Below are 57,018 nucleotides of genomic sequence, written 5' to 3' on the forward strand. Positions count from 1 at the left end.
CCGAACCGGCCGCTCGCCATCGTCGACTACGCGCACACGCCGGACGCATTGGAAAAGGCATTGCAGGCCGTGCGCAAGCATCGCACTGGCAAATTGGTTTGTGTGTTCGGTTGCGGCGGTGACCGTGACGCGGGCAAGCGTCCCTTGATGGGCGCGATCGCCGAGCGTCTCGCCGATCGAATCGTCATCACCGACGACAACCCGCGCACCGAGAACGGTGACACGATCGTCGCCGACATCCTCAAAGGTCTAACTCGTCCCGACGCCGCGATCGTCGAGCGCGATCGCGCCGCTGCGATCCATCGCGCGATTGCCGAAAGCGCGGCTACCGACGTTGTGCTGATCGCCGGCAAAGGGCACGAGGACTATCAGATCGTGGGCGCCGAACGTCGTTCGTTCAGCGATCGCGAACAGGCGCTGCAAGCGCTTGGGAGGCAGTCATGATTGCCTGGAAGCCGAGTGAGATCGCGCGCTACTCGCAAGGTCGAGTGGTCGGCACCGATCGAGAGTTCACCAGCGTCTCCACCGACACGCGAACGATCAAGCCGGGCGCGCTGTTCGTCGCGCTCACCGGTCCGTCGTTCGACGGTCACGATTTCGTCGCGACCGCGGCTCAGAACGGCGCGGCTGCCGCGCTGGTATCGAAGGAGCTGCCGGTCGACGTGCCGCAGATCGTCGTCGCCGATCCGCTGGCGGCGTTGTCCGCTTTCGCGCGCGAGTGGCGTCGCCAGTTTCATATTCCTGTGGTCGGCGTGACCGGCAGCAACGGCAAGACCACGACCAAGGAATTGATCGGCTCGATCCTGTCGCAGCTCGGTCCGACGCTCGTGACCCGGGGCAATTTGAACAATCACATCGGCGTGCCGCTGACGCTGCTCGAGCTGACCGAGGAACATAAGTACGCGGTCATCGAGATGGGCGCGAATCACATCGGTGAAATTGCCCACCTCGCCTCGCTGGCGGAGCCGACGGTCGGCATCGTGACCAATGCAGGCGCCGCGCACCTGGAAGGGTTCGGCAGCTTGCAGGGCGTCGCGAACGGCAAGGGCGAAATGTTTCAGGCGCTGCCGTTCGAAGGCGTCGCCGTCATCAATGCCGACGACAAGTATGCGAGCCAGTGGCGGGACATGAGCGTCGCCGATCGCATCCTGACATTTGGCTTCGAACAGCCGGCGGATTTCATGGCCCACAAGGTTCGCGAGGTCAACGCGCCTGCGGGGTTCCGCATCGACTTCGATCTGGTGACGCCCGATGGAACGGTTGCGGCGACAGTGCCGCTCGCCGGTCTTCACAACCTGCGCAATGCGTTGGGCGCGGCCGCTGCTGCCTGCGCGGCTGGCACGCCGATCGAACAGATCGTCAAAGGTCTCGCGGCGATGAAGACCGTGGCGGGCCGGCTCGAGTTGAAGCCCGCCATCAACGGCGCATTCATCATCGACGACTCCTATAACGCCAACCCGAGCTCGCTCAAGGCGGGGCTCGATGCGATGAAAAGCTTCGCCGGCTCGCGCTGGCTGGTGTTGGGCGAAATGAAAGAACTGGGCGATGCGAGCAACGAGCTGCATGCCGAAGTCGGTCGCTATGCGCGGCAGGCCGGCATCGAGCGGCTGCTCGCCATCGGCGAAGGCTCGCGCTTCTCGGTGGAAGCGTTCGGTCGCGGCGGCCAATGGTTCGCCGATATCGACGCGTTGATTCGCGACGCCAAGGCGTCGCTGACCCCGGGCGTCGCAGTACTTATTAAAGGGTCGCGTGCGAATCGGTTGGAGCGCGTGTCGGCGGCGTTGTCCGCGACGCCGCCCGCGCCTGGCAGCACCGACGGTCATCATTAAGAGAACAACTACTTAAATGCTGCTGTACTTCACCAAACAGCTCGCCCTACTGGAAGGCGCATTCCGCGTCTTCCAGTACCTGACGCTGCGCGCGATTCTCGCGGCGCTCACGGCGCTGTTGATCTCTTTCATCATCGGCCCGTGGATGATCAACAAGCTGCAGCTGAACCAGATCGGTCAGCGCGTGCGCGACGACGGTCCGAAGACCCATTTGCCGAAGGCGGGCACGCCGACCATGGGTGGCTTGCTGATCCTGGTCGCGATGACGTTCAGCACCCTGCTGTGGGCGGACTTGAGCAACCGCTTCGTGTGGGTCGCGCTGCTGGTGACGCTGGCGTTCGGCCTGATCGGTTTCTGGGACGATTATCTGAAGCTGGTGGTCGGCAACAGTCGCGGCCTGATCGCGCGCTACAAATATTTCTGGCAGTCGGTGGCGGGCCTGGGGTGCGCGATCGCCTTGTACATGACCGCGAAGACACCGGCCGAAACCTCGTTGTATGTGCCGCTGTTCAAGCAAGTGATCATTCCGTTGGGCATCTGGTACATCGCGCTCACGTATTTCGTCGTGGTCGGCACCAGCAACGCGGTGAATCTCACCGACGGTCTGGATGGCCTGGCCATCATGCCGGCGGTTCTGGTGGGTGGGGCCTTGGGGGTGTTCGCCTATGCGACAGGCAATGCAGTGTTCTCGAACTATCTCGGCATTCCTTTCATCGAGGGCACCGGTGAAATACTGGTGTTCTGCGCGACGCTGGTCGGCGCGGGTCTCGGCTTTCTCTGGTTCAACACCTATCCCGCGCAAGTGTTCATGGGCGACATTGGTGCCCTCGCGCTCGGTGCGGCACTAGGCGTCGTCGCCGTCATCGTCAAACAGGAGATCGTCCTGTTCATCATGGGCGGCGTGTTCGTGATGGAGACCGTGTCGGTGATGTTGCAGGTGGCGTCGTTCAAGCTCACCGGCAAGCGCATCTTCCGCATGGCGCCCATCCATCATCATTTCGAGCTCAAAGGCTGGGCCGAGCCCAAGGTCATCGTGCGCTTCTGGATCATCAGCGTGATCCTGGTGCTGATCGGGCTGGCGACGTTGAAGGTGCGCTAAGGCCATGATGCAGCAACAGCGTGGACGTTCCATCGTCGTCGGCCTCGGCCGAACGGGGATGTCGTGCGCGCGTTATTTGCAATCGCGCGGCTTGAGTTTCGCTGTGACCGACAGCCGGGCCGCGCCGCCGGAAGCTGCGGCGCTCAAAAAGCTCGCGCCGGCGGCGGAAGTGCGCTTCGGCGGTTTCGATGAAGCGTTGCTGGACGGCGCGTCGCAGATCGTGGCGTCGCCGGGCGTGTCGTTGAAAGAGCCCTTCCTGATGAGTGCCGCCGTGCGGGGCATTCCGATCATCGGCGACATCGAGCTGTTCGTGCGCGAGGCCAAGGCGCCGATCGCGGCGATCACGGGGACGAACGGCAAGAGCACGGTCACGACACTCGTTGGCCTCATGGCGAACGCCGCGGGTCGGCGGGCCATCGCAGGCGGCAATCTGGGGCGGCCGGCGCTCGACTTGCTCGATGATCCCGTGCCCGAGTTGTACGTCCTGGAGCTGTCGAGCTTCCAGCTCGAGACCACGTTGTCGCTTCGGGCCGCGGCTGCGACCGTATTAAATGTGACGCCGGATCACATGGATCGTTACGCGACGATCGAAGAGTACGCCGCCGCCAAGGAACGCATCTTCCAGCGCTGCGAAGCCGCCATCGTGAACATGGACGACGTCGCGGTTCGCACCATGCATTACCAGTCGTCGCGCGTGCTTGGATTCAGCCTGCAGGCGGATCCGGCGGCCGATTACTACGTTCAGCATCAAGGCGATGACGTGATCCTGATGCACGCTCGCGAGCGGATGATCGCGATGTCGGAGTTGAAGATCCGTGGTCTGCATAACGCGGCGAACGCGCTGGCATCGCTGGCGATGTGTGATGCGCTGGGCCTCTCACGCGCGCCGTGTCTGCAGGCACTGCGTGATTTCCCTGGACTGCCGCATCGTTCGCAGTGGGTTGCGGATGTGAAGGGTGTGCGCTTCGTCGAGGACTCGAAGGGCACGAATGTCGGCGCGACGCTGGCCGCTGTCGCCGGCATGCCGGGTTCGCTGGTGTTGATCGCCGGCGGCCAGGGCAAGGGTCAGGACTTCGCGCCGCTCGCCCAGGCGTTCCGAGGCAAAGTGCGGCACGTCGTGCTGCTCGGTCAGGATGCGCAGGCGCTGGATGAGACCTTACGGGGCGTCGCGACGACTGAGTTCGCCAAAGATATGAATGAGGCCGTGCGGCTCGCTGCGAACGCGGCGCGTCCGGGCGAGACGGTGTTGCTGTCGCCTGCGTGCGCGAGCCTCGACATGTTCCGGGATTACGGACACCGGGGCGACGTGTTCGCCGCGGCGGTGAGAGGGCTGCAAGCATGAACGCAGCCACATGCATGCCAATCCGATGTTTGGTGCAGGCCGGCGGCGCGTGGGGGTTGCTGTCATGAGTGCAGCAAGCCTGACTTTCGCGCGCTCGAACGGCCGGCCGCGACGCTTCGCGTTCGACCCGATATTGCTGATGGCGGTCAGCGGCATCCTGTTGCTCGGGCTGGTGATGATGACGTCCGCGTCCATCAGCATCGCCGACAAGCAACAGCAGGATCCGTTGTTCTTCCTGGTCCGTCAGCTGTATGGCGTGGGCTTCGGTGTGCTCGGCGCCCTGATCATGATGAGCATTCCCAGCGTCGTCTGGGAAAAGCTGGCCATGCCGCTGCTGCTGGTCGCGTTCATTTTCCTGGTGCTGGTGTTGATCCCAGGCATCGGTCATGAAGTGAACGGCAGCCGCCGCTGGTTGCGCGCGGGCATCATGAACTTCCAGGCGTCGGAGCTGACGCGCGTGCTGCTACTCATATATCTGTGCAGCTACGTGGTCCGGAAGCAAGGCGAGTTGAAGGAAGAACTGAAAGGCTTCCTTAAGCCGCTGGGCGTGCTGATGGGCGCCGCTGCTCTGCTGCTCATGGAGCCCGATTTCGGCGCGGCGACGGTGCTGGTGGCCACGGGCCTCGGCGTGTTGTTCCTCGCCGGTGTGAAGCTGCGTCACTTCTTCGCGCTGGTCGCGATTGCGGCAGCCGGCATGGCGGTGATCGCCGTGACGTCGGCGTATCGATTGAAGCGTCTGACCGCGTTCATGGACCCGTGGGCCGATCCGTTCAATTCCGGCTTCCAGCTGACGCAGTCGCTGATCGCCATCGGTCGCGGTGAGCTGTTCGGCGTCGGCCTCGGCTCCAGCGTGCAGAAACTTTTCTATCTGCCCGAAGCGCACACCGATTTCGTGTTCGCCGTGCTCGCCGAGGAGTTGGGCCTCGTGGGCGTCATCGTCACATTGGGGCTGTTCATTCTGCTCGTGTGGCGCAGCTTTTATATCTCGCGCCTCGCCTCCGAAGCTGGCCTCGCGTTTCAGGCGTACTGCGCGGCGGCGTTCGGCATCTGGCTGGCGTTTCAGACTTTCATCAACGTCGGCGTGAACATGGGCATCCTGCCGACCAAGGGTCTGACCTTGCCGCTCATGTCTTACGGCGGCTCGAGCATCATGGTCACGCTCGGCTGGTTGGGTTTCATCATGCGCATTCATCACGAGGCACAGACATCGGGTCGGCTCGCGGTGTCGCGTCCTGCTCGCCGCGAGCGAGCGGAGAGTGACGAATGAAGCGCACGGTGCTGATCATGGCTGGCGGAACGGGTGGGCACGTGTTTCCGGCGCTCGCGGCTGCTCGCGTGTTGCGCGAACGCGGCTTCGAACCCGTGTGGCTCGGCACGCGGAAGGGCTTGGAGGCCAAGCTGGTGCCGCCGGCGCAGATCGAAATCGAGTGGATCTCGATGAGCGGTCTGCGTGGCAAAGGCGCGGCGACGTTGTTACTTGCGCCGTTCAAGGTCGTGCAGTCGATCTGGCAGAGCCTGCAGGTCATCCGCAAGCGCAACCCGGTGGTGGTGCTCGGCTGCGGTGGCTTTGTCGCGGGTCCCGGTGGTGTCGCCGCGTGGCTGACGCGTCGGCCGCTGGTCATTCACGAACAGAACGCGGTCGCGGGCATGACCAATCGGATGCTGGCCAAGCTGGCGCGTCGGGTGCTCGAAGCGTTTCCAAAGAGTTTCCCGTCGGGCACGCAAGCCGAGCAGGTGGGCAATCCGGTGCGACGTGAGATCGCGGCGATTGCGCCTCCCGCGCAGCGTTACGCCGACCGTACAGGGCCGATCCGTCTGCTCGTCATCGGTGGCAGCCAGGGCGCGATGAAGCTCAATGCGACGGTGCCGGCGGCGCTCGCGACCATCGATGCGGCTGCTCGCCCTGTTGTGATTCATCAGGCCGGCGAGCGTCATCTGCCGGTCGTGCGCGAAACATATGAGAAGCACGGCGTGCAGGCCGACGTTCGCGCCTTCATTACTGATATGGCGGAAGCGTATAGCTGGGCCGATGTGGTCGTGTGCCGTTCCGGCGCCATGACCGTGTCGGAGCTCGCGGCCGCCGGTTTGCCGGCGATCTTCGTGCCGTTCGCCGCGGCAGTCGACGATCATCAAACGCTCAATGCGCAGTTCCTGGTCGAGGCTTCGGCGGGCATCTCGATCGCCGAGCGCGATCTCACTCCGGAACGGCTGGCGCAGGAGCTGAACAAATTGCTGAGCGGTGGACGTGAGCAGCTGAAAGCGATGGCCGTGCGGGCCCGCTCGGTTGCGATCACGGATGCTGACGTGCGTCTCGCGGACGCATGCGTGGCCGCCGCGGGAGGTGTCGCATGATGAAAGACCGCATGCGTCGCATTCATCGCATTCATTTCGTGGGCATCGGCGGCAGCGGCATGGGCGGCATCGCCGAAGTGCTGTTGAACCTGGGCTATCACGTTCAAGGCAGCGACCTGAAACCGAACGGGGTCACGCAACGGCTGGCGAAGCTGGGCGCGCAGATCAAGATCGGTCATGCGGCGGAGAACGTCGGCAAGGCGGACGTGCTGGTCGTTTCGACGGCCGTGCAGCCGGACAACCCCGAGGTCGTCGAAGCGAAATCGCGGCGTCTGCCCATCGTGCAGCGTGCGGTGATGTTGGGCGAGCTGATGCGCTTCCGCTATTCCGTGGCGGTCGCCGGCACGCACGGCAAGACCACGACGACCAGCATGGTCGCCTCGATTCTCGCCGAAGGCGGTCTCGATCCGACGTTCGTGATCGGCGGGCGCTTGAAGAGCGCCGACAGCAACGCGCGCCTGGGTGCCGGCAAGTATCTGGTCGCCGAAGCGGACGAGAGCGACGCGTCGTTCATGCATCTGCAGCCGATGATCTCGATCGTCACCAACGTGGACAACGATCACCTCGGCACGCACGACGGCGACTTCGAACGGTTGAAGCAGAGCTTCATCGACTTCCTGCACAACCTGCCGTTCTACGGCCTGGCGGTCGTGTGCGCGGACGATCCGATCGCGAAGAGCCTGTTGCCGCGAATCAATCGTCCGTTCGTGACTTACGGTATCGACAGTCCGGAAGCTGACCTGCGCGCTGTGAATATCCAGCGTGAAGGCGTGCAGACGCGTTTCGATGTGGAGCGCACCGGGTCTTCACACAAGCTGACGGTGAAGTTGAACCTGCCGGGACGGCACAACGTGCTCAATTCGCTGGCGGCGATTGCCGTGGCCAAGGAATTGGAAGTGAGCGACAACGCGATTCAACACGCGCTCGCATCGTTCCACGGTGTCGATCGTCGCCTGCAGCAGTACGGCGACGTGCAGACGTCGGCGGGCAAGGTCACGATCATCGACGACTACGGTCATCACCCGACCGAGCTCGCGGCGACGCTCGAAGCGGTCCGACAGGGCTGGCCGAACCGTCGCGTCTTGTTGGCCTTCCAGCCGCATCGTTACAGCCGTACGCGCGATCTGCTCGACGACTTTGCTCGTGTGCTCGCCGCGAATGCCGACGCGCTGATCGTTACTGAAGTTTATGCAGCCGGTGAAACGCCGATCGCAGGCGCCGACGGCAAGGCGATCTGTCGCGCGGTGCGTTCGCATGGCCGCGTCGAGCCGGTGTACGTCGAGAAGATCGATGAATTGCCGCGTGCGCTGATTCAGATCGCTCGCGATGGCGATGTGATCGTGACGATGGGCGCCGGCAGCATCGGCAGCCTGGCGCCGGAATTGCCGGCGGCGTTGACGACTCTGTCGGCCGAGCGGAGGCAACCGTGAACGCGTTGTCGCTGCCGCCCGATTTCGAAGCGCGAGTGAAGCGCGGCGAGCCGATGTCGAAGCACACGTCGTGGCACGTGGGCGGGCCGGCGGATTTGTTCTTTTCGCCGCTCGACGTGACCGATGTGTCCGGCTTCCTGCAAGGGCTGGAGCCCGGCACGCCGGTGATGTGGATCGGCCTGGGCAGCAACTTGCTGGTTCGCGACGGCGGCATTCGCGGCGCGGTGATCGAGACGCACGGCATCTTCGATGAGCTGGAGCGTCGCAACGACAACGAGGTGTGGTGTGGCAGTGGCGTCGCGTGCGCGAAGCTCGCCAAGCAATGCATCAAGTGGGGTCTGGGACCGGCGGAATTTTTCGCGGGCATTCCCGGCACGCTGGGCGGCGCGCTGGCGATGAACGCGGGCGCGTTCGGTGGCGAGACGTGGCAGCACGTCGTTGCCGTCGCGACCATCGATCGCCACGGCGTGCGTCATGAGCGTCCGGCTTCCGAGTACAACATTGGTTACCGCCACGTTGCAGGTCCGAAGGACGAATGGTTTCTCGGCGCGTTGCTGAGATTCGAACAGCGTCCGGGCGTCAGCGACGACGACATCAGGCAACTGATGGCCAGGCGCAAGGCGACGCAGCCGATTCAAGAGTGGTCGTGCGGTTCGGTGTTCACGAATCCGCCGGGCAATCACGCCGCGCGCCTGATCGAAGGCTGCGGGCTGAAAGGGTTTCGCATCGGCGGCGCGCGAGTGTCGGAGATGCACGCGAACTTCATCGTCAACGACGGCACGGCGACGGCGACCGATATCGAACAATTGATCCGTCACGTGCAACAGACGGTGGAACAAAAGCAGGGGGTGCGACTCAACACTGAGGTGCGCATCGTCGGCGAGGTGAGTCATGGCTGAAGCAAACAAGCCAAAATCCAATAGTCTTGCACCGAAGCGCGTCAGTAATGCGCGTGATTTCGGTCGCGTCGCCGTGCTGATGGGCGGCACGTCGAGCGAGCGTGAAGTGTCGCTGGATAGCGGCAGCAACTGTCTGGATGCGCTGAAGCGTCAGGGCGTCGATGCCTACAAAGTCGATGGCATCGCTGCGCTCGTCGATGAGTTGGTGAACAAACGCTGCCAGCGCGTATTCAACATCCTGCACGGTCATGCCGGCGGCGGTGAGGACGGCATCCTGCAAGGGTTGCTGGACGCGTTCGGCGTGCCGTACACCGGCTCCGATGTGTTGGGCTCGGCGCTGTCGATGGACAAGATCCGCACCAAACAGGTGTGGCTGTCGCTCGGCTTGCCGACGCCGAAATATGCGCGTCTCGCCAGGAACAGCGACGTAGCGACGGCGGCCAACCACCTTGGTCTCCCGGTGATCGTGAAGCCTGCGTGCGAAGGTTCGAGCGTCGGCGTGAGTCGCGTGTTCAAAGAACAGGATCTGCAGCAGGCGGTGGATCTGGCCGCCCGCTATCAAGGCGAGATGCTGATGGAACAGTTGATCGTCGGCGATGAGCTGACGGTTGCCGTTCTTGGCGACACGGCGCTGCCGAGCATTCGTATCGTGCCGGCCGGCGAGTACTACGACTATCACGCGAAGTACAAAGCCGAGGACACGCAGTACATCTGCCCGGGTTTACAAGGTGCTGCTGAAGACGAGATTCGTGCGCTCGCGCTGGAAGCGTTCCGCACCGCCGGTTGCTCCGGCTGGGGGCGGGTCGATGTGATGCGCGATCGCGCCAGCGGCAAATTTTATTTGTTGGAAGTGAACACCGCGCCGGGCATGACCAGTCATTCGCTGGTGCCGAAGTCGGCCAAGACGTTCGGTATCGAGTTCGATGAGCTGGTGTGGCGCGTGTTGGAGACGAGTCTGCCGAGATGATGGGCTCACGCAAGCGCAATCGACGCAAGGCTGAAGGCGATCAGTTCGATCTGTTCGCCCGGCTCAAGCCCATGGTCACGTCGTTGACCGAGGGTGGCTTGCGTCCTGTGCTCGGCGTGTCGGGGTTGATCGTGGGGCTCGCGGTGATGGCCTGGGGCCTCGCGGTGTCGTTCGATCGACCGATTGGCAAGGTGGAAGTGGGCGGGCAATTTCAGCGCGTCACCCCGTTGCAGGTCGAAGAAGTCGTGGCGCGGTTTCGTGGTGCGGGCTTTCTGTCGGTCAACCTGGATGCGCTACGCAAACAGTTGGAAACCGTTCCGTGGGTGGATCGCGCTCGCGTCGAACGAAAGTGGCCGAATGGTGTGCGCGTGTTCATCACTGAGCATGTCGCGGCGGCTCGCTGGGGCGAGTCGGGCTTGATGAATACGCGAGGCGAATTGTTTTTGAAGGATGCGCGACACATTCCGCAGGAGCTGCCGCAGCTGGTGGGGCCGGTGGGCACGGAAGGTCAGGTCGCGAAGCTTTATTTGGAGTCGTATCCGCGCCTGTTGGGCGTAGGCATGCGCTTGAGCAAGGTCGAGCTGGACGCGCGCGGCGCGTGGCAGTTGACGCTCGGCAATGGCGTGATCGTGCGTCTTGGTCGCCAGGACGTGCCGGCTCGCATGGAAAGATTCATCGCTGTGGCGAGCCCGGTGGTGGCGGCTCGGGCGGCGGAAGTCAGTTATGTAGATCTGCGTTATAGCAACGGCTTTTCTGTCGGCTGGATCGCTCCAGCCCGAGTCGCGCGCGGCGCCGAGGATGCACGTCCTGATGGCTAGGAAGAATGACCGGAATTTGATCGTGGGCCTCGACATCGGCACCTCCAAGGTGGTCGCGATCGTCGGCGAGGTCAATCACGAGGGTCGCATCGAAGTGGTGGGCTTGGGCTCGCATCCTTCGCGCGGACTGAAACGGGGCGTCGTCGTTAACATCGAATCGACGGTGCAGTCCATTCAGCGCGCGGTGGAAGAGGCCGAGCTGATGGCTGGCTGCGAGATTCATTCGGTGTACGCCGGTATCGCCGGCAGCCATGTGCGCAGCCTGAACTCGCACGGCATCGTCGCCATTCGGAATAAAGAAGTGACTTCCGAGGATGTGGATCGCGTGATCGACGCGGCGCGCGCGGTCGCAATTCCGGCCGATCAGAAGATCCTGCACATCCTGCCGCAGGAGTTCTTGATCGACAGCCAGGAAGGCATCCGCGAGCCGATCGGCATGTCGGGCGTGCGCTTGGAAGCGAAGGTCCACATCGTCACGGGTGCCGACAGCGCGGCTCAGAACATCGTGAAGTGCGTGCAGCGTTGCGGCTTGCAGGTCGAGGACGTGGTGCTCGAGCAGTTGGCGTCGAGCTACTCGGTGCTCGCCGACGATGAGAAGGAACTGGGCGTGTGCCTGGTGGACATCGGCGGCGGCACGACCGATCTCGCGGTGTTCTCGGGCGGCGCGATTCGTCACACCGCCGTGATTCCGATCGCGGGCGATCAAGTGACCAACGACATCGCCGTGAGCTTGCGCACGCCGACGCATCACGCCGAAGAGATCAAGATGAAGTTCGCCTGCGCGTTGTCGCAGCTCGCGAACTCGGACGAGACCATCGAAGTGCCGAGCGTGGGCGATCGTCCGCCGCGAAGGCTGGCGAGACAGACGCTCGCCGAAGTGGTCGAGCCTCGTTACGAGGAGTTGTTTGCTCTGGTGCGCGAAGAGCTGCGCCGTTCCGGCTTCGAGGAAGTGATCGCCGCGGGCGTCGTGCTCACCGGCGGCAGCGCGAAGATGGAAGGCGCGGTCGAGCTCGCCGAAGAAGTGTTTCACATGCCGGTACGCCTCGGCGTGCCACAGCACATCACCGGACTGGTGGATGTGGTGAGCAATCCGATTCATTCGACCGGCGTCGGCCTGTTGCTGTACGGCCGGGAGAATTATCTGCGCGGGCGTCGCGAGTTGCCGCTGGGTGGCAACGTGCGCGGCACGCTCGATCGCATGAAAGCCTGGTTTCAAGGAAATTTCTGATGAACCTGACGCGACGCCATGGACAGGGCCAAAAGAAGGGGATGAGTGGGGAAGATGGAGCGTGCGGCGGGCCTCTGAACCGGCCGTACGTTGAGTTGCAATTTGCTTTGTCTCGCTGACATTGAGGGGACTAACGATGTTTGTACTAGCTGATACAGAAAACCAAGGCGCAGTCATCAAAGTGATTGGCGTCGGCGGCGGCGGCGGCAACGCGGTCGCTCACATGATCCAGGCCGGTATCGAAGGCGTGGATTTCATTTGCATCAACACCGACGCGCAGGCGTTGAAACATTCCAAGGTGAAAGTCGGTCTGCAGATCGGCTGCAACATCACCAAGGGCCTGGGCGCGGGCGCCGATCCGGAAGTGGGCCGTCAGGCCGCGATGGAAGATCGCGATCGCATCATCGAAATGATCGAAGGCTCGGACATGCTGTTCATCACCGCCGGCATGGGCGGTGGCACCGGCACGGGCGCGGCTCCCGTCGTGGCGCAGGTCGCCAAGGAACTGGGCATCCTCACCGTCGCGGTGGTGACCCGGCCGTTCGAGATGGAAGGCCGGAAGCGTCACGGTTCCGCTGAGCGCGGCATCGCCGAGCTGAGCAAGCACGTCGACTCGCTGATCACCATCCCGAACCAGAAGTTGCTGACGGTGCTCGGTGGCGATGTGACCTTGCTGGATGCGTTCAAATCGGCCAACCAGGTGCTGCAGGGCGCGGTGCAGGGCATCGCCGAGCTGATCACCCGTCCCGGCATGATCAACGTCGACTTCGCCGACGTGCGTACCGTGATGGCCGAGACCGGCATGGCAATGATGGGCACCGGCATCGCTCGCGGTGAGCATCGCGCGCGTGAAGCTGCTGAAGCCGCTGTTTCCAGCCCGCTGCTGGAAGATGTGAATCTGCAGGGCGCACATGGCCTGCTGATCAACGTCACCGCCGGCATGGACCTGCGGACCAGCGAATTCAGCATCGTCGGCGACACGGTCAAGCAGTACGCCTCCGAAGACGCCAACGTGGTCGTGGGCTGCGTGATCGATCCGGAAATGAGCGAGCAGATCCGCGTGACCGTCGTGGCCACGGGCATCGGTCGCCCGGGTACGCAAATGCAGGCTCCCCAGCAGGACACGCGCCGCATGACCGCCATTGCTGGCGGCCGTCGTGGCAACGTGCCGACGCTGGACGATCTGCACGTGCCGACCTACATCCGTAACCAGCGCGACCCGCAAGCGGGCCAGGCTCGCCGCGCGGTGGGCGACGGGTTGACGGCTGAAGATACGTCGATGCTGGATATTCCGGCGTTTCTGCGCCGGCAGGCCGATTGAGGTGTAACGGACTGATGAACCGCGACTGCCGGTGGGCGGCGGGTCCGGGCGGCAATCTCTATGGGTTACATAGGGAACATGCATGGTGCCCCTGGAACTTCGCCGTACGCTAGCAAGTCGATTCATCAGGACGCGGTGAGTGCCTTTTCAATGTAAGCAAAAGTAACGGCAAGTCAGAGGCTTGCCGTTCACTTGCCGGCAGTGTTAGGGTCTGCGCCGCTTGGAACCCCTCATGTTGCGACAACGAACCTTAAAGAACACCATCCGCGCGACCGGCGTGGGCCTTCACTCCGGGAAAAAAGTGCTGATGGTGCTGCGTCCGGCGCCGGTGGACACCGGCGTTGTGTTCCGTCGCACCGACCTGAACGAGCCGGTGGACGTGCGCGCGTATGCCGAAAATGTCGGCGATACCATGCTGGGCACGTCCCTGTTCAATGGCCCGGTCCGGGTCAACACGGTCGAGCATCTGTTGTCGGCATTTGCCGGTCTCGGGCTGGACAACGCCTATGTGGACCTGTCGGCCGAAGAGGTCCCGATCATGGACGGCAGCGCCGGCCCGTTCGTGTTCCTGTTGCAGTCGGCCGGCATCGAAGAGCAGGCCGCGCCGAAACGTTTCGTCCGAGTGCTCGCGCCGCTGGAAGTGCGCGATGGCGACAAGTGGGCCCGCTTCGAGCCGTATAACGGCTTCAAGGTCAACATGGAGATCGAGTTCAATCACCCGGTCTTCAAAAAGCGTTCGCAGACCGCGTCGATGGATTTCTCCACGACGTCCTATCTGAAAGAGATCAGCCGCGCACGGACCTTCGGCTTCATGCGCGATCTGGAATACATGCGCTCCAAGAACCTGGCGCTCGGCGGCACCCTGGACAACGCCATCGTGCTGGACGAGTACCGCGTGTTGAACGAAGACGGCCTGCGCTACGAGGACGAGTTCGTCAAACACAAAATCCTGGACGCGATCGGCGATCTGTACCTGCTCGGCAAGAGCCTGATCGGCGAATTCAGCGGCCACAAATCCGGCCACGCGCTCAACAATCAGCTGGTCCGCAAGCTGATCGACTCGCCGAACGCGTGGGAGCCGGTCACTTTCGACAATGTAAAAGACAGCCCGATATCGTACGTGCCAGCTGCCGCGATGGTCAGCGCGTAGCCACGGATGTCGCTGTTATTGAACAGCGTACGCATGCCGCCGTCGACGGCGGATTCCCCTGCAGGAACCAGCTAACCCGCGGCGATGGTCAGCGCGTAAATCTGCCGTTACTGCTGATTCGGGGCGCGCGGCTTCCTGCCGACGCGAACTTTTAGTTTTGTGACCTTGCTCTCACCGCAACCATTTAACAGTTCCAGTAATTGCGTTTGCGCATAACGAATCTGCGGGCACCAGGCTGCCGAGTCGGCCAGCACGACCAGAGTGTCGTCACGGCAACTCGCTGACACCACATGATCTTTTTCTGGTCCCGTGAGCGCAGCACGGACTCGCTCGGTCAGTTCGACGTGCGCCGCCACGCGCTGCTCGAGTTGCGCGAATAACGGGCCAACGGTCCCGCTCAGCGGTTTGAACCGATCAGTCATACGCTGAAAGCACCAATCTGGGCGCTGGACGCTTGATCTTTTGACGCTTCGTTATGCATATTCCGACCACTGTTAAGGGCAAACCCGTCGAAAGGCGGGGACGCAAAGCCACCGGTCTACGGCAGCAGGCACGCATGCAGCGGGTCGCGCCACGATAGCGGGGTTGCCAGGATGTACAACTCGAACATTCGGTTCTACGTCCACCGCAGTTCTGCTCGGGCCGAAGGCTGGCAAAAGTCACGCCTTTTGACGGCCTTGTCGAAAGGGCCTTGGCCGCTTTCGACCGGAGAAGTCTGGCCCGTTTGTCGTCGCGAACCTTGTCGCTGAAAGCGCGCCGGTTCAAGGCGGGTGTGAACGTATTGTCGTGCCGCCAGTGGAAGCTGGCCGTTTAGGGCGCGAAAGAGAGAAGGTAGTGATCAAATGAACGTCATCGTGTTCTCCAAGCGCTTCGGCAAGGCTCGCCAATTCGAGCTTGGCCGCCCCTTGGCGATGACGGTGACGATTGCGAGCGTGGTGTTCGTGCTGGCCGGCGTGCTGTTCGCGGGCGTCCAGCTCGGTCGCGGCGGCCTGTTGCTGGACCCGGCCGCGCAGGTCACGGAGTGGGGCGCGAAACTCGAGCAGCAACGCCTCGAAGTCGCCAATGCCCGGCGCGATCTGCAGGAACGGCTCGATGCGCTGACCAGCCGCGTCGGCCAGATGAATGCCCATGTGATCCGCCTCGATGCCCTGGGCCGCCGGCTCACCGAGATGGCCAATCTCGACAAGGGCGAATTCAATTTCGATAGCGAGCCCGCCGTCGGCGGTCCCGAAGGCCTGCTGGAGGGCGCCACCGTCGCCGCGCCCGAGCTGACCGCGATGCTCGATGACCTGACCAACCAGATCCGCGATCGCGAGCGACAGCTGAGCGTGCTGGAGAGCATGATTTCCACACGCAACATGAGTCGTGAGGTGGTCCCGAATGGCCGCCCGGTGTTACAGGGCTGGATTTCTTCGCACTTCGGCTATCGCGCCGATCCGTTCACCGGTCGCAATGCCTATCACCAGGGCATCGACTTCGCCGGCCCGGCCGGCTCGCAGGTCCTGGCGGTCGCCTCCGGCGTGGTCACCTATTCCAAGGATCGCTTCGGCTACGGCCGCACGGTCGAGATCAATCACGGCAACGGCTATGTCACGCGCTACGGCCACAACTCCAAGGCCCTGGTGCAGGTCGGCGATACCGTCCAGAAAGGCCAGCCGATCGCGCTGATCGGTTCGACCGGCCGCTCCACCGGCCCGCACCTGCATTTCGAGGTGCTCAAGCAGGGCCGTGCCGTGGATCCGATGACATTCGTGCGTCGGTAAAAAAGCACTCATTCCGCTTGTTTTCGCGATCGCCGCCCCCAGCCAACCGGGCGGTCCGGCCAAAGCCCGCGTTCAGCTGGCGAGACCGTAATTAGAGTCGCCGGGCGCGCGTGTACAATAACGGGCTTTTCCCAACAGGCTTTGCGGGCCCTGGCGGCCCCATCCCCGGAGTTTCAGCGTGGCGAATTGGCTGACCCAGCTGTTCGGCAGTCGCAATCAGCGGCTTCTGAGCGGTTTTACCAAAATCGTCGACAAGACCAATGCCCTGGAGGAATCCTTCAAGGCGCTGTCCGACGAGCAGTTGCAGGCCAAGACGGCGGAGTTCCGCCAGTTGCTGGCCCAGGGCAAGACCCTGGACGACATCGCCCCGCAGGCCTTCGCGGCCACGCGAGAGGCGGCGCGCCGGGTGCTCGGCATGCGGCACTTCGATGTGCAGGTCATCGGCGGCACGGTTCTGCACCAGGGCAAGATCGCCGAGATGCGCACCGGCGAAGGCAAGACGCTGATGGCCACCCTGGGCGCGTACTTGAATGCGCTGCCCGCCAAGGGCGTGCACGTGGTGACGGTCAACGAATACCTGGCCTCGCGCGACGCGGACTGGATGGGCCGGGTCTATCGGTTCCTCGGCCTGACGGTCGGCGTGATCAAGAGCGGCCAGAGCTCGGATGAGAAGCGCGCCGCCTACGCCTGCGACATCACCTACGGCACCAACAACGAATTCGGTTTCGACTACCTGCGCGACAATCTCGCGTTCCGTCTCGAGGATCGTGTGCAGCGGGGTCTCGCCTACGCCATCGTCGACGAAGTGGACTCGATCCTGATCGACGAAGCCCGCACGCCGCTGATCATTTCCGGTCCCGCCGAAGAGAGCACCGAGCTCTATCTGCGCATCAACGAGCTGGCGCCGAAACTGAAGCGTCAGGAAGGCGAGGAGAGCGAAGGCGACTACTGGGCCGATGAAAAGTCGCGCCAGGTACATCTGTCCGATGCCGGCCACGAGCACGCCGAGCAGCTGATCGCCGAAGCCGGCCTGTTGCAGCCGGGCGAGAGCCTGTACGACGCGGCCAACATCCGCATCATGCATCACTTGAACGCGGCGCTGCGCGCTCACGCGCTGTATCACCGCGATGTCGAATACATCGTTCGCAACGGCGAAGTGGTCATCGTCGACGAGTTCACCGGCCGCACCATGCCGGGCCGTCGCTGGTCGGATGGTCTGCATCAGGCCATCGAAGCGAAGGAGCGCGTGCGGGTTCGCGAAGAGAACCAGACGGTCGCGTCCATCACCTTCCAGAACTACTTCCGCATGTATTCGAAGCTGGCCGGCATGACCGGTACGGCCGATACCGAAGCGTTCGAATTCCAGTCCATCTACGGCCTGGAAGTGGTGGTCATCCCCACCAACAAGCCCATGATCCGCAAGGATCATCCCGACTTCGTGTATCTCACGCAGAAGGACAAGTTCGAAGCCATCATCGAGGACATCCGCGACTGCGTGGCGCGCGGCCAGCCGGCGCTGGTCGGTACCACGTCCATCGAAACCTCCGAGCTGCTGTCGCAGCTGCTGGAAAAAGAAAAGATTCCGCACCAGGTGCTGAATGCCAAACAGCACGAGCGCGAGGCCATGATCGTCGCGCAGGCCGGCCGCCCCGGCGCCGTGACCATCGCCACCAACATGGCCGGCCGCGGTACCGACATCGTGCTCGGCGGCAATCTGGAAGTTGAATTGCAGGGCATGGGCGAAGTCGACGACGCGACCAAGGCCCGTGTGCGCGAGGAGTGGAAGCAGCGTCACGAGGCGGTGCTCGCCGCCGGCGGCTTGCACATCGTCGGCACCGAACGTCACGAGTCCCGCCGTATCGACAACCAGCTGCGCGGCCGTTCCGGCCGTCAGGGCGACGCGGGCTCGAGCCGTTTCTATCTGTCGCTCGAAGACAATCTGATGCGCATCTTCGGCGACCCCGAGCGCGTCAAACGCTGGCTGCAGACCGCCGGCATGAAGGAAGGCGAAGTGATCGAGAGCCGCATGCTCTCGAAACAGATCGAGCGCGCCCAGCGCAAGGTCGAAGCCCACAACTTCGACGCTCGCAAGAACCTGCTCGAATACGACGACGTCGCCAACGATCAGCGCAAGGTCATCTACAACCAGCGCACCGATCTCATGGCCGCCGAGGAAGTGGGCGACGCCATCGCCGGCATCCGCCACGAAACGGTCAATGCCTTGATCGACCGTTATGTGTCGCCGGGCAGCCTGGAGGAACAGTGGGACGTCGAGGGCTTGAAGCAGGCCGTCGAGAAGGACTTCGCGGTCAGCGTCGATCCGAAGGCCTGGCTGGAAGAAGACAAGAACCTGGTCGAAGAGGGCCTGCGCAAGCGCGTCCACCAGGTCATCGACCAGGCGTACGAGGCCAAGGTGGAGCTGTACGGCGCCCCGGTCGTCCGTCACATCGAAAAGGCCATCATGCTCCAGCAGCTGGACTCGCACTGGCGCGAGCATCTTGCTGCCATGGACTATCTCCGCCAGGGCATTCACCTGCGCAGCTACGCGCAGAAGAATCCCAAGCAGGAGTACAAGCGCGAAGCCTTCGAGCTGTTCACCGCCATGCTCGATCGCATCAAGCACGACACCGTCTCGATGCTCTCCCGCATGCAACTGCGCACTCAGGCCGACATCGACCGCGAGGAGCGCGAAGAGCAGGAGCGTCAGGCTCGTCTCGCCCGCGCCATGCAGTTCCAGCACGCCGCCCCCGAGCAGCTCACCGCCCCGACGGCCCCGGCCGCAGAGGCGCAACCGATGGCGGCGGAAGGGGCTGATCCGGTCGCGCAATTCGTTCGTGAGACGAAGAAGGTCGGTCGCAACGAGCTGTGTCCGTGCGGCTCCGGGAAGAAGTTCAAACATTGCCACGGAGCGCTGGCCGGACAGGGCTGACGCCACTCGCCGCGCACCGTTCGAAAGCAAAACGCGCCGGGTTCGCCACCCGGCGCGTTTTTATTTGTGCGCGAAAAGATATGATCGCAGCGGTCGACCCTGGGGAGGGTCTTCTCGATGATAGGGACAGCGCTCATGTCGAAGAAGAACGGATCATCGGTCCGCATGAACATCCGCTCCGGGCTGGTTGTTCTTTGTCTCGCGCTGCCGGGCATCGCGACTGCCTACGAGCCGGATGTCACTCAGCAGCGCGATGAAACCATCGCCGGCACCTCCGACCGCCTCCTTCCCGACGGCGCCGGGATCGCCGACCGGCGTTGCTCGCGTTGTCTCGCTGAGTTCGGCCGATATCCCTCGTTGGAGCCGGCCTTCGAATGGCAGATCCGCCTGGAGGATGGCAAGTATGTGCTGAGCAGCTGGCGGCTGATGCACCCGAAATCGGCCGTGGACTTTCAGCACGTCGAGATGCAGCAGCTCGAGGTCAGCAAGCAGTTCGCCGAAGTCGTTTACGACATCTGGGCGAACAACATCCTCGAAGCACGCTTCACCCGACACTCACCCACCGGCCTCGACGGTACCAACTACCGGTTCCGAACCAATCTCCGAGGCGTCGGTTGGCCCAGCGCCAGCACCTGGTCACCGAGCGCGGATCTTCCGCCCAAGTGGTTGGTGGACAGCGGCGAGGAAATACTTGCACTCGCTCGCGCGAAGAGCCCGAAAGAACCCGCGGTCCTGGCGAAGCTGCGGACGGTCAGGAAACGTTTGAACGACTACTATCACCCGCCGCGGAGTTTGAAAGAGTCTCCGTAGTCGTTCTGCTTCGCGATATCTCGCGGAGCGCGCTACGTGCCACCGCGCGCGGATCCGCTGCTTCGCGAGGGCGAAGAATTCCTGTTTAAAACCTATTTGACCGTGAAGTGCCGGGGGTACACTCACCGCATCTGGAGCTGACCCCGGTACGTTTATGACAAGGTCCATTTCGGAGATTGAGCGGGAAATTCGCAAATTGGAACGCCCGGCGCAGGAACGATTGTTGCGAACGTTGTTGGAAGAGCTCGACGGTCCGGGAGACATGGATGCCGACCGCGCATGGCTGCAGGAGATCCAGCGGCGCAGCGCTGAGTTCGATGCCGGACTGATGAAAACAATTCCCGCCGAGCAAGTTTTCGAGCGTGCCCGCGCGCGCCTCAAAAGATGAAAGTCGAGTTCTTTCCAGATGCCGCGGACGAACTGCTGGACGCCGCGGCCATCTACGAAAGTGACGTTCGCGGCCTCGGCCACGACTTCATGCTGGAGGTCGAGCGCGTCATTGCCGTGCTTACCAAATTACCCTATCTTGGAGAAATGCTCGACGACGTTCATCGCCGCATCCCGCTGCGCCGGTTTCCATACGCGCTCATATTCCGGCACGACGCGAACGTCATTCGAGTAGTCGCGGTCGCTCATTGTCGGCGCCGGCCGCGATACTGGGCGCCTCGCGTTCACGATCGCGGAGGAATTGTCGATTTGATGCCAGTGTGACGTTTCCGCGGAAACGTCTGGCTGGTTGTTGAAACGCTCGTTCCAAGACTTTCGATGGTTTCTCAGTGGCGTGAAAGATTTGATCTCGCCACGATCGATGGCGGGCTGTCGGGACCTTGATACAATTGCCGCGCTGCTCGGCGAGTGCGCCGACGTCCAGCCGGAGCCTGATACATGAGCGTGGTCCTTTACTTCATCGTCATCGCCGTCTTTTCCGTTATCTTCACGCGAGAGGTGATCGCGCCTGCTTCCGGGGCGAATTGTGATAAGCGCTGGCAGTTCTACGCCGCGGCGCTGAGTCTTGCTCAGGTAGCCGCGGCCCTCGGCGCGGGCATTTTGTTTAATGACTTCTTCCGCGCGCACGCTTTGTTTAGTTTGCCGGCGAGTCTGCCGGCGCCGATTACGGGATTTATTTCATTTGTGGTGGCGAGCCTGGTCGCCTACTGGTGGCATCGGGCCACGCATCGATTCGATATTCTGTGGCGTGTCTTTCACCAGCTGCATCACAGCCCTTCCCGCATCGAATCGCTGACGTCGTTCTATCTGCATCCGTTCGACACTGTCGCCGCGGCCCTGATCAATGCGCTCTGCGCCTATCTGATCTTCGGACTCGACGCGACGGCGGCTGCGTGGGGATTGTTGTACGCGGCACTCGACAACCTCTTCATCCACATGGACCTGCGGACGCCGCGGTGGCTTGGCGTCCTCGTGCAACGGCCCGAGATGCATCGGGTGCATCACAAGCGCAACTTCCACGCGCAAAACTACGGAATGCCGATCTGGGACCTGCTGTTCGGCACGTTTGAGAACCCGAAGGAGCGGGTCATCGAATGTGGTTTCCCACCCGAAGCGGAGTATCGGGTTAAGGAGATGTTGCTGTTGAAGGATGTCGACGGTTGAATCAGCCCTTGTCCTCCGCCAGCGCATCGGCATGACGATGCATGAGCTTCCTCTCGCCGTTCTCGCGCCGGAATATTTCTGTCACACGTAGCGTCATCGGCACCGCCTCGGGCTTGCCCTGGAGGCGGACGGTTGCGTGTTGCAGGCCGGCCCAGTAGCCGAGATCGCCATCCCTGCCGCTGTGAAAGACTTGCAGCTCGGTCGTGCCGCCGCGTTGAAATTGTCGAGAGGCCTTTTCGTTGCCTGCGAGTACCTGGGCGGAGCCGTGCTCGACATGGCCGCTGGGGCCGAAGAACGTGGCCGGGTCCGTGGAGGTGGAGATTTCCTTCAGCGGGCCCGGATCGCCATTGACGAAGGCGGCGGCGACGCGCTGGCGTTGCTGTTCCAGGAACGCTTCGAACGATTGATTGGCCATGCTTCGCTCCCGGTCGAGTGAATGTTCAGTAAGCCCGAGTTGACGCTTCGAGTTCCGATTGTAGGTGGTATAGCATGGCCACGCTGTGTGGTTTTGCCGGGGGTGGCTCAACATGAAGATCACATGGAACGATCTGACCTTCCTGCCGAGCGATGCGGCGCTCGCCGAGTTGCGCGCGGCGTGGGCTTGGCGTTTGCCGGAGATATTTGAGCCCGTGATGGGAAGCACGCTGGGCGATGTGTTCTTTCAACAGAGCGGGCCGGAAATCTATTGGCTCAATACGGGTACGGCTGAGATAACGCGCGTCGCGGCCTCACGCGAGGAGTTCCTCGAGTTGCTAAAGACCGAACGGGCCGACGAATGGTTCATGCCTCATCTGATCGAGGCGCTGAAAACGGCAGGCAAGGAGCTACGAGCCGACCAGTGCTATACCTATGCGACCCTGCCTGTCTTTCAGGAAGGAAAGTATGAGGTGTGTAATCTCAATCCGGTGCCGGCCGCCGAACATTTTCGTATCACTGGCGACGTTCATCGTCAGCTGCGCGATCTTCCGGACGGAGCCCAAGTCCGTATCGACCTCCAGTAACCGATATAAAAGTGACCGACACAGAAAATCCAGAGGCCATCGTCGGCCTGTATCAGCGCCACGCCGATGCGTGGGATCGCGACCGTCGCCCGGAACTGGTGACTGAGCGGGCGTGGATGGATCGATTCACGGCGCTGCTCGAACCGGGGGCGTCGATACTCGATATCGGCTGCGGCTCCGGACAGCCCATCGCGAAATATCTGCTCGAGCGCGGCTACGCAGTCACAGGCGTCGACTCCTCGTCAGCGCTCATCGAAAAATGCCGTGCTCGCTTCCCGAGCAACGAATGGATCGTCGCCGACATGCGCACGCTGTCGTTGCGTAAAACGTATGACGCGCTCATTGCATGGGACAGCTTCTTCCACCTGTCCCACGACCATCAGCGAGCGATGTTTCCAATCTTCAAACAGCACGCGAACAACGGCGCGCCGCTGCTCTTCACGACAGGCCCCGATCACCGCGTGGCGATAGGCTCATTTCACGGCGAGCCTCTGTATCACGCGAGTCTGTCGATCGAGGAATATCGAGAGCTGCTCGAGGCGCATGGCTTCAGCGTCATAGCAAACACAGTCGAGGACCCCGACTGCGGACGCCACACGGTATGGCTCGCGCAATACCGATCGGTGGGATAGCAAATACACATTGGCCCCTGATCGATTGGATCTCTAGCCTTGCGACCGCCTCGCTGCGGGTGGCGCCACGCAATGGATTCCTTCGGATCCCGCCGCGGCGAATCTGGTGCTGGACGCGCATGAGCCGACGAAGCGAAACGCGCCGATCATGCTCACGACCGACCTCGCGCTCAAGGAAGATCCGGCGTATCGCAAGATCACTCAGCGCTGACATTGGATCGGTTCGATCTGCGCAGCTGATGCAGCGTCGGCGGGCAGGGGCTCAATGCCCTCTGCCCGCTGTCATATACGAAGAGGTAACATGCGCCGGCAAGCAGGAGAATTCCAGATCATGATTCATGTCGTCGCCGGCGCCCTGTTCGACGGACAGGGGCGCGTTCTCATAGCGCAGCGGCCGCCTGGCAAGCACATGGCGGGTGGCTGGGAATTCCCGGGCGGCAAGCTGGAGCCCGACGAGCCGCCACTGGCGGGGTTGAAGCGGGAGCTGCGGGAAGAGCTGGGGATCGAAGTGCTGGATGCGACGCCGGTGATCGCCTATGAACATGGCTATACCGATCGGCAGGTGCTGCTCGATCTCTGGCTGGTGTCGCTGTACACCGGCGAGGCGAGGTCGGTGGAGGGTCAGCCGCTGCAATGGGTGACGCTCGACGAGCTCGAAACGGTGGGTTTGCTGGAAGCGGACCGTCCGATGATTCCGGCGCTGCGACAGGCGCGCCCCTGAGGCGATCGATCAGCCGGCGTCGATGGTGATCGCGTCGTCGGTACGAATGACCCGCACTGGCAGAATATCGGGCAGGCGATCGACGAACTGATCGATCTGCTCGACGCGCAAGCCGGCGGTGACTCGGAGTTTGCCGGCTTCCGCAGAGCTCAACGTTACATTGGGTCGATAGCGCGACAGATCCGCAACGACGTCAGCGAGCGTCGCGCCGTCATAGACCAGGCGGCCTTCCCGCCAGGCTGCGACTTCGCTGCCATCCACTTCGGTCACTGGAGTCATCGCGCCGTCGGGCATCACGTCGATGCGTTGACCGCGGGTGAGGGCCGACGATCGATTGTTGACCGCGACGACGCCTTCGTCGACGGCCACGCGAACATGACTGTCGCCGACGCGCATGTCGAACCGCGTGCCGAGGACTCGAACCGCGGTGCCCGGCGCGGCGACATGGAACGGACGAGCCGCATTCTTGGCGACATCGAAGTACGCTTCGCCCCGCTCGAGCTGCACTCGACGCTCGCTGTCCGTGAAGTTCACGGTGACGCGAGAGCGCGCACCTAGCGTGACGGTGCTGCCATCCGAAAGTTGAATCGCACGCACTTCACCCAGTTTCGTTTGATATTCCTGGGTCTGCACGACCGACACGGTCGTGACCGGCGGTTGGATCGGCTGTGGCTGGGTCAAGAACAACGCCAATGCGAGGCCGGCAATCGTCGCGGCCGCGGCGAGCGGCAGCAGTCGACGCGTTACCTTCACTGCCGGGCGTTGAGCGGGACGCGGCGGCGGCACGGGTTCCAATTCCTTGAGCTGATTCAGCGTGGCGATATCCCGCCACAGCAGGTGCAGTCCATCGTAAGCCCGCTGATGCCGGGGATCGGCGCGTAGCCAGGCCGTGAATCGAGCGCGATCGGCTTCGCTGGCTTCGCCCGATTGCATCAGTGCCAGCCATTCGCGGCACTCGCCCTTGATTCTTTTGGCGTCGCCGCTCATTCGTAGGCTTCCAATGCCGCTTCGATGGTTTCGAGCGCGCGCACGATCTGGCGGCGCACGTCGGACTTCGACGAGCCGATGCGTTCGGCAATCTCGCTGTAGGAAAGATCGTGCAGCCGATTCAGCAGCAGCGCCTGTCGTTGCCGCTTCGGCAAGCTCTCGATCACCGTCGACAACGCGGCCGCGCGTTCCTGCGCCAGCGCGATGCGCTCGGGCGAGAACTCGTCGATGGTGTGAGCGCCTTCATCCTGCGAGACGCTGAGCGAATGGCGGTTCGCGTGCTTGCGATGACGCGTGATGTCCAGAGCGATGTTGCGCGCGGTGGTATACAAGAACGCGCGTGGGTTCTCGACGGCTTGCTGATCGTCGATCGACAGGTAGCGTGCGAACGCTGACTGAGCAACATCCTGGGGATCGGGCGGCCCGGCGCCGAACGTGGCGCGGATGTGACGGCACAAATCGTTCCAATAGCGCTCATACAGCTGTTTCAGCCGTGCGCTTTCATTGGAGTCGGGTGCGATGCTGTCGAGGGAAACGCCGGCCACTGCTGGTGGTCCTAACCGAGTGCGATGACTCTTGCGCGCGAAAGTACGTGGGCCGCCTGTGCCGGTCAAGAGAGGGTTGGCACGATTGGCCGACTCAAACGTCTCATGCTCGGTTACAACTAAAGATGGGGAGTCGGCGCGCTTTACACGAGCGGTCTAAGTGGACCGCGCGCCACGTATTCATGATCCGCAGCAGTATTCGTTCCTTTCTGCCGAAGCTCACATCGACCGTCGCGGTGGCCGCGCTGATTCTCGGCGCCGCCAATGGCGCTGCCGCTGAAGCCGCGCGCAATTTCGAGATCCGTTCGCCGGACTTGTCGCGCGCCTTGCTGGCATTCTCACAACAATCGGATCTGGTGGTGGTGGCGGCGGCCGATCTGGTCGCCAATCTTCCGGCGCCGTCGGTGTCGGGACGCATGACGCCCGAAGAAGCGATCGAACGTCTGCTGCGTGGCTCGGGCCTGCAGTATGTCCGGGACAAAGATGGAACCATACGCATAACCCGCGCCGAGGTCGCGGCGGCGGGGGAGTCCGCAAGCCGAAGTGAAGTGGAGAATGCGGCGGTCGAAGAAATCGTCGTCACTGGTTCTCACATTCAGGGGCCGGTGGCCGCGGGAATTCTGCCGGTCACGGTGCGTTCGAGCGAGGATATCGCCGCTGTAGGTGTACTCACTGCGGATCAGTTGATCGCCTCGATGCCGCAAGCCGGCGGTCAGAACTTCAACAACGAGCAGCAAGGCCCGAATCAAGCGCGCGGCGACGTCTCTTCAGCGAATCTCCGAGGTTTGGGGTCAGGCAATACACTGGTGCTCCTGAACGGTCGGCGCATGGTCATGCACCCGACCACGCAGCAGGAAGATGGTGTGCCGGTGCAGATCGTCAACGTCAACACGATTGCGCCGTCCGCTGTGTCGCGACTGGAGTTGTTGCGCGATGGCGCGGCGGCGATTTACGGCGCCGACGCAACTGCCGGCGTACTCAATTACGTGCTCGACGACGACTACGAAGGGCTGCAGGTCGGTGCGCGCTATGGATTCTCCGAAGGCACCGATTTCGATGAGACGTCGTTCGACGTGAAGTCCGGCTTTTCGTTCAACGAGGGACGCAGCCATGTCACGTTGTTCGGCTCATACATGCATCGCGCGCAGATGATGGCGAGCGAGCGTGATTACGCGGCAACCAACAACCGCAGCGGCTTCGTCTCGTCGCAGTACGCGTCGAGCTTCAATGACTCTTCGACCATCGCGCCTTGGTTGCGTGGCCGCGTTACGACGCCTGTTACTGGCTTCGGCGCTTCATTCACCCAATTTCATATTCAACCGTGCGGTCTGAGCGGTTCGGATGCAGCGGTGCCGGGAACGCCGGGCGCCTGCATCGACGGCGGCTCGTCGACGTTGGATGCGTCGTTGCGCACGGACGAAGGCTCGATGTCGACCATGACGCCGGAGTCGAATCGCTTCAATCTCATGAGCACGCTGAAGCACGAGTTCGACTCGGGCCTCGAAGCGTTCGGCGAGTTGATGTACTACGGCGCGGATTCAACAGCCGTGCGCGGCGGTTCCACCGATCTCACCTCGGCACCGCTGACCGTGTCGGCGAACAATCCTTACAACCCGTTCGGCTCCGGCCCGGGACGCCTGGCGGGCTATACCGGCCCGGCGCAGGCGGTGCAGATCGCGGGCATTCGAGTGTTCGATGCAGGCAATCGGCGCATCGAAGTCGAGTCGAACGCGTGGCGCGTGCTCAGCGGATTGCGCGGTGACATCGGTCGATGGAATTGGGAAACGGCCGCGTTGTATTCGCGGGCGAACACCGAAGACGTCGAGTACAACCGCGTCAGCAACACGGCGTTGCAGGCCGCGTTGAACAGCTCCGATCCGGCGACCGCGTACAACCCGTTCAATGGTGGCGATCCCGCGAATCCTGCCGTCGGCGATTCGACGTGGAATCCTGTCGGCGTCACCGATCCATTGCGGATCAATGTGACGCGCGATAGCACGGCGACGCTGACGTTGGCCGACGCGAAGATCTCCAGCCCCGAAGCGTTCAGCATTCTAGGTCGAGATATCGGTCTGGCGGCCGGTCTCGAGTGGCGTCGCGAGACTTACGACGACGATCGAGATCCGCGCATCGATGGCACGATCAATTTCGTGTCGACCAGCGGGCTGGTCACGAGCGACGTCATGGGCACGAGCCCAACGCCGGACACGGAGGGTTCGCGCAATGTCACGTCCGCTTACGTGGAGTGGCAGGTGCCGCTGGTGTTGCCGGAGCAGGGAATCCCGCTGATGCAGGCGCTCAACACTCAGATCGCCGCGCGTTACGAGCGCTTCTCGGACATCGAAGACGATGTGTTGAAGCCCAAGGTGGCGATTGCCTGGGAAGTGACGGATTGGCTGCAACTGCGGGCCGGTTATGCAGAAGGATTCCGTGCGCCGAACCTGGAGCAGATCAATGCAACGGAGATCCGGCGCGTCGAGGAGAATCTCACCGATCTGTATCTGTGCGCGCTGAATCAAGGCGCCACATCCATTGCAGCTGTGAACCAGAGTGCGTGCGGCGCCTTTCGATACAACGTCGAAGACATCCGTCGCGGCGGTGACAAGCTGAAGCCGGAGGACAGCGAGACCATCAGCTACGGCTTTGCGTTGGAACCGATCGATCGACTCACTTTGACCGTCGACTTCTGGCGCATCGAGCAGACCGGTCTGGTCGGGGTGTTCTCGGCTATCGATCACTTGAATCTGGATGCCGTGCGCCGGCTGGAACAGGGCAGCAGCGATCCGGCATTGGAGCGCAATGCGCAGGGTCAGCCGGTGCGGATCTTCAATGAGTTCTTGAATCTGAACTCGCGCGTGGTGCGTGGCATCGACCTGGCTGTGAGCTATGACTTCGACACGCCCATCGGCGATTTCCACACCCTGCTCGACTGGTCGCGCCTGACGGACTTCGATGTGTCGCCGTCCACGGAAAGCTCGGAGTTGCTGGCGGCCGGGTTGCCGGCGACTGCGGGTGGTTCGTTGCTGGAGCGTGATGACAATCCGCGCAATCGTGCGTCGGCGACGTTCAGCTGGCGCCGTGGCGATGTGGGCGCGACGTTGTTCGCGCGCTACGTCGGCGAGGTCAAGGACTCGACGGCGTTGAATTATCCAGTCGACGACTGGCTGATCTTCAATGTGTCCGGCAGCTACACGATGCGCTCCGGCTGGCTGGACGCGACCACCGTGCGGCTCGGTGTGAACAACGTGTTGAACGAAGATCCGCCGCTTGCCGACGAGCCTTTCGGTTACTTCGCGACCTTGCACGACAATCGCGGCCGTTACTGGTATCTGCAGTTCACCAAGTCGTTCGAATGAGCTCGACGATGAAGCCATTTGGCGCTGCATTGCTGGCGTGCGGGCTGTTGTTCGCGGTTGAGGCGATTGCGTCTTCAACGAATGTTTGTTCGGCGCCGGTGCGCGATGGCGAGGCGGCTCAGCGGGCGGTCGATGGGGCGTCGTACAACATTCGTTACGACAGCATCGATCACCCGGTCATCGGTCGCGAAGGCATGGTGGTCACGCAGAACGACCTGGCATCGGCCATCGGTGCTGAGGTGCTGCGTGATGGCGGCAATGCCGTGGACAGCGCCGTTGCCGTCGGCTTCGCGCTGGCGGTGACGTTGCCGCGAGCTGGCAATCTCGGCGGCAGCGGGTTCATGTTGCTGCATCTCGCGGAAGAGAAGCGCACGGTTGCGTTGGAGTACTACTCGCAGGCGCCGGCGAGTCTTCGTGTCGAGCAGCTGCGCAAGCCCGATGGCACGGTGGACGAAGAGAAACGTTACAGCCGCTTGGGCGCGGGCATTCCGGGAACGGTCGCGGGGATGTGGCATGTCCATCAGAAGTATGGAAAGTTGCCGTGGAAACGCCTGATGCAGCCGGCGATCGACCTGGCCGCGAAGGGCATCGTCATCAGCGAGGACTTCGCGTATGCGCTCGATGTGCGGCGTGATCGCCTGAGTCGAGATCCCGTCGCCGCGAAGGCCTTGTACAAGGCGAACGGCGAGGCGTATCTCGCGGGCGAACGTTTCGTACAGAAGGATCTGGCGTGGTCGCTGCGTGAGATCTCGAAGGGCGGGGCCGATGCGTTCTATCGCGGCAGTGTCGCGCGCAAGATCGTGGCGGACATGCAGGCGAATGGCGGGGCGATCACGATGGATGATCTCGCGCGCTATCAGCTTCGCGAGCAAGAGCCAATCTGGAGCGACTATCGCGGCCATCGAATGGCGCTGATGCCACCGCCGGCGTCCGGCGTACTGCTCGCGGAGTTGCTCAATATCGTCGAGAACTTCCCGATGAAGGAGCTGGGCTCGAACAGCGTGGCGAGTATTCATGTGATCGCCGAGGCATCGAAGCGCGTGTTCGCGGATCGCGGTGTGTACTTCGGCGGCTATCCGGACTATCAGGTGCCCGTCGCTGGGTTGGTCAGCAAGGCGTATGCGAAGTCACTGGCCCAGACCATCGACCTGGCGAAAGCAAGTGACGCCGCAACGTTGCAGCCCGGCGATCCGATGAAGTACGAGAGTCGGGACACGACGCACTACTCGATCATGGACAGCGCGGGTAACGCCGTCAGCAACACATATACCTTGGGCTCGTCCTTCGGCGCGCATGTGATGGTCGCTGGCACCGGCATTCTGCTCAACGATCACATCTATAACTTCGCCCTGCATGGCGGACCGGTGATTCCGCACAGCCTGGATACGAGCGTTGCGAACGTGCTGGCGCCTGGGAAGCGCTCCACGTCTGCCATTACTCCTGTGATTGTGTTCGAGGGCGACCGCCCGTATCTGGTGAGTGGGTCGCCTGACGGCGCGCGAATCATTCCGGCGATGGCGCAGTTGATCGTCAACGTGGTCGATCACGGGCTGAATGTCGCCGAAGCGACCGGCCGGCCGCGCGTGTTTCAGAACATGACGTCAGGGGAGCTGGAACTCGAGCCCGGACATCCGATCGATGTCATGCAGCTGTTGCAGGCCCGAGGTCACAAGGTGAAATCTGTGGGCAACATGGGCAGCACGCAGTCCGTGATGTGCACGAACGGCCGCTTCTTCGGTGGCGCGGACACGCGGCGGCCGGATGCGGCCGCGGTGGGGATCAACTAGCGTCGTTGGGCGCTTTCAACTCTCGCTCGAAGAATCTCAGCACCATCTCGTAATAATGCCGACCCTGCTGCGGCATCCTGACCAAGCCGTGCTTGCCGCCGGGATACGTCATCACATCGAATGGCTTGTTCAGCGACTGCAACGTCTGCATCAAGCGCGTGCTGTGCGTGAACAGCACATTGTCGTCCGCCATGCCGTGTACGAGCAGCAGTGAGCCGTGCAATGAGTCGGCATAGGGAAGGACGGCGCTCGCTTTATAGCCTTCCGCGTTGTTCTGTGGCGTGCCGAGGTAGCGCTCGGTGTAGTGTGTGTCATAGAGCGACCAATCCGTCACAGGTGCACCCGCGACGCCGGCGCGAAATGCTTTGGTTGTGGTCAAGGCCATGAGAGACATGTAGCCGCCATAGCTCCAGCCCATGATGCCGATGCGATCGCCCGCGACGAACGGCAACGACTTCAAATACTCCACACCGCGCAGCTGATCTTCGATCTCGGCTTTGCCGGTGCGGCCGGCGATGGCGGTTTCAAAGGCGTTGCCGCGGAAACCAGAGCCTCGATTGTCGAGTGTCAGTACGACGAATCCGTTCTGGGCGAGCACCTGGCGGAACAAGCCTTGAGTCGCGCGCGAGCCGCCCATCCAATCCTGGCGCACGTTTTGGAAATGTGGGCCACCGTACACGTCGATGATCGCGGGATAGCGTTTGCCGGCGACGAGGTTCGACGGTTTGATCAGTCGATAGTTGAGCTGCTGTCCATCGCTTGCCGGCACCGAGCCATATTTCTCGGCGACTTGATTGGAAACAAACGGGTGATAGGGATGCGTGGCGTCGAGCGCGTTGCGCAGCAGCCAGTGCTGGAGTGAGCCGTCGAGCTTGCGCAGGCTGGCGGACGGGGGCTGATCCGGCGACGAGTGCAAGTCGAGATAACCGCGACCGCCAGGCAGCAGCTTCGCATCGTGCCAGCCAGCTTCGCGAGACACACGCGTGATCTTGCTCGCAGCATCCTTCGTCAACGGTGCCGAGTACAACTGACGTTCGAGCGTCGAATCTTTCGAGCCGAGGAAGTAGACTCGACCCGCGGCTTCATCGACGCCCACCAAGCCGTTCTCGGAGCCGTCACCGACCACCATCCAGTCGCCGCTGGTCAACGGATGCAGCAGATTGCCGTCCAGGTCGTACAGGTACAAATGTTTGTAACCGGTGCGACGCGAGCTCCAGATGAACTGCGGCTTCGATTGCAGGAACTTGAAGTCGTCATTCAGCTCGACCCAATGCGGGCTCGTCTCGGTCAGCAGCACGCGCGATGCGCCGCTCGCGACATCGATCTTGAGCAGATCGAGTTTCTTTTGATCGCGCGGCTGACGCTGCACGGCCAGCGACTTCGAATCCGGAAACCATTTGACGCGCGCGAGATAACCGTCGCCGAGGCCGAGCTCGATATCGCTGATCTTCGCCGTCCCGAGATCGACGACTTTCAGCTCGACCTTGGTGTTGGCAGTGCCGGCGGCGGGATAGCGCTGACGAAACATCCGCGCGCCATCGGCGTTGATCTCGAAACGTTCCACTTCCTGCACCGGCGAATCGTCGATGCGCGTGAACGCGATACGCGAATCGTCGGGCGACCACCAGTAGCCGGTGCTGCGGCCCATCTCTTCTTGCGCGACGAACTCGGCCACGCCGTTTTGCACGAGGCCGGCGCCGTCGGTGGTGATGGCGCGCTCCTGGCGGGTGCGTAAGTCGATCACGAACAGGTTCTGGTCGCGAATGAAACTGACGTAGCGACTGCCGGGCGAGAGCTTCGCGTCGGTTTCGTACGAGGCGCTGTGGGTGAGGCGCGTGACCGGCTCGGCCTTGGCTTCCAGATCGTACAGATACAAATCGCCGCCCAATGGAATGAGCAGGCGCTTGCCGTCGCTGGAAAACTCATATTCGACGATGCCGCGCAGCGAGGCGGTGCGCTGGCGCTCGCGGCGGGCTTCCTCTTCGACCGACAGCTTTTCTTCGGCACCGACCAGCTTGCGTGAATCGACCAGCACGCGAGCCGAGCCGCCGCGGGTGTCGAAGGCCCACAGGTCCAGCTGATCCTTGTTGTCCGCCTTGCCCTGTAAGTAGGTCACGTAGCGGCCGTCGGGCGAGAATTTGGGCTCGCGCAGCCGCGGCCCGGACAGATCGGGATCCGCGAAAATGCGGGCGATGGTCAAGGGTTCGGCAAAGCTGGCTTCAGTGGACAAGGTGAGGCCCATCAGGCAGGTCGCAAGGATCGCGACTTTGGTCGTTGTATACCGCATGAGAGTTGCGCCGGAAATGGAATGACGACGTTACACTAAGCACGGCCCGGCATCCTACGTGAACGAGCGAGAGACTCATGCAAAGGAAGATTCTGCTGTTGTTGCCCGCGTTGCTGTTGCTCAGTTCCTGCGGCACCGAGCCGGCAAAGCCCGCGTCCGGCGGGGCCTCGTCCATGACGGCCAGTACCACGAGTGCCGACCCCTCGATGAAGTCAGCCGCGTTCCAATACCCCGCGACCCGTCGCGTCGACCAGGTCGACAACTACCACGGCACGAGCATCGCCGATCCGTATCGCTGGCTGGAGCAGGCCGACAGCGCCGATACCAAGCGCTGGATCCAGGCGCAGAACGCGCTGGCGCAGCCCTATCTCGAGTCCATCCCGGCGCGGGAGCGCATCAAGCAGCGCATGACGCAGCTATGGAACTACGAGCGCTACGACATCCCGGTGAAGCGCGGCAATCGTTACTTCTATCTGCGCAACGACGGTCTGCAGAATCAGAGCGTGCTCTACATCACCGAGCGGTTGAACGGCGAGCCGCGCGTGCTGCTCGATCCCAATCAGTTGAGCAAGGATGCGACGGTCGCGCTCAGCGAGTTCGTGCCGAGTCCGGACGGGCGGCTGGTCGCATACAGCCTGTCCGATGGCGGCACGGACTGGCGGACCTGGCACTTCCGCGATGTCGCGACCGGCAAGGATCTGCCGGATGTCCTGCGCTTCATCAAGTTCGTGCCGATCTCCTGGACGGGGGATTCCAAGGCGGTTTACTACGCGCGCTTCCCGTTGCAAGCGGGCGGCAAGGGCGATGACACCAAACAGCGCGAAGTGTACTGGCACAAGCTCGGTGCCGACGTTGCAGGCGACCAGCTGATCTTCAAAGTCACCGATCATCCGACCCGCAATCCGTACGTGCAGATCTCGGACGGCGGCAAATATGCGATTTTCTGGCTGTACGACGGCTCTCAGTCGACTGGTATCTACTACCGCAAGATCGCGCGCGACGGCACGCCGTCCGGCGAGACGGTGCGTCTGATCGACAGCTTCGACGCGAACTATCAGTTCATCGCCGAGATCGACGATGTCTTCTACATCCGGAGCAACAAGGATGCGCCGAACGCGCAAGTGATCGCGATGCCGGTCGGGGCGACGAAGCAAGCGTCACGCGTCGTCGTGCCTGAGTCCAAGTTCTCGGCGGACGAGGTGTCCATCGTCGGTCAGCGCATCATCGTGCAGTACTTGCAGGATGCTTACTCCTTGACCCGCGTGTTCGATCTCCACGGCAAGGCTCAGTACGACGTGAAATTGCCGGGGCTCGGCACCGCGCTCGGCTTCGACGGCGGCGTGCAGGACACCGAGACGTTCTTTGGCTACTCGGATTTCCTGACGCCGATGACCATCTCCCGGCTGGATCTGACCACGGGCGCGACGGAGATTTTCCGTGCGCCGAAGCTGGCCGCGGATGCGAGCCAGTTCGAGGTCAAGCAGGTGTTCTACAAGAGCAAGGACGGCACCCGGGTGCCGATGTTCATCGCGCACAAGAAAGGGCTGACGCTGAATGGACAGAACTTCGTGCAGCTCTATGGCTATGGCGGCTTCAATATCCCGCAGCAGCCGGCGTTCAGCGTGCCGGTGCTGGTGTGGCTGGAAATGGGCGGCGTCTATGCGGTGGCCAACTTGCGAGGCGGCTCCGAATACGGCGAGGCCTGGCATGCGGCGGGCACCAAGCTGCAGAAGCAGAACGTGTTCGACGATTTCATCGCCGCCGCTCAGTACCTGGTCGATGAGAAGTACACGGCGCCCGCGAAGATCGCGATTCGCGGTCGGAGCAACGGCGGCCTGCTGGTCGGTGCAGTACTGACGCAGCGTCCGGATTTAATTGGCGCGGCGCTGCCGGGGGTCGGGGTGCTCGACATGCTTCGCTATCAGACGCCCAGTTCGAATGCCCGTCAGTGGTCCAGCGATTACGGGCTCAGCGAGAACGAAGCGGAGTTTCGTGCGCAATTGGCGTACTCGCCGCTGCATAACGTCCACAAGGTCTGCTACCCGCCGACGCTCGTGACCACCGCGGATCGCGACGATCGCGTCGTGCCCTGGCACAGCTATAAGTTCGCAGCGACGCTCCAGGCGGCGCAGGCCTGCCCCAACCCGGTGATGCTCCGGGTGGAGACCCGTGCCGGCCACGGCGCCGGTAAGCCGGTCTGGATGCAGATCGAGGATTACGCGGACCAGTGGGCGTTCCTGGTCAAGTCGCTTCATATGGAACCGGGAAGGCCTGCTGTCGCCGCAGCGGGTCTTTGATGTCGGTTTGGGCCGGCTAGGGCCTAGTCGTCGTCCCGATCCCGCTCGTGTTTCGGGCCATCCTCGGTTTCGACGATCTCGCCGGGGATGGCGTGTTTTTCGGCGGCCCAGGCGCCCAGGTCGATGAGCTTGCAGCGCTCGCTGCAGAAGGGGCGCCAGCGGGAGGCTTCCGTCCATTCCACCGAACGCTCGCAGGTCGGGCAACGAACCACGGTCATGACAGGCTCTTCTCTCGCCAACCCAATCTCGCCGCTAGAGCGAAGATAACCAATTGAGTTGGTCTTACGATCATCTCGGACATCGGGCTCAGGGTAGTCGACGCGCCCGGCTGGGGCCCTGGCGCCTCAAGTGCAGACGGTCAGCTGGAACTGCACATCCTCTGTGGTCTGAACTGGCCGTGAATTCACATCGTTCCAAGACAGGAAGCGGATGCTGCAGCGGTGGTGGCTGCCGCTGATCTCCGGAAACAGCTGGGTATTCGCCGGCAGGGCCAGGCGCAGCAGCTGGCAGGGATTTTCACGATCGAACGCGATCTGGAAGGTGCCGCCGGTGGCGACTTCGGGCTTGGGCCGGGCGGCCTCGCGCGTCAGCCACAACAGCTCGGTGACGGCGTCGCACAGCGGCCGGATGGTGGCCATCCAGTCGCCAAACTGCTTGGAGCGGACCGCAAACGGCTGGTCCAGCCAATGGCGGTAGTCGGGCAGATCGAACTCGCAGGTGCCGCCGGGGATGGTGCTGCGATGCTTGATCGAGTTCAGGAATTCCGAATCGCGCAGCCGCTGCATGAACAGCGCGCCCACCGAGTTGAGCTCGGTCCGCAGCCGGGTCAGGTTGCCCAGCACCGCTTTGAGGCGCGAGTTGTCGACCCCGGCGCGGCTGGCGTAGTCGTGCATCACCGTCATCTGCCGCTCGAGATCCTTGAGCACTTCGCTGCGGATATCGCCGCGCGCGGTAATTGCCAGGATTTCCAGCAGCGCGCTCATGGCCGCGCGGGTCGACCACTGATCCTCGCGCTCTTCATGGAACAGGGCTTGCTGATAAAGAAAGTCCAGTCGCAGAAAAGTACGCATCCGCTCATTGAGCGGTTGCTCATAGACGGGGCCGGGCGAGGCGGCGCGTGGGCTGTCGGACGAGGTCATCCTGTGGATTGTGAAGCACTGGCCGGCAGTTGAAAAACCCTTTTTGATTCGAGCCGGCGCGGCCGGCGGATGCGGGTCATTAAATCGTCGTCACCCGGCGACGCGGAACACACGTCGTTGTTGGAAGCATTTACGTATTCTGCTTCCATATTGCGCCCGCTATTTTTCCCGGCGCCGACTCGTCCGGGACGGGCACGCTTTTGTTCACGGAGTTTTATTGATGCGACGATTGTTGTTCGCGGCCACGGTATTGGCCGCTGCGGTACCGGCCCACGCGCAGTGGACCGGCAAGGGTGAGGCGGGAATGGTGATCGCCAGCGGTAACACCGAAACCGAGACCGCCAACGCCAAGCTAAACATGAAGTACGAAACCGAGCAGTGGAAGAACATCCTTGGCGGCGCTGCGCTGTATGCGTCCGACACGGACGGCAAGACCGCCAACCGCTGGGAGACCTTCGGCGAGCTGGGCTGGAAATTCACCGAGCGCAACTTCCTGTTCGGCGCCGGGCGCTACGAGGAGGACGAGTTCAGCGGCTTCGACTACCAGGCCACCCTGTCGGGCGGCGTGGGCCGCCGCTTCCTCGACAACCCCACCACGACCATGGTCGGTACCGTCGGTGCCGGTTACAAATTTCTCGAGACGCGCGACTCCTTCGACCCGGAGACCGGTGCGTTGATCGAAGCAGGTGACAGCAGCAGCGAAGTGGTGTTCCGAGGCACGCTCGACTTCGAGCACAAGTTCACGGCCACGACCTCGCTGGTCGACAAGTTCATCACCGAATCGGGCGCGAACAATACGTTCATACAGAACGATATTTCGCTGCAGGTGAAGATGACGGACGTGCTGGCGCTGGCGGTGGGCTACGGGGTCCGCCACAACACCAACCCGCCGGCGGAGTTCAAGAAGACCGATACGTTGACGACGATCAACCTGGTCTACGAGATCAAGTGAGGCGAGGCGGGCGGTGCTCATTGCGAGGACCGCCCGTTCAAACTACTTGGCGGCCTGGTCGACCAGCTCGCGCGTGATGCGGAGCATGTCCGGGAAGTCTTTGCCCATCGCTCGGTATTTGCCGGCGACCGTCAGGGTCGGGATGCCGTTGACCTTGTAGTCGCGTGACAGCTGTTCGGCGCGCATCGCTTTCTGGGTGATTTCCGCCGAGTTGAACAGGTTGCGGAATTTGTTTGCATCGACGCCGTTCTGCGCGGCCCAGGCGGCCAGGGCATCCACATCGAACAGTGGCTGCTGTTTGGCATGGATGGAGTCGAACAGCTGCGCATCCAGTCGCTCCAGGTCACCCGTGGCCTCGAGCGTGTAATACGCGCGGACCAGCTGACCCCACTCACGCCGGCCGAGCGAGACCGGCACTTTGACCAGCACTGCATTGGCCGGCAGCTGCGTCTTCTTCCATTCCGCCAGCAGCGGGCTCATGTGATAGCAGTGCGGGCAACCGTACGAGAAGAACTCGATGACCTCGACCTTGCCGGTGGTGGTCTGTGCCTGCGGCGGGTTGATCAAGGAGTAATCCGTGCCCTGCGTCGGCGCTGCGTGCGCCGACGTGAGGGACAACGGAGCCGCGACAGACAGGAACAGCGCGAACAGGAGCCGAGCTGCGGTCACGATGGGGCTCTCCGATGTTTACAGCGGAAATCGATTATTGAGCAGGCTGCGCGGCGCCCGGCGGTTCGATGCCGAGCAGCTCCACGTCGAAGATCAGCGTGGCGCCGGGGCCGATGGTCGGCGGAGCGCCGCGATCGCCGTACGCGATGGCAGCCGGGCACACCAGTTTGCTCTTGCCGCCCACCTTCATCTGTTGCACGCCTTCGGTCCAGCACGGGATCACGCCGTTCAACGGGAACGTCGCCGGTTCGCCACGCTGCACCGAGCTGTCGAACACGGTGCCGTTCGGCAGCGTGCCGTGATAGTGCACCTTGACCGTGTCGGTGGCCTTCGGCGCCGGGCCGGTGCCTTCTTTGACGGTCGTGATGATCAGACCGGACTCGAGGCGCTTCGCGCCCGGCTCGGCGGCGGCCTTGTCGAGCGCCTGTTTGGCGACGGCGGCAACGCGCTCGTTCTGCAGCTCACGCAGACGCGGGATGTACTGCTGAACTTCGACCTGCGACGGCTTGCCCAGCGCGCCATCGGTGAAGCCCTGTTTGACCTTCTCCAGTTCCGCCGGCGTGAAGTTGAAGGAGGCGATGTTCTGAGAGACGGCGACGCCCAGCGCATAGAAAGCTTTGTCGTCCTCGCTGCCGGTCACGGGCGAAGAGGCCGCTGCCGTCGGTGCCGCGGCATGACCCGCCGGCTCCTTGGTGAAGAACTTGACCGCTCCCACGAACACCAGGAATCCGACCAACGCTATGACAAACGCCTTCATTGGGGTCCTTACCGGGCAGAAAAAAGGGCGGCCAGCATACAGCATTGGCCGCCCTTTTCATGTGTTCACCCGCGTCTGCTGGAACAGACTCCGGGCCCGATTCAGTTGGCGGCGCCCTCGGTTCCGCCGGTCAGGCCCCGGGCTTCCAGCAGCGGTCCGATGTCCGGTGCCGTGCCGTAGAAATCCCGGAAGATGGTCAGCGCATCCGCACTGAAGCCCTTGGACAAGACCTTCGAGCGCAACAGGTCGCCGTTCTCCCGCTTCAGGCCGCCGTGGGTCTTGAACCAATGCTGGGTGTCCTGTGCCAGCACCTCGCTCCAGATGTACGCGTAGTACCCGGCGGAATAGCCGATCGGGCTGGAGAAGATGTGCAGGAAGTAGGTCGACCGATAGCGCGGCGGCACCGGCGCGAAGTCCACATGCGCCGACTTCAATGCGTTCGCCTCGAAGGCGGCGATATCGCCCGCCGCGGGCGTTTTGCCGGGCGCCAGCTGGTGATAGTGCTGATCGAGGATGGACGCGGCCAGGTATTCCGTGGTCGCGAAGCCCTGGTTGAACTTCTGCGCTGCCAGCACTTTGTCCATCAATTCCTTCGGCATGGCCGCGCCGGTCTGATGATGCTTCGCGTAGTTCGCCAGCACGCGCGGCTCGGTGGCCCACATTTCGTTGTACTGAGACGGGTACTCGACGAAGTCGCGCGGCACGTTGGTCCCGGAGAACTGCGGGTACTGCACGCTCGAGAACAAGCCGTGGATGGCGTGGCCGAACTCATGGAACGCCGTGGTGACTTCGTCCCAGGTCAGCAGCGTCGGCTGACCGGCCGGCGGTTTGGGAATGTTCAACGTATTGGTGACGACCGGCTTGTTGCCGAACAGTCGGGATTGTTCGACGAAGCTGTTCATCCATGCACCGCCGCGCTTGTTGCTGCGAGCGTAGGGATCGAACAGGAACATGCCGAGCGCCGAACCGTCGCGATCGATCACCTCGAACACGCGCACGTCTTCCTGGTAGACCGGCAGATCCTTGCGCTCCTTGAATTTCAAGCCATACAGCTCCTGCGCGGCGAACAGCACGCCGTCGACGAGCACGCGATTCAGCTCGAAGTACGGCCGCACCTGCGCTTCGTCATAGGCGTACTTCTTGGCGCGCACCTGTTCGGCGTAGAAGTCCCAATCCCACGCTTGCAGCTGGAAGCTCGGCGTGCCATTGGCCTTGGCCTGCGCATCGATGAGCTGTTGCATGTCGGCCGCTTCACGGCGGGCATTGGCCACGGCGGCGGGCGCCAGCTGGTTCAACATGCTGTTCACAGCATCGGCGGTCAGCGCCGTTTCGTCTTCGAGCACATACGCTGCGTGATTTGGATAGCCCATCAGCTTGGCGCGGTCGGCGCGCAGTTTGACGATGTCGGCGATCAGCTTGGTCGTGTCGAATTCGCCGCTCCAGCCGCGATTGATCGACGCCTCGTACAAGCGTTGACGCACGGCTCGATTCTTCAGATCGGCGAGCGGCGGTTGACCGGTCGTGTTCAGCAGCGTCAGCACGTACTTGCCTTCCTTGCCGCGCGTCTTGGCCGCTTCGGCAGCGGTGGCGATCTGCGCGTCGCTCAGGCCGTCGAGCTCGGCCTTGGAGTCGACCACGATGGCGGCGGCGTTGTCGCCCTTGAGCACGAGCTGCCGGAATTCCGTGGTCCTGGACGAAATCTTTTCATTGAGCGCGCGCAATTCTTTCTTCTGCGCTTCCGTCAGATTCGCGCCGGCGCGCACGAAGTTGGTGTGGTAGCGCTCGAGCAAGCGCAGCGACTCGGGATCGAGGTTCAGCGACTGACGCTGGTCGTAGAGCTGCTTCACGCGCGCGAACAGAGCGGCGTCCAGATAGATGCCGTCCGAGTGCGCGGACAGCTTCGGCGCCATTTCGGTCTGCGCCTTTTCGATGTCCGGATTGGTGTTCGAGGAGCTCAGCGCGAAGAAAATCGTCGTCGCCCGGTTCAGCAACTGACCCGAGCGCTCCAGCGCCACGATGGTGTTCTCAAACGTGGGCGCGGCCTTGTTATTGACGATATCCGCGACTTCTTTGCGCTGCTCGGCCATGCCGGCTTCCATCGCCGGCACATAGTGCTCGTTCTTGATCTTATCGAGCGGCGGCCATTTGAATGGCAGCGTGCTTTCGCGGGCAAATGGATTGTCGGGCGACAGGGCAGTAGCGGCGATCGCGTTCATGGTCATCATTCCAAGCGCTGCGGTTAACAGCGCGGCGGGGAGCTTGTTGGCTGGCATGGTGTGCTTCGGTGTCCGGCGAAGACAGCCAGGGTTACAAATGCGCGCCCGTTCATCAAGCACGATGCGACGAGCAGGCGTCATGAACGAGCTGGAAGCTCACGGTCCGCACCGGCACTCAATGTATACAAGCAAATTTCGCTATTTCAACGGGAGCCGATGCCCGGCGTCGCGCGCCATTCCGACGGCGTCTTGCCTTGCTCGGCGTGATGCCGGCGTCGGGTCAGCTCGCGTGAGGACAGGTCGTCGCGGAGCATTTCCTCGATCAGCTCCGTCACGCCGGGCCCATGCCTCGACTTCGTGACGATGTCTGCTTTCTCTTGCACGGCCGGCAATGCATTCGCCACCGCCACGGCGCATTCGCAGATACCGAGAAACGCGTGATCGTTTTCCGCATCACCGACGCCGACCGCGTTGTGCTCGGACAGGTTCAACTCTTTGAGCGCGGCCTGCAGGCCGGTCGCTTTATTCACGCCCGAGGGCAGGATCATCACGGCGCCTTTGTTGAATATCACCTGCAGCTCGAGTCCGAGATCGCGGATGACTTCGAGCGCTATCTTTTCATAAGGCTCTCGAGTGGCGACGATGGTTTTGCCCACGCTCAGCGGTGTGACGTTGCGTCTCTCCAGCGCCGCGACGAATTGCGGGGGCGGCGGCTCGCACAGAGGCTTCTGGCCTTGCGTCGCGGGGTTGTAGAGCAAAGCGCCGTTCTCGGCGACGACGAGGTCGAACAAATCCAGCCGAGGGAAAGCCGAGATGAGCTCGTTGAGCTCACGGCCGGTGACCATGATGAGCTTGCGGCCGGAGTCGCGCAGTCGAGCCAGAGCGTCGATGGTGAGCTCGTCGACCACGCCGTGGTGGGCGAGGGTGCCGTCGTAATCGGTGCACAGCACTTGGTATCGCATGTAACAGGCTCGCCGTGGGAAAACGCAACGGCGGAACGCGGCGGGGGAATTTGCAGTTCCGGCGCCGTGCGTGGCAGGCTCCGCTTTTGGTTTTCCGGCCGGAGATTCTCATGAACCGACGTCAGGCTTTGCTTGGGCTCGTTGCCCTGCCCGCGGTGGCGCAGATTGCGGTGGCGGCCGCGACGCCCACCGTGATCGTGAACAAAACGCCGACTTGCGGCTGCTGCGGCGCCTGGGTCAAGCATCTGCAGGCGGCGGGCTTCGCCGTTCAAGTGCACGACCTGGAGAATCTGGCGCCCATCAAGGAGCGTCTCGGCGTGCCGTTCGGCATGGGCTCCTGCCATACCGCCGAAGTCGGCGGTTATTTCATCGAGGGTCACGTGCCGGCGGCAGACGTGAAACGACTGCTGAGCGAGAAGCCGGCGGGCAAGGGGCTGACGGTGCCGGGCATGCCGGCCGGATCGCCGGGCATGGAAGTGCCGGACGGCCGCGTCGATCGCTACGACGTGTTGCTGGTCGACAAGGACGGCAAGACGTCCGTGTTCGCAACGCATGGCCAGCAGAATTCGGGCGACAAGAAATAACCCATGAAATTCTATTCGTGGAACGTGAACGGCATCCGGGCCGTGGTGAAGAAGGGAACGTTTCAGGCGTTCGTCAAGGAGCACAAGCCCGACGTGCTGTGCCTGCAGGAAACCAAGGCCGAGCAGGGCCAGGCCGAGATCGATCTGGCCGGCTATCACGAGTACTGGAATTCGGCGCTCAAGAAGGGTTATTCGGGCACCGCGATCTTTTCCAAGCGCGAGCCGCTGAATGTGATCAACGGCTTCCCGAAAGAGTTCGCCAGGAAATTTTCGTTCGCCGATGAGTTGAAGCGCGACAGCTCCGATGAAGGCCGCGTCATCACCGCGGAGTTCGACAAGTTCTTCGTCGTCACGGTGTACACGCCGAACGCCAAGGATGATCTGAGCCGACTGCCGCTGCGACACAAACATTGGGATCCGGCGTTCCTCGCCTACTGCAAACAATTGGAAAAGAAAAAGCCGGTGCTGTTCAGCGGCGATCTGAACGTCGCGCACACCGAGCTCGATCTGGCGAACCCGAAACCGAATCGCGGCAAGAAAGGGTTCACCGAAGAGGAACGCGAAGGGTTTCAGAACTTCCTCGACGCCGGCTTCGTCGATACCTTCCGCCTGTTCACGCAAGGCAACGGCCACTACTCGTGGTGGAGCAATTTCTCCAATGCCCGCGCGCGCAACGTGGGATGGAGAATCGATTACTGGCTGGTATCGGAGCAACTGCGCAAACAAGTGAAGAAGGCTGAGATCCACGCGGATGTGATGGGCAGCGATCATTGTCCGGTCAGTGTCACGGTCAACATGGACTAAGCGCCTGTTGTGTCGATCGAGAGCGGCCAAGGCCCTCTCGATCTCGTAAAACGGCCGCGCTTCAGCGGCCGTTCAGACATTCCCTGTCGGCCGATCGCGACGGCCGCGCACGTCTGTTTCACTGCCTTACAGTTTCTTACAAGCGTCGCTTGCAGAATCCCCGCTGAAGTTTTTCGCAGCGGAGAGATGCCAGCCATGACGCGCGCACCGACTCATCATCCCTTGGATGATCACGACCGCGGCCTCCTGCACGATCTGGAACAGCTCGCGGCTCTGAAACAAAGACGGCGCGTGCTCGGCATGATGTTGTCCGGCAGCGCGCTGCTGATGGCGGGCTGCGGCGGCGACGATACGACTGCGTCGAGCGCGGGCGATAGTTCGGCCGGCGGCACAACGACTGGGGGCACGACGACCGGCACCGGCACTACGAGCGGTAGTTGTACAGCCGTCGCGGAAGAAACCGAAGGCCCTTATCCCTCCGACGGCTCGAACACGGTCAATGGGGCCGTATCGAACGTGTTGAGCGAGAGCGGTGTCGTTCGCAGCGACATTCGTAACAGCTTCGGCGGCTCCAGCGGCGTGGCGGAGGGCGTGCCGTTGACGCTGACCCTCACGCTGCTCAATTCAAACAACTTGTGCCAGGCGTTGTCGGGCTACGCGATCTATCTCTGGCATTGCACGCGCGATGGCAACTATTCGCTGTATTCCAGCAGTGTGCGCGACGAGAACTTCCTGCGCGGCGTGCAGGTCGCCGACGCCAACGGGCAGGTGACGTTCACGACCATCTTCCCGGGCTGCTACTCCGGACGGTATCCGCACATCCATTTCGAGATTTATTCCAGCCTGTCCATGGCCACGCTGTACACGAACAAGATTTTGACCTCGCAGATCGCGCTGCCGAGGGATGTTTGCAGTACCGTGTATAGTGGCGCGAGCGGCTACAGCGCCAGCGTTACGAATCTGTCGCGCGTGACTATTACCAGCGATGGCATTTTTGGCGACAACACGGCTGCGCAGATGGCGGCCATGACAGCGGCGTTATCGGGAAGCGTGGCGGACGGTTACACCGGCACGCTGACGGTCGGGGTGCCAGCCTGAAAGAAGGCTGGCAATTACCGCCAGCCGTCCAATGTATGCGTGGGAGCATGAAGAGGGCGAACCACCGCTGCCCAGGCGGGATGCCTGACGCAGTGGGCGCACGGACGTGCAGGAGCTGCCGGCCTTTCAAGCCGGCAGCTTCGTTTATCGGGATTACTTCTCGACGAAGGCGCGTTCGATGACGTAGTCGCCAGGCGCGCCGATGTGCTTCGAGATCTCGAAGCCGCGCGCATCGAGAATGGCCGACAGATCCTTCAGCATGGACGGGCTGCCGCAGATCATCGCGCGATCGTGTTCGGGATTCAGCGCTGGCAGGCCGATCTGTTCGAACAGTTTGCCGCTCTCGATCAGGTCGGTCAGACGGCCGCGATTGCGATACGGCTCGCGGGTCACGGTCGGGTAATAGATCAGCTGCTTGCTGACCATTTCGCCGATGTGTTCGTCACGCGGCAGCACGTGCGTCAGATATTCCTCGTACGCGAGCTCGCTGGTGGCGCGCACGCTGTGCAGGAGCACGACCTTCTCGAACTTCTCATACATCGCCGGATCTTTGACCAGGCTCATGAACGGCGCGAGGCCGGTGCCCGAGCTCAGCAGGTATACATGCTTGCCCGGCTTCAGATCGTCGATCAGCAGCGAGCCGGTGGGCTTGCGGCTGACCAGCACTTCCTGGCCCGGCAGCAGATGCTGCAGGCGGGAGGTGAGCGCGCCGTTCTGGACTTTGATGCTGAAGAACTCCAGATGCTCTTCGTGGTTGGCGCTGGCGATGCTGTAAGCACGGGTCAACGGACGGCCGTCGACGTGCAGGCCCATCATGACGAACTGACCGTTCTCGAAGCGCAGGCCCGGATCGCGGGTCGTGGTAAAGCTGAACAACGTGTCGTTCCAGTGACGGACCTTCAGAACGCGCTCAGTGTTGAAAGCAGACATTTGGTTCCTCAATTCCTCAACACGCTGACCAGAAAGTGACCCGCCAGGGCGCAGGCCGGCAACCCCAGCCCTAGTCCGGCGGCCAGCCGAGGTCGATAAGTCAGTAGTAAAACGAAGCTCACGGCGCTTGCAGTGAGCATGCCGAACCATTCGACCGTACCTATCGGCCAACCCGCCTGCGCGGCGGCCATCAACAGCGACACGGTCAATGCAATCCAGCCAGCGGCGCGCAGAAGCTGCCTTTGTAAGGGCGTCGGCTCCCGCTGCAAGACCTCGCGGGCATGGCGGCTCATGGCGAAGCATAGCGCCGCCCACCCCGAGTACGTCAGCGCGAATGGGAATAAGGACATTACGCCCGCTCCGCTTCTGCCGGCAGACCGCTTACCTCTACAGCCTGACGCTTCGCGGGCTTACGGCTGGTCGGGGTTCTGGAGGCGTACCAGGCCGTCAGCGCCAGCAGGGCCGCGATGCCCAGCATTGTCAAATCGAAGCCCGCGTAGACCCAGTTGCCGTGGGCCAGGGTGACACCCAGGTGGGTCTGGGTCGTCGCTGCGTTGAGCGCTGGCAGGGCGGCAAACAGCGCCGCACCCGCGACGAATTGAGTTGTCCAGTCGGCCCGGGCGGGGCGGATCAGAGGAATCACAAAGCTCAGCAGCCAGGCGGCGAAGAACGTGCGCACTTCCCAGTCCGCGCGCCCGGCCAGCTCCACCGGCAGCAGCCGATTGGCATAGAAAAAGGCCGCGATGGCGATGGGCAGGCCGCTGATCACGCCGATGTTCAGCACTTCGACCAAGCGGTGCCCGAACGGGGTGTAGCCCAGCTTGACCCGCTCCGGCGCGCGCTTCACCGACCACAGCACCAGGCCGCTGGCGACCATCAGAATTCCACCGAGCCCGGACAGTGCAAACAACCAGCGCAGAGTGATCGAGGAGAACGTCGCCATGTGCAGGCCGAACATCACCGCGCGCGTCTGAGACGCCGGCGGCGGTTCGCCCGCCAGCGAGAGCAGCTCGCCCGTCGTGCCGGCGAACTCGGCCGATTGATTGCTCGTGGACAGCCGGTGCTCGTTGTCCCGACGGATCATGATCCGCGAGTTCGCATCGGAGGGATTGTTGACGGTGATGAACGCCACGTTGGCACCGTCCCAATGTTCGCGCGCCTGCTCGATCAGTGGCTTGATATTTGTCAAAGTGCCCGGCTGATTGGCGGGTTTGACCTCCGCCGGCACCCCCAGCGCTTCATCGAAAAAAGCTTCACGATTGTCGCCGTAATTCGCCTGCACGCCCCACGGCATGTACATGAACATCAGCGTCACCAGGCCCGTGTAGGTGATCATCACGTGATAGGGCAAGGCGAGCACGCCAACTGCATTGTGCGCGTCGAGCCAGGAGCGCTGGCCCTTCTTCGGCCGGAACGTGAAAAAGTCCTTGAAGATCTTTTTGTGAGTGATGACGCCGCTGATGATGGCGACGAACATGAACATGGCGCAGAAGCCGACGATCCAGCGGCCCCAGAGGGGCTTCATGCTCAGCTCAAAATGAAACCGATAGAAGAAGTCGCCGCCGCGGGTCTCGCGTGCGGTCACTTCTTTGCCCGTGGCTGGATCCAGCAGCACGCTTTTGAAGCCTCGCCGTCCTTCGCCGCCGTTCGGATCCCGGTACGTCACGCGAACCACGGGCTCACGCGCTTCCGGCAATGAAATGAACCAGCGCGGCGAGCTCGGCGCGCGCTCCTGAAGCGTCGCAATTGCGTGCTCCGCCGCGTTTGCATCAGCCTTGACGTCACGCAGCTCCGGCCGCATCCATTGCGAGATCTCGGGGCGGAAATAACTCAGCGTGCCGGTGACGAACACGGCGAACAGAATCCAGCCCACCACCAGTCCGGACCAGGTGTGCAGCCAGGCCATCGATTGCCGGAAGCCTTCTTTCATGACGCCAGTCTCTGTAACCAGACGAGCGCGCCCAGCACGACCATGGGCGCGATGATCCCGAGCCAGGCCCGCGTCGCGGAGCGGGTGGCAAACACCCAGATCACGACGCAGGTGTAGATCAGGAAGGAGAGCAGCGTCGCCGTCAGCGACGCTTCAGCTCGAGACATCGGCAGGAAGATCGCCAATGCCGTGATCGCGAGCGCCGTCAGCGCGTAGCCACCGAGGATGGCGGCCAGCGCGCGGGACGCGACGGCGAGACGATATGAAGCGGTCAGCGATGCCATCTCGACTCCGTGATCAGAAATCGGTCGTGAAGCTGGGCAACATATATGTGTTGAGCGAGTCGACCTGCTGTTCGCCGGTGTAGAAGACGCCGCCGATGAGCGTCAGCCCCGGCAGGGCGAGAGCTATCGCCCGGCCCAAAGTGTTTGCCAGTTTCTTATCGAGCACGCCAAGCCTTCCCGGATCGCACGAGGGCGATGAAATGAGGGGGATGGCTGGCAGGCCGGGGCCGAGGTGTCCTTACAGGCTCCGAAGCGGGCTGGTCCCGGATGAATTCGATGCGGCGATGATAGTCATTCTTATTTGGGAAGCCAAGGCGAGGTGGCGGGCGCGAGTTGGCAAATAGGTCAGAGGATTTGACGTTCAGGTCACCCGGGTGTGCCAGCTCGGAGGGCTACGCATGAATAGCTCGATGAATAGATTCGTGAATAGAAGCTTCAGACCGATTTCCAAGTGATTCATGGGCTTATCGTCTGGCAGTGATCGCCCGTGAATAGATTGATGAATAGATTCACGCCTCCGGCCGAGGCTTGGCTTTCAGGGCGGCGTCGCGGCTCAGGATGGTGACTCGCTGGCCGTCCTGGAGGCGTTCGACGCCGCGGATGACGACCACGTCGCCGGGGTTGACCGGACCGTCGATGGTGACGAGGTCGCCGTCGGTGGTGAGGGAGTTGATGGCGACGCGTTCGGCGGTGTTGTCCCGGCGGATGCGCATCAGGTAGTTGCCGGTCTGGCGGACGGCGATGGCGTCGCGGGGGACGACGAGAGCGTCGGTGGCGGCGCGTTCGGGGAGGCCCACTTCGAGGGCGGAGCCGACGTTGAAGGCGCTGTCCGCCAGGAGCATGCGCAGTTCGAACTGGCGGGAGCGTTCCTCGCCCACGGGCACGACCGTCCGCACCGTCGCGGGGACTTGCTGGTTCGCGACCTTGATGGGCAGCTCCATGCTCGGCTTCACCGTATTCAGCAGCGCGAGCGGTGCCTGAACGCGTGCTTCGACGTGAACCGTATCGACGAGGCGCGCGATCGACGCGCCGGTTGCGACGTACTCGCCGCGCTGGGCGAGACGTTCCGTGACGACGCCAGAGAACGGCGCCCGAACTTCCGTCTGTTCCAAATCATGCCGCGCGGAACGATGACGAACTTCCGCCTGCTGTAACTGAGCCGTGAACATCTGCAACTGCGAGCGCACTTCGTCGAGCTGAGTTTGTGAGATGGAATTGTTCGCGAGCTTCTCGATCCGTTGCAGTTGCCGTTCGGACATCGCGCGCTGCGCATCGATGCGCGTCATCTCTGCTTTCGTATCTTCGACTCGCAGACGGACCGCCTCGTCCTCCAGCTTGGCGATGCGCTCGCCGGCCCGAAGCCGCGTGCCGACCTCGGCAACGTATTCCAATCGACCTGCCGCGCTGGTCGCGAGGCGCGCATCGTTACGACTGACGACACTGCCGGGAACCCAGCGTCTAGGGGCCACGCGACTCATCGACGCCTGCGCGACTTCGACCATCACCACCGGCAGCTCGGGTCTGGCTTGCTGAGCGCCCGCGCTCGCGGCGAACAGCAGGAGTAGCAATCCTTTCGTGGCTCGCATCATTGCGCGGTCTCCGTTAGCAAATCGGCGGCGTGCGCCGTGGCAGTCGAGCGACGCTCATAAACGAGTCGCATCAGGCTGGGCAACAGCACGATCGAGAACACCATACTCACGATCACGCCCGCGACATTCACCGCAGCGAGGCCGCGATAAATGGTGCTCGCCGGGCCGGGGTTCACGACCATCGGTAACGCTCCGAGCGCTCCTGTCAGCGTGCTCGCGACCATCGCACGCAGTCGCTGATTGAGCGACATCCGCAGCGCTGCTTCGAGGCTGTGGCCGTGATTCATCGCCTCGCGGGTCAGATCGACCAGCAGGATGGCGTGATTGACGATGATGCCGATCATCATGATGAAGCCGATCATCGTCAGCAGGTCCAGCGGTTGAAACGTGACGATGTCCAGCAAACGAATGCCAAGCACGCCGCCGGCCAGAGCGAGCGGCACCGTGAGCACAACTACCAGTGCATCCCGCAGTGAATGGAACATCGCCGCCATCAGCATGAACAACACCAGCAACGCGAGCACGAAATTGCCGCTCATGGTGCCGATGATGTTGTCGAGCCGGTCCGCGCTGCCTGCGAGGCGGATGGTTGCATCCGCGGGAAGGTCGGCACGCAGCCGAGGCACGATGTCGCTATTGATCTTGGCGAGCATGTCTTCCAACGACAGCGTGGGCGGCGGATCGATGGTGAGCGTCACCGTGCGATGATGATCGACGCGCCGGATCTGCTCGGATACGAGTGTCGTCTCCAGCGTGACCAGCTCACCCAACGGCACGACTTCACCGGACGGCGTAATCAACGGCGCCTGTGCAATGTCCTCGGGAGTTTCACCAAGGTTGGTGCGCAGAATCACCGGCAGCCGCGCCTGGCCATCGAAGTATTCGCCGAGCCACGCGCCGTCGCCGAGCGATCGCACGACAGTGCCCAATGCCGCGCGGTCCCAACCAACCTCAGCGATGCGTCGATCGTTCGGTTCGGCGCGCAGCTCCAGCACCTGCACGTCCGTATTCGGGAACGATTGAACGTTCGCGCCAGGGAAGGTTTGTTCCAGCAATCGCCGACCGGCCGCGGCAGTGGCATTCAGCGACGCGGTGTCGGTCGTTTGCAGATGAATGGCGACGGAGCGCGCCGAACCGCCGATGCCTCCGAACAGCTCGCCTTCATTGACGAACACTCGCGTGTCGGGAATGCCGACGACGATCTCGTCGCGCACGATGCGTTCCAGCTCGCCGATGCGTTCATCATCGATCACGCGGGCGCCGAGCGTGCCACCGCCGGGCCACAGCAACACGTAATAGTTCTTGAGTCGCGGTTGCTTCTCACCCCTCATGTACGGCTGCATGCGCTCCTGCAGCTTGGTGACGATCTCGCGATCCACCGTCGTCGGGCTCATGCCGGGCGGGAAACTGAAGAACGCGTCGATCGCGGCTCGCTTCACCGGCGGCAGATAGTCGAGCTTGGGCAGAAACGCCCACGACAGCACCAACGGCGCGACCAGCAACACGAGCACCCACATCACTTGCTGGCGCCGTGTGCGCGTCCATTCGATCACTTTGTCGGTCAGTCCCGGCCAGCCTTCGCCGTAGCCCGACTTCTGCATCGGTCCGCCGAGCCAGCGTCCGGTCGCGGCGGGCACGACGGTAATTGCCACCAGAATGGAAAATGCCACGGCGATGGAAATCGTCAGCGCGAGGTCCGCGAAGATCTGGCCTTCCACGTCCTTGAGAAACAGCACCGGCAGAAATACCGCAATCGTCGTGGTCGTCGAGGCGAACAACGCTGGCACGACCTGACGCGTGCCGTCGTGCGCGGCCTGCTCGATGGGCAGGCCGGTTTCGCGCAGTCGAATGATGTTGCCGGACACGACGATGGCGCCTTCCACCACCATGCCGACCGCAAACGCCAATCCCGCGAGCGAAATCACATTGATACTGCGACCGGCGAGATGCAGCGCGCAGAACGTCGCGAGCAAACAAATGGGAATCGTCGTCGCGATGATCACTGTCGCGCGGACGTTTCGCATGAACCACCACACGCACACCAGTGCCAGCAACGCACCGACGACCAGATTCTCGATCAGCAGATTGACGGCGCGCGTGATGAACAGCGACGCGTCAAACGATTGCTCCATCCCGAGGCCGCGCTCGCGTAGCGGGCCTTCACGCAGTTCGGCGACGACCTTCTTCACCTCATCCAACGTACCGAGCACGTTCGCGCCCGGCGCGCGCAGGATCTGCAGATCGATGGCCGGATTGCCGTTCTGATGCGAGTAGGTGAGCTTGTCGGGCGGCCGCGTCTCGACGACGGCGACATCAGACAGTCGCACGGGCTGACCATCGCGCCACGCAAGCACGAGCTGACCCAATTGATCGACGTCGTACCGGCCGGCGTAACGCAGGGCATATTGCCGCCGGCCCACGTCGAGCTGCCCTGCAGAAACATTGTTGGCGCTCGCGGCCAGTCGTGCGATATCGGGAATGCCAACGCCAAGCGCGGCGGCACGAGCCAGATCGACGGTGATGCGAATGTCGTTGGGCGAGCCGCCGTTCACCAACACGCCGCCCACGCCGGGCACGGACTCGATGCGTGGCCTCACGACGTCCTCGACGAAGCGGCGGTACTTGTCGACCGGCCCTTCCGTCCCCGGCAACAGCTGCACGAAAAAGAATGTGAGGTTCTGATTCGCGTCGCCGCCGAGTCCGCCCAACTGCACGACGGGCCGATCGGCGTCGCGCGGCAACGGTGGCAAGCGACTCATGCGACCGATCACGTCGACGAGTGCCGCCTTCATGTCGGTACCGATGGCGAACGTGAGCACGATGTCGGTGCCGCCGCTGTTGGCGTTGCCGGTAATTTCCTCCACGCCCGACAGGCCCTGGAGCACTCGCTCCTGCGGCTCGAGCAGCTCGGCTTCGGTTTCCTCGGGCGAGGCGCCGCGCCAGGCCGTAGTGATGGCGATGGTTGGCCGCTCGATATCGGGAAACAGCTGTAGCGGCAGTTCGCGCAGGCTGAGCGAGCCGAACAGGGCGACGAGCAGTACCGTCACTCCGACGGCAATGGGGTTGCGGATGGCAGCGGCAATGACGCGCATCGCAGGGTCCTTGGGGGTACGGCCGACTGATCGAATGGGTCGAAAGTGGCCGAGGCCCTTTCGACTTGGAGATTGGACCGCAGCCCGGTCCGGCGGTTGTGGCCATTGCGACCAGCCGAAATCAAATCACGACGGGCCGAACACGTGGTGCGGGGCGGCGGCGGACGGTTTAAGCTCTCGGGCGTTTTTTGCGACTCAGAATCCCCCCTTGAGCGACCCGAGCGACTTACAAATCACGTCCGCCGAAAGGCGCCTGACGCTGGCGGCGCTGGCGGTCGTGGTACTGCTCAGTGCCCTCGATCAGACCATCGTCGCCACGGCCATGCCTCGGATCATCGAGCAACTGCAAGGCCTGTCGATGTATGCCTGGGTCACAACGGCATACATGCTCACTTCCACGGTGTCGGTGCCGCTTTATGGCAAGCTGAGCGATCAGTACGGCCGCAAGCCCATCCTGATCATCGGTGTGGTCACGTTCCTGGTCGGTTCGGCGCTGTGCGGACTGAGCGGCGAGTTCGGCAGCCTGCCGCTGCTGGGCGAGGGCATGATGCAGCTGGTGGTATTCCGTGCTCTGCAGGGGCTGGGCGCCGGCGCATTGATGACGGTGTCGATGGCCGTCATGGCGGACATGTATCCACCGCGCGAGCGCGGCAAGCTGTTCGGTGTGTTCGGCTCGATGTTTGGTCTGGCTACGGTGGTCGGGCCGTTCATCGGCGGCTTCTTCACCGATCACGGTACCGTGTCGTTGGCGGGCTATGAGATCGCGGGTTGGCGCTGGGTGTTCTATGTGAACCTGCCGCTCGGCGCGCTGGCCTTGTTCATGATCATTTATCGAATGCCTCCCTTGCGGAAGGGAGGCGGCGGCAACATCGACTATCTCGGCGCGTTGCTGGTGGTGATCGCCGCGACGACCTTGTTGCTCGCGCTGACCTTGGGCGGCACGCACTACGCCTGGGATTCGTCCCACATCCTCGGCTTGTTTGCCATATCAGCCATGGCGCTCGGAATTTTCATCTGGGTCGAACAGCACGCCCGCGAGCCCATCCTGCCGCTGCATCTGTTCAGCATTCCCACGTTCCGGCTCGCCACCCTGGGTTCGTTCGTCATGAGCATGGCGTTCCTCGGCGTGGTGATGTTCATGCCGTTGTATATGCAGGTCGTGCAGGGCGTTTCAGCGGTACAAAGCGGTGTGGCACTGCTGCCGTTGATGCTCACGCTGATCGTCAGCAGCATCGGCTCGGGTCGTATCGTCGCGCGCACCGGTAAGTACAAAGGTTTGATGATTTCCGGCGCTGTGCTGCTCGCTGTGGGGGTCTGGTCTCTGACCGGTCTGACTGCCGACACGACGCAAGCCGATCTGACCTGGCGACTCGCCTTGACCGGCCTCGGCTTGGGCCCGGCGCAGACGCTGTTCAACCTGGTGATCCAGAACGCCGCGCCGTCGAGCAACATCGGCGTGGCGACCAGCATGAGCCAGTTCAGCCGGGGCATCGGGTCGACGGTCGGTGTAGCCATCTTTGGGACGCTCCTTACGCATGCGCTGACTACCGAGTTGCCCAAGAACGTTCCTCAGTTGCCTGGCGGCGGCGAACTCTCGCAGATCGATCTCTCGCACGCGCAGAGCCAGGCGATGAACGTGGACAACATTCGTGCCCGCGTGCAGACGGCGCTCGATGAGCGATATCACGTGATCGAGCGTGCCTACAACGAAGATCAGCGCGCGGTCGAGGAGGTGCTGGCCGATTCGCGACTGCCCGAGTCGATCAAAGCGCCGCTGCGCGATGGCGGTTTGCGCGCTAAGACGCATGACGAACTGGTGGAACGCACCGACGAGCTGGTCACTGAGCTCAAGGCCGGCACTCGAGGGCGGGATCGATTGCTGGACGATCCGGATCTGTCGCTGGCCATGAAACGACAGTTGGAGAACATTCCAGCTCGGGCCTGGAACGAGCCTGCCGTGATTGCCGGCGTTGCCGCGCTGTTTCGTGACAGCATGCTCGCCACTGAGAATGCCATCGTCGCCAAGCGTGCTCAGCAGGCGCTGCAAATGGTGAAAGCCGGCATCGGGGCGTATGCAAACAAGCTGGTCGCGGACATTCAGCGCGGCGTGAAAGTGGCGTTCGCGGCCTCGATCTCCCAGATGCTGCAACGGGCGTTGTGGATCGTCGGTCTCGCGCTGCTCGTCGTGGTGTGCATTCCCGAGCTGCCGCTGCGTGCAAAACCGCATTCGGACACGGCTGCTCCCAGTGAGTAACGCGACCACCACAGCGCCGACGCATCGTTCATTCGCGGCCCTGCGCCACGCGGGTTATCGCGGCTTCTTCCTCAGTTTCGCCGGCGCGATGATGGCCGACAGTATCGAGCACGTCATCAGCTACTGGATGATGTTCCAGAAGTTCCAGTCGAACGCGCTCGGTGCGTTCGCCGTGGTGTCGCACTGGCTGCCGTTCCTGCTGCTGTCGTTGCCGGTCGGCGCGCTCGCCGATCATTTCGATCCGCGTCGACTGATTCAGATCGGCATGGTGATGTTCATGGGCGTGTCCCTGACGTGGGGTGCGCTGTTCGTGACGGACACGCTCGAAGTCTGGCATGCAATGGCGTTGCTGACGTTGCATGGCATTGCGGGCGTGTTGTGGACGCCCGGCGCGCAGGTGCTGCTTCACCACGTCGTTCCCAAGGAAGATCTGCAAAGCGCCGTGCGTTTGAACGCCACGTCGCGCCAGCTCGGAATGCTCGGCGGGCCGGCGATTGGTGGCGCGCTGTTGATGCTGCTCGGTCCGTCGCACGGCATCTTGCTGAACGCGTTCTTCTATGTGCCGACGATCATCTGGTTGTGGAAGGCGCCGTATTCGCGTGCTGAAGCCGGGCAGGGGCCGCCGCGTCGCGCGTTGCTCTCGCTGGCCGATGTCACGTCCACGCTTCGACGCATCGGTTCAATTCCGACGCTGCTCGCAATGATTCTGCTGGCGGGTGGCGCATCGTTCTTCATCGGCAATGCTTACTTGCCGCAGATGCCTGACTTCGCACGTTCGTTGGGTCACGCGAATGCGGATCTTTCTTACAGCGTGCTGTTGGGCGCCGATGCAATCGGAGCGCTGACGGCCGGCTTCATATTGGAGAGTCGCGGCTGGCTGCAGCCCAATCCGCGCACGGCGATGATTCTGGCGATGTTCTGGTGTGTCGCGCTGGCTGGTTTCGCCATGTCGTCGATTTATTCGTTGGCGGTGCTGTTGCTGTTCGTCGCCGGCTTCATGGATCTGTCCTTCAACTCCATGGCGCAGACGCTCGTGCAGCTGAACGCGCCAGCCGATATTCGCGGTCGCGTGCTGGGCGTGTTCTCGATGATGGCGTTGGGACTGCGGACGTTCAGCGGCGTAACGGTCGGGTTGATGGGCGCCGCGATCGGCATCCATGCCTCGCTGACCCTCAGCGCGCTGGCACTGATCGCGCTCAGCGCGCTGTTGCTCGTGCGCACCTCCAAGTCGTAGTTGGAGCGGCGCACAGCGAGCTCATTTCTTCTTCGAGCTCTTCTTCTTGGGAACCTTTGCTCCAGAGCGCCGTGCTTCGGACAAGCCGATCGCAATCGCCTGCTTGCGGCTCTTCACCTTCTTGCCGGAGCGGCCGCTGCGCAACGTGCCGGCCTTGCGCTCGCGCATCACCTTTTCAACTTTCTTCGAAGCCTTCTTGCTGTACTTACGCTTCGTCGCCATGACGACTCCTCGTGTATCGGGATGAGTTAGTCCCGACCCACCAACGCCTTGCTACAGCAGGCTGTTCCGAGGGCAGTCAGCGATAGATCAGGAAGTCCATGCGTTCCTCGGCCCAGGCCTTCTCATCGGGCTGAGTGATCGCATCCAGATCCGCCGGCGTTGACTGCGCATCGTCGACCCAGTCGCGCAGCCCCGGGCCGCCGTTGATGATGTCGATGGCGAGGCGGTCTTTCTCATATTCATAGTGAAAGTCGCGCCACAGCGGATAGTCGGGATGCAGGCGACGGATGGCCTTGAATGCCAATGTTTGCAGTCGCCACGGCAGGAAGGCCTGGTGATCGTAGCTCGGATCTTCGACGTGGATCTGCAGGCCTGAACAAAGTTTCCCGACATGTTTATGAAAGGTCGGCTCAAAGTAGCAGGGACGCAGACGGCAGCCATTCAGCCATTGGGGTGCCAGCGAGCGCATCTCGGTCAATACCTTGTTCGCGTCGATGTCGGGCGCGCCGAACAATTCGAGCGGTCGGGTCGTGCCGCGTCCTTCGGACAGCGTCGTTCCTTCCAGCATCACCGTGCCGGCATATGCGCGGGCCATCCAGAGATTCGGTGCATTGGGGCTGGGATTGACCCAGGTTCGTTCGCCGAGCGGCCAGCCGTAACCCGGCGCGGCGTCGGGCTGCCAGCCTTGCATTTCGATCACACGATAATCGACGTTGAGCTTGAGCGTACGCACGAACCAGTGCGCGAGCTCGCCGAGCGTGAGGCCGTGTCGCATCGGCAGCGGTCCCGCGCCGACGAAACTTTCCCAACCGGCGCGCAGACGCAAGCCTTCGATCGGTCGGCCGGCGGGGTTCGGGCGATCCAGCACCCATACCGACTTGCCATGTTTCGCCGCTGCTTCGAGCACGTAGCGCAGCGTCGTGATGAATGTGTAGATGCGGCAGCCGAGATCCTGCAGATCGACCAGCAGCACATCGAACGGCTGCATCATCTCGTCGGTGGGTCGGCGCACTTCGCCATACAGACTGAACACCGGAATGCCGTGGACCGGATCGTTGAAGGTCGGCGACTCGACCATGTTGTCCTGCTTGTCGCCGCGCAGGCCGTGCTGAGGGCCGAACGCAGCGGTGAGCTTCACTCC

Annotated in this window: 51 protein-coding genes and 1 riboswitch (2 of these 52 running past the window's edge); of the genes, 31 read left to right on the forward strand and 20 right to left on the reverse strand. The window is 62.7% G+C overall.

Going from position 1 to position 57,018, the window contains the following annotated elements; genetic code table 11:
- The 13 genes from EKO19_RS12315 to lpxC all read left to right on the forward strand — a co-directional run.
- Positions 1-444 carry the 3' end of a UDP-N-acetylmuramoyl-L-alanyl-D-glutamate--2,6-diaminopimelate ligase gene (locus EKO19_RS12315; protein ID WP_129776705.1) on the forward strand. 1,101 nt of this gene lie to the left of the window's left edge, so 444 of the gene's 1,545 nt are visible here — the last part of the coding sequence; its start codon lies beyond the left edge, outside the window; it ends in the stop codon at positions 442-444.
- Positions 441-1,829 carry a UDP-N-acetylmuramoyl-tripeptide--D-alanyl-D-alanine ligase gene (locus tag EKO19_RS12320; protein WP_129776706.1) on the forward strand — a complete coding sequence of 463 codons (1,389 nt, stop codon included), beginning with the start codon at positions 441-443 and terminating at the stop codon, positions 1,827-1,829. The genes EKO19_RS12315 and EKO19_RS12320 overlap by 4 nt, the downstream gene beginning before the upstream one ends.
- Before the next feature lie 16 nt (positions 1,830-1,845).
- The gene (mraY, locus tag EKO19_RS12325; RefSeq protein WP_129776707.1) at positions 1,846-2,928 is read left to right on the forward strand and encodes a phospho-N-acetylmuramoyl-pentapeptide-transferase; all 1,083 of its coding nucleotides are present in this window, start codon (positions 1,846-1,848) and stop codon (positions 2,926-2,928) included.
- Positions 2,929-2,932: 4 nt separating this feature from the next.
- Complete coding sequence (gene murD / locus EKO19_RS12330) at positions 2,933-4,270, forward strand: UDP-N-acetylmuramoyl-L-alanine--D-glutamate ligase (RefSeq protein ID WP_129776708.1); 1,338 nt, start codon at positions 2,933-2,935, stop codon at positions 4,268-4,270.
- Positions 4,271-4,334: 64 nt separating this feature from the next.
- Positions 4,335-5,537 carry a putative lipid II flippase FtsW gene (gene ftsW / locus EKO19_RS12335; RefSeq protein ID WP_217705285.1) on the forward strand — a complete coding sequence of 401 codons (1,203 nt, stop codon included), beginning with the start codon at positions 4,335-4,337 and terminating at the stop codon, positions 5,535-5,537.
- Entirely contained in the window at positions 5,534-6,622 is a 1,089-nt protein-coding gene (murG, locus tag EKO19_RS12340; protein ID WP_129776709.1) for an undecaprenyldiphospho-muramoylpentapeptide beta-N-acetylglucosaminyltransferase, read from the forward strand. The genes ftsW and murG overlap by 4 nt, the downstream gene beginning before the upstream one ends.
- Positions 6,619-8,052 (forward strand): UDP-N-acetylmuramate--L-alanine ligase, encoded by a 1,434-nt coding sequence (gene murC / locus EKO19_RS12345; RefSeq protein WP_129776710.1) that lies wholly within the window; start codon positions 6,619-6,621, stop codon positions 8,050-8,052. The genes murG and murC overlap by 4 nt, the downstream gene beginning before the upstream one ends.
- Positions 8,049-8,951 (forward strand): UDP-N-acetylmuramate dehydrogenase, encoded by a 903-nt coding sequence (gene murB / locus EKO19_RS12350; protein ID WP_246038883.1) that lies wholly within the window; start codon positions 8,049-8,051, stop codon positions 8,949-8,951. The genes murC and murB overlap by 4 nt, the downstream gene beginning before the upstream one ends.
- The gene (locus EKO19_RS12355; RefSeq protein ID WP_129776711.1) at positions 8,944-9,918 is read left to right on the forward strand and encodes a D-alanine--D-alanine ligase; all 975 of its coding nucleotides are present in this window, start codon (positions 8,944-8,946) and stop codon (positions 9,916-9,918) included. The genes murB and EKO19_RS12355 overlap by 8 nt, the downstream gene beginning before the upstream one ends.
- A complete protein-coding gene (locus EKO19_RS12360) occupies positions 9,915-10,736 on the forward strand; it encodes a cell division protein FtsQ/DivIB (RefSeq protein WP_129776712.1) in 822 nt (273 codons plus the stop codon). Before EKO19_RS12355 ends, EKO19_RS12360 begins: the two co-directional genes overlap by 4 nt.
- Positions 10,729-11,964 carry a cell division protein FtsA gene (gene ftsA / locus EKO19_RS12365; protein WP_129776713.1) on the forward strand — a complete coding sequence of 412 codons (1,236 nt, stop codon included), beginning with the start codon at positions 10,729-10,731 and terminating at the stop codon, positions 11,962-11,964. Before EKO19_RS12360 ends, ftsA begins: the two co-directional genes overlap by 8 nt.
- A gap of 136 nt (positions 11,965-12,100) precedes the next feature.
- Positions 12,101-13,285: a cell division protein FtsZ gene (ftsZ, locus tag EKO19_RS12370; RefSeq protein WP_129776714.1), complete on the forward strand. Its 1,185-nt coding sequence runs from the start codon at positions 12,101-12,103 to the stop codon at positions 13,283-13,285.
- A gap of 232 nt (positions 13,286-13,517) precedes the next feature.
- Positions 13,518-14,435, forward strand: a complete 918-nt coding sequence (lpxC, locus tag EKO19_RS12375) for a UDP-3-O-acyl-N-acetylglucosamine deacetylase (RefSeq protein ID WP_129776715.1) — start codon at positions 13,518-13,520, stop codon at positions 14,433-14,435.
- A 107-nt stretch (positions 14,436-14,542) separates the two neighbouring features.
- Here the strand turns inward: lpxC and EKO19_RS12380 are convergent, their stop codons facing one another.
- The gene (locus EKO19_RS12380; RefSeq protein WP_129776716.1) at positions 14,543-14,857 is read right to left on the reverse strand and encodes a DciA family protein; all 315 of its coding nucleotides are present in this window, start codon (positions 14,855-14,857) and stop codon (positions 14,543-14,545) included.
- A 67-nt stretch (positions 14,858-14,924) separates the two neighbouring features.
- Positions 14,925-15,028: riboswitch (cyclic di-GMP riboswitch) on the forward strand.
- A 249-nt stretch (positions 15,029-15,277) separates the two neighbouring features.
- Between EKO19_RS12380 and EKO19_RS12385 the strand changes: the two genes are divergently transcribed.
- The 6 genes from EKO19_RS12385 (at position 15,278) to EKO19_RS12410 (ending at position 21,548) form a co-directional block, all read left to right on the forward strand.
- Entirely contained in the window at positions 15,278-16,198 is a 921-nt protein-coding gene (locus tag EKO19_RS12385; RefSeq protein WP_129776717.1) for a M23 family metallopeptidase, read from the forward strand.
- 178 nt (positions 16,199-16,376) lie between these two features.
- The gene (secA, locus tag EKO19_RS12390; RefSeq protein WP_129776718.1) at positions 16,377-19,127 is read left to right on the forward strand and encodes a preprotein translocase subunit SecA; all 2,751 of its coding nucleotides are present in this window, start codon (positions 16,377-16,379) and stop codon (positions 19,125-19,127) included.
- 135 nt (positions 19,128-19,262) lie between these two features.
- Positions 19,263-19,937 carry a hypothetical protein gene (locus EKO19_RS12395; RefSeq protein ID WP_129776719.1) on the forward strand — a complete coding sequence of 225 codons (675 nt, stop codon included), beginning with the start codon at positions 19,263-19,265 and terminating at the stop codon, positions 19,935-19,937.
- Between the two features lie 154 nt (positions 19,938-20,091).
- The gene (locus EKO19_RS12400) at positions 20,092-20,325 is read left to right on the forward strand and encodes an addiction module protein (protein WP_129776720.1); all 234 of its coding nucleotides are present in this window, start codon (positions 20,092-20,094) and stop codon (positions 20,323-20,325) included.
- Complete coding sequence (locus tag EKO19_RS12405) at positions 20,322-20,648, forward strand: type II toxin-antitoxin system RelE/ParE family toxin (RefSeq protein ID WP_129776721.1); 327 nt, start codon at positions 20,322-20,324, stop codon at positions 20,646-20,648. The genes EKO19_RS12400 and EKO19_RS12405 overlap by 4 nt, the downstream gene beginning before the upstream one ends.
- 174 nt (positions 20,649-20,822) lie before the next feature.
- The gene (locus EKO19_RS12410; RefSeq protein ID WP_129776722.1) at positions 20,823-21,548 is read left to right on the forward strand and encodes a sterol desaturase family protein; all 726 of its coding nucleotides are present in this window, start codon (positions 20,823-20,825) and stop codon (positions 21,546-21,548) included.
- A 1-nt stretch (position 21,549) separates the two neighbouring features.
- Here EKO19_RS12410 and EKO19_RS12415 read toward each other — a convergent pair whose 3' ends face one another.
- Positions 21,550-21,963, reverse strand: a complete 414-nt coding sequence (locus tag EKO19_RS12415; RefSeq protein ID WP_129776723.1) for a YybH family protein — start codon at positions 21,961-21,963, stop codon at positions 21,550-21,552.
- Positions 21,964-22,075: 112 nt separating this feature from the next.
- Between EKO19_RS12415 and EKO19_RS12420 the strand changes: the two genes are divergently transcribed.
- The 3 genes from EKO19_RS12420 to EKO19_RS12430 all read left to right on the forward strand — a co-directional run bounded on the left by EKO19_RS12420 (position 22,076) and on the right by EKO19_RS12430 (position 23,902).
- Entirely contained in the window at positions 22,076-22,549 is a 474-nt protein-coding gene (locus EKO19_RS12420; protein ID WP_129776724.1) for a T6SS immunity protein Tdi1 domain-containing protein, read from the forward strand.
- A gap of 11 nt (positions 22,550-22,560) precedes the next feature.
- Positions 22,561-23,181: a class I SAM-dependent DNA methyltransferase gene (locus EKO19_RS12425; RefSeq protein ID WP_217705287.1), complete on the forward strand. Its 621-nt coding sequence runs from the start codon at positions 22,561-22,563 to the stop codon at positions 23,179-23,181.
- Positions 23,182-23,482: 301 nt separating this feature from the next.
- Complete coding sequence (locus EKO19_RS12430) at positions 23,483-23,902, forward strand: (deoxy)nucleoside triphosphate pyrophosphohydrolase (RefSeq protein ID WP_217705288.1); 420 nt, start codon at positions 23,483-23,485, stop codon at positions 23,900-23,902.
- A gap of 9 nt (positions 23,903-23,911) precedes the next feature.
- Here the strand turns inward: EKO19_RS12430 and EKO19_RS12435 are convergent, their stop codons facing one another.
- Both EKO19_RS12435 and EKO19_RS12440 read right to left on the reverse strand, forming a co-directional pair.
- Positions 23,912-24,889 carry a FecR family protein gene (locus EKO19_RS12435; RefSeq protein WP_129776725.1) on the reverse strand — a complete coding sequence of 326 codons (978 nt, stop codon included), beginning with the start codon at positions 24,887-24,889 and terminating at the stop codon, positions 23,912-23,914.
- On the reverse strand, positions 24,886-25,434 hold the full coding sequence (locus tag EKO19_RS12440) for an RNA polymerase sigma factor (RefSeq protein WP_157995231.1): 549 nt from the start codon (positions 25,432-25,434) through the stop codon (positions 24,886-24,888). The genes EKO19_RS12435 and EKO19_RS12440 overlap by 4 nt, the downstream gene beginning before the upstream one ends.
- Positions 25,435-25,616: 182 nt before the next feature.
- On the opposite strand from EKO19_RS12440, the gene EKO19_RS12445 reads away from it, so the two are divergent.
- Both EKO19_RS12445 and ggt read left to right on the forward strand, forming a co-directional pair.
- Positions 25,617-28,790 (forward strand): TonB-dependent receptor, encoded by a 3,174-nt coding sequence (locus EKO19_RS12445; RefSeq protein ID WP_175597036.1) that lies wholly within the window; start codon positions 25,617-25,619, stop codon positions 28,788-28,790.
- 8 nt (positions 28,791-28,798) lie between these two features.
- A complete protein-coding gene (ggt, locus tag EKO19_RS12450; RefSeq protein WP_217705290.1) occupies positions 28,799-30,577 on the forward strand; it encodes a gamma-glutamyltransferase in 1,779 nt (592 codons plus the stop codon).
- Here the strand turns inward: ggt and EKO19_RS12455 are convergent.
- On the reverse strand, positions 30,570-32,864 hold the full coding sequence (locus EKO19_RS12455; RefSeq protein ID WP_217705291.1) for a S9 family peptidase: 2,295 nt from the start codon (positions 32,862-32,864) through the stop codon (positions 30,570-30,572). The genes ggt and EKO19_RS12455 overlap by 8 nt on opposite strands.
- Before the next feature lie 77 nt (positions 32,865-32,941).
- Between EKO19_RS12455 and EKO19_RS12460 the strand changes: the two genes are divergently transcribed.
- A complete protein-coding gene (locus tag EKO19_RS12460) occupies positions 32,942-35,161 on the forward strand; it encodes a prolyl oligopeptidase family serine peptidase (RefSeq protein ID WP_217705292.1) in 2,220 nt (739 codons plus the stop codon).
- A 23-nt stretch (positions 35,162-35,184) separates the two neighbouring features.
- Here EKO19_RS12460 and yacG read toward each other — a convergent pair whose 3' ends face one another.
- Positions 35,185-35,379: a DNA gyrase inhibitor YacG gene (gene yacG / locus EKO19_RS12465; RefSeq protein WP_129776728.1), complete on the reverse strand. Its 195-nt coding sequence runs from the start codon at positions 35,377-35,379 to the stop codon at positions 35,185-35,187.
- Positions 35,380-35,505: 126 nt separating this feature from the next.
- The gene (gene zapD / locus EKO19_RS12470; protein ID WP_129776729.1) at positions 35,506-36,300 is read right to left on the reverse strand and encodes a cell division protein ZapD; all 795 of its coding nucleotides are present in this window, start codon (positions 36,298-36,300) and stop codon (positions 35,506-35,508) included.
- Positions 36,301-36,520: 220 nt separating this feature from the next.
- Here zapD and EKO19_RS12475 point away from each other — a divergent pair, with 220 nt between their 5' ends.
- The gene (locus EKO19_RS12475; RefSeq protein WP_129776730.1) at positions 36,521-37,252 is read left to right on the forward strand and encodes a DUF481 domain-containing protein; all 732 of its coding nucleotides are present in this window, start codon (positions 36,521-36,523) and stop codon (positions 37,250-37,252) included.
- 42 nt (positions 37,253-37,294) lie between these two features.
- Here the strand turns inward: EKO19_RS12475 and EKO19_RS12480 are convergent, their stop codons facing one another.
- From EKO19_RS12480 to EKO19_RS12495, 4 genes are all read right to left on the reverse strand, one after another.
- A complete protein-coding gene (locus EKO19_RS12480; protein WP_157995232.1) occupies positions 37,295-37,921 on the reverse strand; it encodes a thiol:disulfide interchange protein DsbA/DsbL in 627 nt (208 codons plus the stop codon).
- 34 nt (positions 37,922-37,955) lie between these two features.
- The gene (locus EKO19_RS12485) at positions 37,956-38,678 is read right to left on the reverse strand and encodes an FKBP-type peptidyl-prolyl cis-trans isomerase (protein ID WP_129776732.1); all 723 of its coding nucleotides are present in this window, start codon (positions 38,676-38,678) and stop codon (positions 37,956-37,958) included.
- Positions 38,679-38,779: 101 nt separating this feature from the next.
- Positions 38,780-40,903: a M3 family metallopeptidase gene (locus tag EKO19_RS12490; RefSeq protein WP_129777384.1), complete on the reverse strand. Its 2,124-nt coding sequence runs from the start codon at positions 40,901-40,903 to the stop codon at positions 38,780-38,782.
- Between the two features lie 194 nt (positions 40,904-41,097).
- Positions 41,098-41,856 carry an HAD family hydrolase gene (locus EKO19_RS12495; protein WP_129776733.1) on the reverse strand — a complete coding sequence of 253 codons (759 nt, stop codon included), beginning with the start codon at positions 41,854-41,856 and terminating at the stop codon, positions 41,098-41,100.
- 110 nt (positions 41,857-41,966) lie between these two features.
- On the opposite strand from EKO19_RS12495, the gene EKO19_RS12500 reads away from it, so the two are divergent.
- From EKO19_RS12500 to EKO19_RS12510, 3 genes are all read left to right on the forward strand, one after another.
- Positions 41,967-42,440: a DUF411 domain-containing protein gene (locus EKO19_RS12500; protein WP_175597038.1), complete on the forward strand. Its 474-nt coding sequence runs from the start codon at positions 41,967-41,969 to the stop codon at positions 42,438-42,440.
- 3 nt (positions 42,441-42,443) lie between these two features.
- Entirely contained in the window at positions 42,444-43,244 is an 801-nt protein-coding gene (locus tag EKO19_RS12505) for an exodeoxyribonuclease III (protein WP_129776734.1), read from the forward strand.
- Between the two features lie 195 nt (positions 43,245-43,439).
- On the forward strand, positions 43,440-44,342 hold the full coding sequence (locus EKO19_RS12510; protein ID WP_129776735.1) for a dioxygenase family protein: 903 nt from the start codon (positions 43,440-43,442) through the stop codon (positions 44,340-44,342).
- A gap of 153 nt (positions 44,343-44,495) precedes the next feature.
- Here the strand turns inward: EKO19_RS12510 and EKO19_RS12515 are convergent, their stop codons facing one another.
- The 7 genes from EKO19_RS12515 to EKO19_RS12540 form a co-directional block, all read right to left on the reverse strand.
- Complete coding sequence (locus EKO19_RS12515; RefSeq protein WP_129776736.1) at positions 44,496-45,272, reverse strand: ferredoxin--NADP reductase; 777 nt, start codon at positions 45,270-45,272, stop codon at positions 44,496-44,498.
- A gap of 8 nt (positions 45,273-45,280) precedes the next feature.
- Positions 45,281-45,622 carry a DUF3325 domain-containing protein gene (locus tag EKO19_RS12520; RefSeq protein WP_129776737.1) on the reverse strand — a complete coding sequence of 114 codons (342 nt, stop codon included), beginning with the start codon at positions 45,620-45,622 and terminating at the stop codon, positions 45,281-45,283.
- On the reverse strand, positions 45,622-47,202 hold the full coding sequence (locus EKO19_RS12525) for a PepSY-associated TM helix domain-containing protein (protein ID WP_129776738.1): 1,581 nt from the start codon (positions 47,200-47,202) through the stop codon (positions 45,622-45,624). The genes EKO19_RS12520 and EKO19_RS12525 overlap by 1 nt, the downstream gene beginning before the upstream one ends.
- Entirely contained in the window at positions 47,199-47,486 is a 288-nt protein-coding gene (locus EKO19_RS12530) for a DUF3649 domain-containing protein (RefSeq protein WP_129776739.1), read from the reverse strand. The genes EKO19_RS12525 and EKO19_RS12530 overlap by 4 nt, the downstream gene beginning before the upstream one ends.
- Before the next feature lie 13 nt (positions 47,487-47,499).
- On the reverse strand, positions 47,500-47,652 hold the full coding sequence (locus EKO19_RS38260) for a hypothetical protein (protein WP_157995233.1): 153 nt from the start codon (positions 47,650-47,652) through the stop codon (positions 47,500-47,502).
- Between the two features lie 343 nt (positions 47,653-47,995).
- Positions 47,996-49,075, reverse strand: a complete 1,080-nt coding sequence (locus tag EKO19_RS12535) for an efflux RND transporter periplasmic adaptor subunit (protein WP_129776740.1) — start codon at positions 49,073-49,075, stop codon at positions 47,996-47,998.
- Positions 49,072-52,167, reverse strand: coding sequence for an efflux RND transporter permease subunit (locus EKO19_RS12540; protein ID WP_129776741.1), 3,096 nt, complete (start codon positions 52,165-52,167; stop codon positions 49,072-49,074). The genes EKO19_RS12535 and EKO19_RS12540 overlap by 4 nt, the downstream gene beginning before the upstream one ends.
- Positions 52,168-52,375: 208 nt before the next feature.
- Between EKO19_RS12540 and EKO19_RS12545 the strand changes: the two genes are divergently transcribed.
- Together EKO19_RS12545 and EKO19_RS12550 are read left to right on the forward strand one after the other, a co-directional pair.
- Positions 52,376-54,421: a DHA2 family efflux MFS transporter permease subunit gene (locus tag EKO19_RS12545; RefSeq protein ID WP_217705293.1), complete on the forward strand. Its 2,046-nt coding sequence runs from the start codon at positions 52,376-52,378 to the stop codon at positions 54,419-54,421.
- Entirely contained in the window at positions 54,414-55,655 is a 1,242-nt protein-coding gene (locus tag EKO19_RS12550; RefSeq protein WP_129776743.1) for an MFS transporter, read from the forward strand. The genes EKO19_RS12545 and EKO19_RS12550 overlap by 8 nt, the downstream gene beginning before the upstream one ends.
- Before the next feature lie 21 nt (positions 55,656-55,676).
- Here EKO19_RS12550 and EKO19_RS12555 read toward each other — a convergent pair whose 3' ends face one another.
- Positions 55,677-55,877 (reverse strand): DUF6496 domain-containing protein, encoded by a 201-nt coding sequence (locus EKO19_RS12555; RefSeq protein WP_129776744.1) that lies wholly within the window; start codon positions 55,875-55,877, stop codon positions 55,677-55,679.
- 76 nt (positions 55,878-55,953) lie between these two features.
- Positions 55,954-57,018, reverse strand: the 3' portion of a protein-coding gene (locus EKO19_RS12560; RefSeq protein ID WP_129776745.1) for an exo-beta-N-acetylmuramidase NamZ family protein. Its footprint extends 138 nt past the window's final position; 1,065 of the gene's 1,203 nt are visible here — the last part of the coding sequence; its start codon lies off the right edge, out of view; it ends in the stop codon at positions 55,954-55,956.

Source organism: Peristeroidobacter soli, assembly GCF_004138485.1.
Lineage (GTDB): Bacteria > Pseudomonadota > Gammaproteobacteria > Steroidobacterales > Steroidobacteraceae > Steroidobacter > Steroidobacter soli.

Excerpts from the sequence above, each read along its gene's own strand:
- ftsA (WP_129776713.1), top strand. The coding sequence starts at position 10,729 with ATGGCTAGGAAGAATGACCGGAATTTGATCGTGGGCCTCGACATCGGC.
- EKO19_RS12445 (WP_175597036.1), top strand. The coding sequence starts at position 25,617 with ATGATCCGCAGCAGTATTCGTTCCTTTCTGCCGAAGCTCACATCGACC.
- EKO19_RS12360 (WP_129776712.1), top strand. The coding sequence starts at position 9,915 with ATGATGGGCTCACGCAAGCGCAATCGACGCAAGGCTGAAGGCGATCAG.
- EKO19_RS12460 (WP_217705292.1), top strand. The coding sequence starts at position 32,942 with ATGCAAAGGAAGATTCTGCTGTTGTTGCCCGCGTTGCTGTTGCTCAGT.
- EKO19_RS12475 (WP_129776730.1), top strand. The coding sequence starts at position 36,521 with ATGCGACGATTGTTGTTCGCGGCCACGGTATTGGCCGCTGCGGTACCG.
- lpxC (WP_129776715.1), top strand. The coding sequence starts at position 13,518 with ATGTTGCGACAACGAACCTTAAAGAACACCATCCGCGCGACCGGCGTG.
- EKO19_RS12410 (WP_129776722.1), top strand. The coding sequence starts at position 20,823 with ATGAGCGTGGTCCTTTACTTCATCGTCATCGCCGTCTTTTCCGTTATC.
- EKO19_RS12415 (WP_129776723.1), bottom strand. The coding sequence starts at position 21,963 with ATGGCCAATCAATCGTTCGAAGCGTTCCTGGAACAGCAACGCCAGCGC.
- ggt (WP_217705290.1), top strand. The coding sequence starts at position 28,799 with ATGAAGCCATTTGGCGCTGCATTGCTGGCGTGCGGGCTGTTGTTCGCG.
- EKO19_RS12520 (WP_129776737.1), bottom strand. The coding sequence starts at position 45,622 with ATGTCCTTATTCCCATTCGCGCTGACGTACTCGGGGTGGGCGGCGCTA.
- murG (WP_129776709.1), top strand. The coding sequence starts at position 5,534 with ATGAAGCGCACGGTGCTGATCATGGCTGGCGGAACGGGTGGGCACGTG.
- EKO19_RS12400 (WP_129776720.1), top strand. The coding sequence starts at position 20,092 with ATGACAAGGTCCATTTCGGAGATTGAGCGGGAAATTCGCAAATTGGAA.
- EKO19_RS12380 (WP_129776716.1), bottom strand. The coding sequence starts at position 14,857 with ATGACTGATCGGTTCAAACCGCTGAGCGGGACCGTTGGCCCGTTATTC.
- EKO19_RS12355 (WP_129776711.1), top strand. The coding sequence starts at position 8,944 with ATGGCTGAAGCAAACAAGCCAAAATCCAATAGTCTTGCACCGAAGCGC.
- EKO19_RS12505 (WP_129776734.1), top strand. The coding sequence starts at position 42,444 with ATGAAATTCTATTCGTGGAACGTGAACGGCATCCGGGCCGTGGTGAAG.
- EKO19_RS12495 (WP_129776733.1), bottom strand. The coding sequence starts at position 41,856 with ATGCGATACCAAGTGCTGTGCACCGATTACGACGGCACCCTCGCCCAC.
- EKO19_RS12510 (WP_129776735.1), top strand. The coding sequence starts at position 43,440 with ATGACGCGCGCACCGACTCATCATCCCTTGGATGATCACGACCGCGGC.
- EKO19_RS12555 (WP_129776744.1), bottom strand. The coding sequence starts at position 55,877 with ATGGCGACGAAGCGTAAGTACAGCAAGAAGGCTTCGAAGAAAGTTGAA.
- EKO19_RS12455 (WP_217705291.1), bottom strand. The coding sequence starts at position 32,864 with ATGCGGTATACAACGACCAAAGTCGCGATCCTTGCGACCTGCCTGATG.
- murD (WP_129776708.1), top strand. The coding sequence starts at position 2,933 with ATGATGCAGCAACAGCGTGGACGTTCCATCGTCGTCGGCCTCGGCCGA.
- ftsZ (WP_129776714.1), top strand. The coding sequence starts at position 12,101 with ATGTTTGTACTAGCTGATACAGAAAACCAAGGCGCAGTCATCAAAGTG.
- EKO19_RS12405 (WP_129776721.1), top strand. The coding sequence starts at position 20,322 with ATGAAAGTCGAGTTCTTTCCAGATGCCGCGGACGAACTGCTGGACGCC.
- EKO19_RS12435 (WP_129776725.1), bottom strand. The coding sequence starts at position 24,889 with ATGAGCGGCGACGCCAAAAGAATCAAGGGCGAGTGCCGCGAATGGCTG.
- EKO19_RS12530 (WP_129776739.1), bottom strand. The coding sequence starts at position 47,486 with ATGGCATCGCTGACCGCTTCATATCGTCTCGCCGTCGCGTCCCGCGCG.
- EKO19_RS12540 (WP_129776741.1), bottom strand. The coding sequence starts at position 52,167 with ATGCGCGTCATTGCCGCTGCCATCCGCAACCCCATTGCCGTCGGAGTG.
- EKO19_RS12430 (WP_217705288.1), top strand. The coding sequence starts at position 23,483 with ATGCGCCGGCAAGCAGGAGAATTCCAGATCATGATTCATGTCGTCGCC.
- EKO19_RS12490 (WP_129777384.1), bottom strand. The coding sequence starts at position 40,903 with ATGATGACCATGAACGCGATCGCCGCTACTGCCCTGTCGCCCGACAAT.
- EKO19_RS12320 (WP_129776706.1), top strand. The coding sequence starts at position 441 with ATGATTGCCTGGAAGCCGAGTGAGATCGCGCGCTACTCGCAAGGTCGA.
- zapD (WP_129776729.1), bottom strand. The coding sequence starts at position 36,300 with ATGACCTCGTCCGACAGCCCACGCGCCGCCTCGCCCGGCCCCGTCTAT.
- EKO19_RS12525 (WP_129776738.1), bottom strand. The coding sequence starts at position 47,202 with ATGAAAGAAGGCTTCCGGCAATCGATGGCCTGGCTGCACACCTGGTCC.
- EKO19_RS12420 (WP_129776724.1), top strand. The coding sequence starts at position 22,076 with ATGAAGATCACATGGAACGATCTGACCTTCCTGCCGAGCGATGCGGCG.
- EKO19_RS12500 (WP_175597038.1), top strand. The coding sequence starts at position 41,967 with ATGAACCGACGTCAGGCTTTGCTTGGGCTCGTTGCCCTGCCCGCGGTG.
- mraY (WP_129776707.1), top strand. The coding sequence starts at position 1,846 with ATGCTGCTGTACTTCACCAAACAGCTCGCCCTACTGGAAGGCGCATTC.
- EKO19_RS12385 (WP_129776717.1), top strand. The coding sequence starts at position 15,278 with ATGAACGTCATCGTGTTCTCCAAGCGCTTCGGCAAGGCTCGCCAATTC.
- EKO19_RS12535 (WP_129776740.1), bottom strand. The coding sequence starts at position 49,075 with ATGATGCGAGCCACGAAAGGATTGCTACTCCTGCTGTTCGCCGCGAGC.
- EKO19_RS12485 (WP_129776732.1), bottom strand. The coding sequence starts at position 38,678 with ATGAAGGCGTTTGTCATAGCGTTGGTCGGATTCCTGGTGTTCGTGGGA.
- EKO19_RS12395 (WP_129776719.1), top strand. The coding sequence starts at position 19,263 with ATGTCGAAGAAGAACGGATCATCGGTCCGCATGAACATCCGCTCCGGG.
- murC (WP_129776710.1), top strand. The coding sequence starts at position 6,619 with ATGATGAAAGACCGCATGCGTCGCATTCATCGCATTCATTTCGTGGGC.
- yacG (WP_129776728.1), bottom strand. The coding sequence starts at position 35,379 with ATGACCGTGGTTCGTTGCCCGACCTGCGAGCGTTCGGTGGAATGGACG.
- ftsW (WP_217705285.1), top strand. The coding sequence starts at position 4,335 with ATGAGTGCAGCAAGCCTGACTTTCGCGCGCTCGAACGGCCGGCCGCGA.
- EKO19_RS12515 (WP_129776736.1), bottom strand. The coding sequence starts at position 45,272 with ATGTCTGCTTTCAACACTGAGCGCGTTCTGAAGGTCCGTCACTGGAAC.